43 protein-coding genes and 1 pseudogene are annotated in these 41,959 nt (G+C 72.9%); 18 read left to right on the top strand and 26 right to left on the bottom strand.

Annotation, left to right across the window (positions count from 1 at the left end; genetic code table 11):
- Positions 1-57 precede the first annotated feature (57 nt).
- The 3 genes from ABTY61_RS31970 to ABTY61_RS31960 all read right to left on the bottom strand — a co-directional run bounded on the left by ABTY61_RS31970 (position 58) and on the right by ABTY61_RS31960 (position 2,793).
- Positions 58-747: a dienelactone hydrolase family protein gene (locus tag ABTY61_RS31970; protein ID WP_350508619.1), complete on the bottom strand. Its 690-nt coding sequence runs from the start codon at positions 745-747 to the stop codon at positions 58-60.
- 85 nt (positions 748-832) lie between these two features.
- Positions 833-1,162: a hypothetical protein gene (locus ABTY61_RS31965; protein ID WP_350508618.1), complete on the bottom strand. Its 330-nt coding sequence runs from the start codon at positions 1,160-1,162 to the stop codon at positions 833-835.
- A gap of 200 nt (positions 1,163-1,362) precedes the next feature.
- Positions 1,363-2,793, bottom strand: coding sequence for a serine/threonine-protein kinase (locus ABTY61_RS31960; RefSeq protein ID WP_350508617.1), 1,431 nt, complete (start codon positions 2,791-2,793; stop codon positions 1,363-1,365).
- Between the two features lie 346 nt (positions 2,794-3,139).
- Between ABTY61_RS31960 and ABTY61_RS31955 the strand changes: the two genes are divergently transcribed.
- Both ABTY61_RS31955 and ABTY61_RS31950 read left to right on the top strand, forming a co-directional pair.
- Positions 3,140-3,778 carry a DUF6215 domain-containing protein gene (locus ABTY61_RS31955; RefSeq protein ID WP_350508616.1) on the top strand — a complete coding sequence of 213 codons (639 nt, stop codon included), beginning with the start codon at positions 3,140-3,142 and terminating at the stop codon, positions 3,776-3,778.
- Positions 3,779-3,962: 184 nt separating this feature from the next.
- Positions 3,963-5,462 carry an outer membrane protein assembly factor BamB family protein gene (locus ABTY61_RS31950; protein ID WP_350508615.1) on the top strand — a complete coding sequence of 500 codons (1,500 nt, stop codon included), beginning with the start codon at positions 3,963-3,965 and terminating at the stop codon, positions 5,460-5,462.
- A 78-nt stretch (positions 5,463-5,540) separates the two neighbouring features.
- Here ABTY61_RS31950 and ABTY61_RS31945 read toward each other — a convergent pair whose 3' ends face one another.
- Positions 5,541-6,245, bottom strand: a complete 705-nt coding sequence (locus ABTY61_RS31945; protein ID WP_350508614.1) for a class I SAM-dependent methyltransferase — start codon at positions 6,243-6,245, stop codon at positions 5,541-5,543.
- A gap of 107 nt (positions 6,246-6,352) precedes the next feature.
- A complete protein-coding gene (locus ABTY61_RS31940) occupies positions 6,353-6,886 on the bottom strand; it encodes a DUF6879 family protein (protein WP_350508613.1) in 534 nt (177 codons plus the stop codon).
- Between the two features lie 318 nt (positions 6,887-7,204).
- Between ABTY61_RS31940 and ABTY61_RS31935 the strand changes: the two genes are divergently transcribed.
- Positions 7,205-7,336 (top strand): hypothetical protein, encoded by a 132-nt coding sequence (locus ABTY61_RS31935; RefSeq protein ID WP_350508612.1) that lies wholly within the window; start codon positions 7,205-7,207, stop codon positions 7,334-7,336.
- A gap of 40 nt (positions 7,337-7,376) precedes the next feature.
- Here ABTY61_RS31935 and ABTY61_RS31930 read toward each other — a convergent pair whose 3' ends face one another.
- The 3 genes from ABTY61_RS31930 to ABTY61_RS31920 are packed head-to-tail and all read right to left on the bottom strand — an operon-like array spanning position 7,377 to position 8,744.
- Positions 7,377-7,601: a DUF397 domain-containing protein gene (locus tag ABTY61_RS31930; protein ID WP_350508611.1), complete on the bottom strand. Its 225-nt coding sequence runs from the start codon at positions 7,599-7,601 to the stop codon at positions 7,377-7,379.
- Positions 7,602-7,659: 58 nt separating this feature from the next.
- The gene (locus ABTY61_RS31925) at positions 7,660-7,893 is read right to left on the bottom strand and encodes a DUF397 domain-containing protein (RefSeq protein ID WP_350508610.1); all 234 of its coding nucleotides are present in this window, start codon (positions 7,891-7,893) and stop codon (positions 7,660-7,662) included.
- Positions 7,890-8,744, bottom strand: a complete 855-nt coding sequence (locus ABTY61_RS31920) for a helix-turn-helix domain-containing protein (protein ID WP_350508609.1) — start codon at positions 8,742-8,744, stop codon at positions 7,890-7,892. The genes ABTY61_RS31925 and ABTY61_RS31920 overlap by 4 nt, the downstream gene beginning before the upstream one ends.
- A gap of 164 nt (positions 8,745-8,908) precedes the next feature.
- Here ABTY61_RS31920 and ABTY61_RS31915 point away from each other — a divergent pair, with 164 nt between their 5' ends.
- From ABTY61_RS31915 to ABTY61_RS31905, 3 genes are all read left to right on the top strand, one after another.
- On the top strand, positions 8,909-9,322 hold the full coding sequence (locus ABTY61_RS31915; RefSeq protein ID WP_350508608.1) for an ATP-binding protein: 414 nt from the start codon (positions 8,909-8,911) through the stop codon (positions 9,320-9,322).
- 41 nt (positions 9,323-9,363) lie between these two features.
- Positions 9,364-10,089, top strand: coding sequence for a hypothetical protein (locus ABTY61_RS31910; protein ID WP_350508607.1), 726 nt, complete (start codon positions 9,364-9,366; stop codon positions 10,087-10,089).
- 68 nt (positions 10,090-10,157) lie between these two features.
- Positions 10,158-10,967: an alpha/beta fold hydrolase gene (locus tag ABTY61_RS31905; RefSeq protein ID WP_350508606.1), complete on the top strand. Its 810-nt coding sequence runs from the start codon at positions 10,158-10,160 to the stop codon at positions 10,965-10,967.
- Positions 10,968-11,032: 65 nt separating this feature from the next.
- Here the strand turns inward: ABTY61_RS31905 and ABTY61_RS31900 are convergent, their stop codons facing one another.
- Positions 11,033-12,022 carry an ArsR/SmtB family transcription factor gene (locus tag ABTY61_RS31900; RefSeq protein WP_350508605.1) on the bottom strand — a complete coding sequence of 330 codons (990 nt, stop codon included), beginning with the start codon at positions 12,020-12,022 and terminating at the stop codon, positions 11,033-11,035.
- Between the two features lie 267 nt (positions 12,023-12,289).
- On the opposite strand from ABTY61_RS31900, the gene ABTY61_RS31895 reads away from it, so the two are divergent.
- A complete protein-coding gene (locus ABTY61_RS31895) occupies positions 12,290-13,678 on the top strand; it encodes an alpha/beta fold hydrolase (protein WP_350508604.1) in 1,389 nt (462 codons plus the stop codon).
- A 59-nt stretch (positions 13,679-13,737) separates the two neighbouring features.
- On the opposite strand, the gene ABTY61_RS31890 is transcribed toward ABTY61_RS31895, so the two are convergent.
- From ABTY61_RS31890 to ABTY61_RS31880, 3 genes are all read right to left on the bottom strand, one after another.
- Positions 13,738-14,304 carry a hypothetical protein gene (locus ABTY61_RS31890; RefSeq protein ID WP_350508603.1) on the bottom strand — a complete coding sequence of 189 codons (567 nt, stop codon included), beginning with the start codon at positions 14,302-14,304 and terminating at the stop codon, positions 13,738-13,740.
- Complete coding sequence (locus ABTY61_RS31885) at positions 14,292-15,434, bottom strand: serine hydrolase domain-containing protein (protein ID WP_502895463.1); 1,143 nt, start codon at positions 15,432-15,434, stop codon at positions 14,292-14,294. Before ABTY61_RS31885 ends, ABTY61_RS31890 begins: the two co-directional genes overlap by 13 nt.
- Positions 15,435-15,545: 111 nt before the next feature.
- Positions 15,546-15,872 (bottom strand): YqfO family protein, encoded by a 327-nt coding sequence (locus tag ABTY61_RS31880; protein WP_350508601.1) that lies wholly within the window; start codon positions 15,870-15,872, stop codon positions 15,546-15,548.
- Positions 15,873-16,041: 169 nt separating this feature from the next.
- On the opposite strand from ABTY61_RS31880, the gene ABTY61_RS31875 reads away from it, so the two are divergent.
- Positions 16,042-17,418: a pyridoxal-phosphate dependent enzyme gene (locus ABTY61_RS31875; protein ID WP_350508600.1), complete on the top strand. Its 1,377-nt coding sequence runs from the start codon at positions 16,042-16,044 to the stop codon at positions 17,416-17,418.
- Here ABTY61_RS31875 and ABTY61_RS31870 read toward each other — a convergent pair.
- Positions 17,415-18,251, bottom strand: a complete 837-nt coding sequence (locus ABTY61_RS31870; protein ID WP_350508599.1) for a TetR/AcrR family transcriptional regulator — start codon at positions 18,249-18,251, stop codon at positions 17,415-17,417. The two genes, ABTY61_RS31875 and ABTY61_RS31870, sit on opposite strands and share 4 nt — an antisense overlap.
- Before the next feature lie 99 nt (positions 18,252-18,350).
- On the opposite strand from ABTY61_RS31870, the gene ABTY61_RS31865 reads away from it, so the two are divergent.
- From ABTY61_RS31865 to ABTY61_RS31855, 3 genes are all read left to right on the top strand, one after another.
- Positions 18,351-19,382 carry an ATP-binding cassette domain-containing protein gene (locus ABTY61_RS31865; RefSeq protein ID WP_502895462.1) on the top strand — a complete coding sequence of 344 codons (1,032 nt, stop codon included), beginning with the start codon at positions 18,351-18,353 and terminating at the stop codon, positions 19,380-19,382.
- Positions 19,382-20,215: an ABC transporter permease gene (locus tag ABTY61_RS31860; RefSeq protein WP_350508598.1), complete on the top strand. Its 834-nt coding sequence runs from the start codon at positions 19,382-19,384 to the stop codon at positions 20,213-20,215. The genes ABTY61_RS31865 and ABTY61_RS31860 overlap by 1 nt, the downstream gene beginning before the upstream one ends.
- Positions 20,216-20,368: 153 nt before the next feature.
- Positions 20,369-21,355, top strand: coding sequence for an aldo/keto reductase (locus tag ABTY61_RS31855; RefSeq protein WP_350508597.1), 987 nt, complete (start codon positions 20,369-20,371; stop codon positions 21,353-21,355).
- Positions 21,356-21,411: 56 nt separating this feature from the next.
- Here ABTY61_RS31855 and ABTY61_RS31850 read toward each other — a convergent pair whose 3' ends face one another.
- From ABTY61_RS31850 to ABTY61_RS31830, 5 genes are all read right to left on the bottom strand, one after another.
- Complete coding sequence (locus tag ABTY61_RS31850; RefSeq protein ID WP_350508596.1) at positions 21,412-24,504, bottom strand: hypothetical protein; 3,093 nt, start codon at positions 24,502-24,504, stop codon at positions 21,412-21,414.
- Between the two features lie 169 nt (positions 24,505-24,673).
- Positions 24,674-25,546 carry a hypothetical protein gene (locus ABTY61_RS31845; RefSeq protein ID WP_350508595.1) on the bottom strand — a complete coding sequence of 291 codons (873 nt, stop codon included), beginning with the start codon at positions 25,544-25,546 and terminating at the stop codon, positions 24,674-24,676.
- Between the two features lie 254 nt (positions 25,547-25,800).
- Positions 25,801-26,100, bottom strand: coding sequence for a helix-turn-helix transcriptional regulator (locus ABTY61_RS31840; protein ID WP_350508594.1), 300 nt, complete (start codon positions 26,098-26,100; stop codon positions 25,801-25,803).
- The gene (locus ABTY61_RS31835; protein WP_350508593.1) at positions 26,097-26,798 is read right to left on the bottom strand and encodes a hypothetical protein; all 702 of its coding nucleotides are present in this window, start codon (positions 26,796-26,798) and stop codon (positions 26,097-26,099) included. The genes ABTY61_RS31840 and ABTY61_RS31835 overlap by 4 nt, the downstream gene beginning before the upstream one ends.
- Before the next feature lie 74 nt (positions 26,799-26,872).
- Positions 26,873-27,619 (bottom strand): nucleotidyl cyclase domain-containing protein, encoded by a 747-nt coding sequence (locus ABTY61_RS31830; protein WP_188308335.1) that lies wholly within the window; start codon positions 27,617-27,619, stop codon positions 26,873-26,875.
- Positions 27,620-27,882: 263 nt separating this feature from the next.
- On the opposite strand from ABTY61_RS31830, the gene ABTY61_RS31825 reads away from it, so the two are divergent.
- A complete protein-coding gene (locus ABTY61_RS31825) occupies positions 27,883-28,587 on the top strand; it encodes a Crp/Fnr family transcriptional regulator (protein WP_350508592.1) in 705 nt (234 codons plus the stop codon).
- 2 nt (positions 28,588-28,589) lie between these two features.
- On the opposite strand, the gene ABTY61_RS31820 is transcribed toward ABTY61_RS31825, so the two are convergent.
- Positions 28,590-29,036, bottom strand: coding sequence for a hypothetical protein (locus tag ABTY61_RS31820; protein WP_350508591.1), 447 nt, complete (start codon positions 29,034-29,036; stop codon positions 28,590-28,592).
- 62 nt (positions 29,037-29,098) lie between these two features.
- Between ABTY61_RS31820 and ABTY61_RS31815 the strand changes: the two genes are divergently transcribed.
- From ABTY61_RS31815 to ABTY61_RS31805, 3 genes and pseudogenes are all read left to right on the top strand, one after another.
- On the top strand, positions 29,099-29,713 hold the full coding sequence (locus ABTY61_RS31815) for a TetR/AcrR family transcriptional regulator (protein ID WP_350508590.1): 615 nt from the start codon (positions 29,099-29,101) through the stop codon (positions 29,711-29,713).
- Positions 29,714-29,807: 94 nt separating this feature from the next.
- Positions 29,808-30,302, top strand: a pseudogene (locus ABTY61_RS31810) (DUF4188 domain-containing protein); the annotation flags it as partial.
- Between the two features lie 192 nt (positions 30,303-30,494).
- On the top strand, positions 30,495-31,271 hold the full coding sequence (locus ABTY61_RS31805) for a cysteine peptidase family C39 domain-containing protein (protein ID WP_350508589.1): 777 nt from the start codon (positions 30,495-30,497) through the stop codon (positions 31,269-31,271).
- Here ABTY61_RS31805 and ABTY61_RS31800 read toward each other — a convergent pair.
- Both ABTY61_RS31800 and ABTY61_RS31795 read right to left on the bottom strand, forming a co-directional pair.
- Positions 31,241-32,092 carry an SCO6745 family protein gene (locus ABTY61_RS31800; RefSeq protein WP_350508588.1) on the bottom strand — a complete coding sequence of 284 codons (852 nt, stop codon included), beginning with the start codon at positions 32,090-32,092 and terminating at the stop codon, positions 31,241-31,243. The two genes, ABTY61_RS31805 and ABTY61_RS31800, sit on opposite strands and share 31 nt — an antisense overlap.
- Positions 32,093-32,350: 258 nt before the next feature.
- Positions 32,351-33,232, bottom strand: a complete 882-nt coding sequence (locus ABTY61_RS31795; RefSeq protein WP_350508587.1) for an SCO6745 family protein — start codon at positions 33,230-33,232, stop codon at positions 32,351-32,353.
- Between the two features lie 288 nt (positions 33,233-33,520).
- Here ABTY61_RS31795 and rpe point away from each other — a divergent pair, with 288 nt between their 5' ends.
- From rpe to ABTY61_RS31780, 3 genes are all read left to right on the top strand, one after another.
- Positions 33,521-34,204 carry a ribulose-phosphate 3-epimerase gene (gene rpe / locus ABTY61_RS31790; RefSeq protein WP_350508586.1) on the top strand — a complete coding sequence of 228 codons (684 nt, stop codon included), beginning with the start codon at positions 33,521-33,523 and terminating at the stop codon, positions 34,202-34,204.
- 129 nt (positions 34,205-34,333) lie between these two features.
- Positions 34,334-35,293, top strand: a complete 960-nt coding sequence (locus ABTY61_RS31785; RefSeq protein ID WP_350508585.1) for a pirin family protein — start codon at positions 34,334-34,336, stop codon at positions 35,291-35,293.
- Between the two features lie 248 nt (positions 35,294-35,541).
- Complete coding sequence (locus ABTY61_RS31780; protein WP_350508584.1) at positions 35,542-35,868, top strand: hypothetical protein; 327 nt, start codon at positions 35,542-35,544, stop codon at positions 35,866-35,868.
- A gap of 90 nt (positions 35,869-35,958) precedes the next feature.
- On the opposite strand, the gene ABTY61_RS31775 is transcribed toward ABTY61_RS31780, so the two are convergent.
- The 5 genes from ABTY61_RS31775 to ABTY61_RS31755 all read right to left on the bottom strand — a co-directional run bounded on the left by ABTY61_RS31775 (position 35,959) and on the right by ABTY61_RS31755 (position 41,743).
- Positions 35,959-37,323, bottom strand: coding sequence for an MFS transporter (locus ABTY61_RS31775; protein WP_350508583.1), 1,365 nt, complete (start codon positions 37,321-37,323; stop codon positions 35,959-35,961).
- 171 nt (positions 37,324-37,494) lie between these two features.
- The gene (locus ABTY61_RS31770; protein ID WP_350508582.1) at positions 37,495-37,848 is read right to left on the bottom strand and encodes an ArsR/SmtB family transcription factor; all 354 of its coding nucleotides are present in this window, start codon (positions 37,846-37,848) and stop codon (positions 37,495-37,497) included.
- Positions 37,849-37,982: 134 nt separating this feature from the next.
- Entirely contained in the window at positions 37,983-39,248 is a 1,266-nt protein-coding gene (locus ABTY61_RS31765) for an MFS transporter (RefSeq protein ID WP_350508581.1), read from the bottom strand.
- Positions 39,249-39,496: 248 nt separating this feature from the next.
- Complete coding sequence (locus ABTY61_RS31760) at positions 39,497-40,402, bottom strand: polysaccharide lyase (RefSeq protein WP_350508580.1); 906 nt, start codon at positions 40,400-40,402, stop codon at positions 39,497-39,499.
- A gap of 138 nt (positions 40,403-40,540) precedes the next feature.
- Positions 40,541-41,743, bottom strand: a complete 1,203-nt coding sequence (locus tag ABTY61_RS31755; RefSeq protein WP_350508579.1) for an MFS transporter — start codon at positions 41,741-41,743, stop codon at positions 40,541-40,543.
- Positions 41,744-41,959: the final 216 nt, after the last annotated feature.

Raw genomic sequence — 41,959 nt, 5'->3', positions numbered from 1 at the left:
CGCCCCGGCCGCCCCTGGCCCCGCCCCCCCCCCACACGCCGGGAGCCCGCCCCGGGGCTACGCCCGGGCCGGCAGTCGGGTGCAGACCGCCCCCGTCGCCAGCGGCGCGTCCCCGGCGCCCAGCGCGGCCAGGGTGAAGTCCGTGGTCAGCGCGTTGATGTCGGCGCTCTGCCGGACCAGGTAGTGGCTGCCGCCGGGCACCTCGTACCGCGCGAGGTCGGGCGCGACCGGCCGGGCGCGCAGCGCGTACTCCAGGGACTGGGCCGCGTTGGCCGCACTGTGGTCGGCGGTGCCGTGCACGATCAGCACCCGCCGTCCGGCCAGCTGGTCGACCCGGTCGCCGGTGGGCAGCCAGGGGGCGATCCCGGCCACCCCGACGACGTTCGGGTGGCCCGCGCACCAGAACGCGGCCCGCCCGCCGAGCGAGTTGCCGATGAGCACCACCGGCGCGCCCGGGTAGCGGCGGTCGAGTTCGTCGAGTGCCCAGCGGGTGTCGACCGCGGTGTCGGCGTCGGCGCCGTTCCAGCCGCTGTGGCGGTAGCGCAGCAGGTGCACCGCCACCCCGTGCGGGCGGCCGCGGTCGGTGAGTTCGATGGCGAGCCCCTGCAGGCCGAGTTCGGCGATCCGCAGTGGTCCGAGCTTGCTCCGGATGAACCCGCCGGGCAGCAGCAGGGCGACGCCGGAGACCGGTCCGTCGCCCTCCCACGGGGTGAGCTGTGCGGTGTGCGGGCGCTGCGCTCGGAACACGCCGGTCCTTCCTGGGGGGCAGTCGGGGGGGAAGACGGTCGGGGGGTGACGGTCGGGGCTGGTGTCCGGAGGGGACAGCCGGATTCTACGGTTCCGGCAGCGGGTCGCGGTGCGTGAGGAGGGGCCACAGGATCCAGCCGCTCACCCGGGTGCGGGCGACCATGACCTTCGCCCAGCGGGCGCCGAGCGGCGAGGTCCAGGTGTCCACGACCTCGACCCGGTCGCCGGAGCGGGCCAGCCCGATCACGGTGTCGCCGCCGAAGTGGTCCCTCCGGACGTTGGCCGCGTTGGCCGTCACCTCCCACCATCCGGCCCCGACCCGGGGTGCCCGCTGCTCGCCCGGGGTGACGGCCGCCGGGACCAGCAGGATGGTGAAGGAGAGGGCCGCCGCGGTGGCCCGGCCGATCACCGCCACGGCGACCTCGGGGCGGCACTGTGCTCGGGGCGTGAGGAAGCTGTGGACGGCGCGGGGATCATGTAGAGCAGAACGAGCGGCCGTGCGTGCGCGTACGGTCGGGTGCCGAGGCTCACCCGGTCGAGTGAGCGCAGACGGTGATGCTGTGACGGACCACGTTTGTTGCCTCGTCAACTCCACTCGAAGGGAATGAAGTTGGTCTAGTCGCGGCCCCGGTGACCGCCCTCGGGGCCCGGGCCGTTCCGCTCGGCCGCCCGGGAGCGACCGGCGAGCAGCTCCTGCATGCTCGGGAGTCGCCGCCGCTGCTGCGCGGGCGGGGCGATCGACTGCTGCCGGGGCTCCTGGGCCGGGCCGAGCCCGGCCTTGGCGACCGCGTCCGCCAGGAAGTCCGAGGCCTGCCGCCGGGCGTTGTCCATGCTGCGCCGCAGCTGCTCGGCGTCGCCGCGCAGCTTGTCGGCCTGACGACTCAGCAGGTCGTCGCGCTGCTCGGTCTCGCCGAGCTGCTGGAGGCTGGCCGCGGCCCGGGCGGCGGACTCCCGTTCGAGCTGCTCGCCGCGGGCCCGGGCGTCCGCGATGATCTGCTGCGCCGCGGACTCGGTGCGGGTCCGGATGTCGGTCACGTCCTGCTCGGCCTGGCGGCGGAGGAAGGCGGCCTCGGCCTCGAACTGCTCGCGGAGCCGGGCGACTTCCGTGCGGGCCCGGTCGAGCAGGGCGTCCGCCTCCTGGCGGCGGGCCAGGACGTACGGGTCCGGCTCGGCGGTGTGGGAGTCCAGGAGGGTGGGCCGGTGCAAGGCGGCCCCGAGCGGTTCGGCGATCCGGCGCAGCCGTTCGGCGACGCCGTCGGCGTCGGCCGGGCGGTGGTCCGGGTCCTTGGCGAGCAGGCCGAGCACCAGGGCGTCGAGTTCGGCCGGCAGCCCGGGCCGCAGGGCGCTCGGGGCGGTCGGCGGGACCTCGCCGTGCCGGCGGATCAGCTCGTACAGGGTGCCGCTGAACGGCGTGCGGCCGGTGAGGAGTTCGTGCAGCAGGCAGCCGAAGGCGTAGAGGTCGGAGCGGGCGTCGAGGGCGCGGTTCTCGAAGCGTTCGGGGGCCATGTAGGCGGGCGTGCCGACGATCACGTTGGTGCTGGTCACGCCGTCGTCGGCAGTGCCGGTGCGGGCGATGCCGAAGTCGACCACCTTGACCGTTCCGGCGGACTGGACCATCACATTGGCCGGTTTGACGTCCCGGTGGACGACCCCGGCCCGGTGCGCGGTGGCCAGTGCTCCGGCGATCTGGGTGGCCCAGTCGAGCGCCCGGAGCAGCGGCGGCGGCCCGTCGGCCAGGTGGTGGCTGAGCGGGGCGCCGTCGAGCAGCTCCATGACCAGGAAGAACAGCGGGCGTTCGGCGGTGCGGTGCTGCCCGAAGTCGTGCACGGTGACGATCGACGGGTGGTTGAGCGCGCCGGCCGTGGCCACCTCACGGGCGAACCGGGCGGCGTCCTTGGAGGAGCCGGTGGCGCCGGGGAGCATCACCTTGACGGCGACGAGGCGTCGGATGCGCGCGTCGCGGGCCTTCCAGACCGCGCCGAAGGCGCCCTCGCCGATCTGCTCGACCAGTTCGTACCGCCCGTCGAGTACCTCGCCCGGCTGCATCCCCCGCCCCTTCCGCGATCCGGTGCCTGCGCCCCGGTCCGCTTCAACCTACCCCGGGGGCGCGGCCGTTCGTCACCCTCCTCGGCGGGACAGCGGGACAGCGGGACAGCGGGACGGCGGGACGGCGGTCGAGGTCGCGAGGAGCCGGGCCGGCCTCCCGGCCTCGGCGGGCCGGGGAAATGCCGGTGCGGGCGGGCGCGGGCGGGGATAGGGTCCGCCGGTGACTGGTGATCGTGGGGGAATCGTGGAGACCGGCGCCGCCGAGCCCGGGCCGGAGCCGGACATACAGGCGGAGCCCGGGGCGGAGCCGGAGCCCGGGCCCGAAGCCGGCGGGCGGGGGCCGCGGGTGGGTTTGCAGGCCGCCCTCGCGGTCGTCCTGGTGGGGGCGCTGTTCGCCGGCCTCTGGTACCTGACCGGGGACGGCCGCGGCCTCGGGCCGAACAACGCGCCCGCGAAGTGCACTCCGGCGAAGCCGACGGACTCGGCCGAGTACCCGGCGCTGTGCGCCGCGCTCAACCGTGCCGACCTGCCGGCGCTGATGGGCCTGCCGAAGGAGCGGGTGCTGGTGGCCCAGCCCGGGATGACGCTGGGCGGTGGGCTGGGCCTGGACAAGGACAGCTACGGAGCGGCGGAGGTGCAGTTCAGCGAGCTCTACGTCCAGCTCGCGGACAGCACGGACGTCGACGTGGACGACTACGCCCGGCTCTACCCGTCGGCGGATCCGCGCGCACCCGTCCTCGGCCACAAGGCGCTGTTCTACCGCGCCCCCACGATGACGCTGTCCTTCTCCCTCGGCGGCGGCAAGTCCACGACGGGCGCCGGCGCCCCCGCCCACGCGCTCGCCGTCGCGAAGAACCCGGGCGGGACCGGCGGCAGCTTCGAGCTCAGTGTCTGGCGCAAGGACTCCCTGCCGATCGACGACGCCGCCCTCTACCGCCTCGCCGAGGCGGTGCTGCCGGGCCTCCCGGGCTGGGCGGCGGGCTGACGCGCGGCTGCGGCGTGCGGGGCTGCTGGGCGTGATTCGTAACGATCGCGCCGGTCAGGGCCTCCCATGTGCAGGGGAGGACGGGGTTTTCCCTGCTCTTTGTTTAGGATCTTGTCCCGTTCTGCGACGATCCGATGATCGTCGCCCTACTGCGGGGGCGGCGCTTCGCAGGGGAGAGACGGGCATGGCCGAGGGGCCCGAGGACAGCGTCGTCCGGGCGAGGACGAGGTGGCTCGCCGGACTCGCCAAGCACAAGGAGACCGGGCCGGTGGTGGCCGGCGGTGTGCTGGGAGCCCTGTTCGCGAGCATGGGCCTGGCCGTGCTGCTGGGCCCCGCGAACGGGTTCGGCGGTGCCAGCCTCCGGTACATGGGTGCCATCAGCATCCTCGGCCTGCTGCCCTGCGGCGCCGGCTTCGTCTGGGCGCTGATCCACCCCAGGCGCGGGCTCCCCGCGGCGGCCGTCGGCACCGTGCTGGGGCTGGGGATCTTCCTCGGCTTCGCCGGGGACGGCCTCAACGACTCCTGGAAGGCCCCGGCGGACCACCCGTCCACCGTCCGCGCCGTCGGCAGCTGGACCAACGGGAGCCTGGTGGTGCGGGTCCGCCCCGACCAGGTGGTGGCCTACCGCAGCGGCGGCGGGTCGGTCGCCTGGCGGTGGACGCCGCCGGGCTCCGACTCCGTGTGCACGATGAGCCGGGGGATCGGAGCGGGCGGCATCGCTCTGGTCGGGCACGCGCCGCGCGGCAGGCCCTGTGCGGCGGTGACGTCGCTGGACCTCGCGGACGGCGAGCAGGGCTGGACCGCCACCGTGAACGCGCCCGCCCGGGACGGGGACGGCGCGGACTCCGACCTCGTCGCGGTGGCGGGTGCCCAGGCCGTGCTGCAGGGCACCGACGGCTGGCGGGCCGTGCGGCTGACCGACGGCCGGGAGCTGTGGCGCAGCGCGCCCGACGCCGGGTGCACCCCGATCGAGGTCGCGGGCGGGGACCAGGACGTGGTGACGGCCGCGGAGTGCGGTGACGGGACGGCGGTCGTGCGCACCGTGGCGCCCGGGGACGGGCAGGGACGGACGCGGACCGCCATGCCGGCCGAGGGCGGGCTCAAGAACTTCATGGTGGTGTCCGTCGACCCGCTCGCGGTCTGGGTCGACGCCCAGGCCGAGCACGGCACCCACGCGGTGCTCAGCTTCGACCGGGCGGGCCGGCAGCGGGCCGCGATAGCGGTCTCCGGCGATGAGTACGACCTCGACGTGATGCTGGGCGGTGTCCACGCCTTCGACGAGTTCACCGCCCGCCCGCTGCTCGGCGGGGTGGTGGTCGGAGACCTGTTCATCGTGCCGGGGGAGAGGCAGGGCGACGTCAGCATCAGCGGCGGCCCGCACCCGAGCCGCACCGCCACCGGGCGGCTGGTCGCCTACTCCCTCGCGGACGGCACCAGGCAGTGGACGGCGGGCCTGGACGACCAGGTGACGGGCGTGCTGGTCGACGGGACGTCGGTGTGGGCGATGACCCGCGACAAGCTGACCCGGATCGACTCCGCGACCGGCCGGCGCAGCCGCGAGCTGGACGTCAACGACACCGCCTCGCTGTACCCGGTGGACCTCTCGGCGGCGGGCCGGGAGCAGTTCACGGTCGTCGCCGAGGACGGGACCAGGGACGAGCCGCCGGTCCGGGGAATGGGCTGAGGCCCGTACGGGCCCGGAGCGGCCGAGGAGTCCCGCGGACGGTGACCACCGCGCCGGAAGGGCCGCGACGAATGGTCCTCACCGGGGCCGGTAGGCCCGTAGCAGCAGTGTGTCGGCCGATCGCGGGCCCGGCGTCACCGGAGGCAGCCGGTCGACGCTGATGTCCGCGAAACCGGCCTCGTCCAGCAGCTTGGTCCAGACGTGCTCTTGGAGGACCCAACGTGGCATCGACGTCGGGGTGCCGTCCGGGGAGCGGGCCGGGATGTCGGCGTGCCGCACGTCCGGTTCGGCGGGCACTCCGCCGATGTAGTGGCCCAGGGTGGAGGCGGCGAACAACCCGCCGGGACGCAGGGCGCGGGCAGCGGCCGGGAACAGTCGGCGGGGGTCGGTGAAGTCGAGGGCTCCGAAGACCGAGTAGAGGACGTCGTACACGCCCGGGTGCGCGTCCAGGTGCTCGACCACGTCGGCGCGCAGGGTGCGCAGACGTGGGGGGAGGTCGTTGAAGAGGTCGCGGGACATTGCGTGTTGGGCGGGGGAGGCGTCGATGGCGTCGACCCGGGCCGGGGCATGGTGGGTGACGAGGTGGGCGGCGTGTCGGGCGGCGCCCGCGCCGAGGTCAGCCAGGACAAGGCCGGTGAGGTCTCCCAGGACCTCGGTGCCCGGCCCGCCGTCCTGGGCCCAGACCCAGGAGAAGGAGTCGGGGACGGTCCGGTCGGTGCGGGTGCGGCCGTAGTGGTGCCAGAGGTCTGGCGCCGCTGTTCGGGCGGGGGCGGTGGTCTTCACCCGGGCCATCCTGGTCCCCGGTGCGTCCGGGTGCAGGGGCTTCGGTGAACTTCACCCGTAGGCGTTGCGGTGGCCTCGGCCCGGCCGAGGCCACCGCAACTGGCTGGTCAGTGCGAGTCGTTGCCGGGGTGGCAGGGGCTGCAGTTCGCGGCGTCCGCCCACAAGGGCCGGTCCACGTCCCAGCCGTCGGCGGCGATGAGCTGGGCGGTGCGCAGGACGGTACCGTCCTGCTTGAACTCGACGGCCGGCACGTGGTGCAGGAACTGGCCGTCGTTGTGATTCCGGCACAACTCGGCGTAGGCGACGGTGTCCAGGATGATCGTGTGGACGCCGATGTCGACCAGCGAGCTGGGGCCCAGGCTCAGCTGCTCGGTGCGGTGGGCCATCGCGGTCAGCAGGTAGGCGTAGCCCTGTCCGAGGACGCGGGCGGCCATGACGGAGTCGTACGGGTAGTCGCGCATCAGGAGGCCGATCTGCTTGTCCCACGCCCGGTCGTCGGGGTCGTGACGGAAGCCGTCCTGCCACGCCGCGAACGCCTCGGTCTCCTTGGCCACGCTGTAGGAGTCGCGCATCTCCAAGTGGACCGCAGTGGAACGGGCGGCGGCCAGTTGCTCAGCGAACGTCGGCGCCTTCGGCGGCATCGCACGCCTTCCTCAAGATCGGCACCATCCGCGTCGGCAGCCGGACCACATCCTCTCCCGCCCTCCCCAGCATTCCCTGGTTCAGGCTGCCCTCAGCTTCACCTCCCCTGCTGCGACAGGAAGAGGGGGAAGGTCTCTCACCCTCCACGAATCACAGAGCTTTCACAGCGCACGGTCCATTCCGATGAACCGTAGTGCCATGCCAACTTCCTCTCGCAAGCCAGTTGCGTGGATTTGCTTGACGATTCATGAATGAGCGGCCACCGTCAAGAGCCCCGGAGCCCGCACCCAGCCAAGACGAACGGCGGACAGTACTCGGTGGACGAGTTCCTCGAGAACCTCCCGATGGCGAAGGCCGGTGGCGCAGGGGCGCTCCGAGGGAATCCCGTGCTGACGCCGCAGACGCGGGGCATCGCGGAGGAGATGCCCGAGTCCTCCGAGGAGGACTGAGCCCGGCCCGTCGGTGAACGGGCCGGGCCCGGGGAGCCGGTCAGGCGGTGAAGCGGGGGTCGCGGGTTTCGATGGCCTGGACGAAGGCGGTCCACTCGGCCTGGTTGAAGGCGAGGTGGGGGCGGTCGGGGTTCTTGTCGTCGCCGAGCCAGACGTCGCCGTTGTCGAAGCGGGCGATGATCACGCAACTGCCGTTGTCGTCGGCGGAGAAGGGAGACTTGACCCACTCAGCGTCGGTTGAGTTGTGGTCGTAGGGGTCGTGCATGGTCGCCTCCCGATGGCCGGTGGCCCTGCTCGCGATGTCGAGCAGGGCCACCGTCAGGTTAGGCGGTGAAGCGGGGGTCGCGGGCTTCGATGGCCTGGACGAAGGCGGTCCACTCGGCCTGGTTGAAGGCGAGGTGGGGGCGGTCGGGGTGCTTGTCGTCGCCGAGCCATACGTCGCCGTTGTCGAAGCGGGCGATGATCACGCAGTTGCCGTTGGACTCGCCGGAGAAAGGCGACTTGACCCACTCGGCGTCAGCGGGATCGTGGGAGTAGGGGTCGTGCTTGCTGATCACGTCAACTCTTCCAACTTGTGCTCAAGTGCGGTGATGGTGTCCTCCGGCGACAGCGAGTATCGCTTGAGCCGCGCAAAGGCGCGTTCGGCTCGTCGCACATTGCGTCCCGACCTACGCGGGAGCATACCGCCGACGGCTTCGACGAAGACGAAGCTCTCTTCGCCGGAGAAATGCATCAGCGTCAGGCCGGACGAGAAGATGGCTTGGCGTCCTGCGCTCAGCGGGACCATACGCAGGGTTACGTTCGACTGCTGCGCGACGTCTATGACATGACGGATCTGACCAGCCAGAATGTCGCGATCGCCGCCTACCAGGAGCGCGACCTCGCCGAAGTACGCCTCCAGGTTGATCCGGGGTTCCTCGGTCAGTCGCCGTTGGCGCAGGACTCGGATCTCTGCGGCGGCTTCGCTCTGATCGTCGCTGAGGCCGTCGAGACCGGCGGCGATCACCTCTCGCGCGTAGGCCTCAGTCTGGAGCAGGCCGGGGAAGGCGGACAGGTAGTAGTCGAGCATGTGCGTCGCATCGGCTTCGAGGCCGAGGAACTCCGCGAACGCGGCGCCGATCGTATCGGCGAACTCGTGGTCCTCCCACCAGTGTTTCGAAGGACCGTCCGTGGCGAGACGTTCGATCTCGGCGCGGTCATCCCCAGTGATCCCGCAGTGGTCCAGGTAGGTGGCCAAGTCGGCGGCGCTCACTGGTAGACGGGCTCGTTCGATCTTGCTCAGCCGGGCCGGATTCCACCCTCTCAAGCCAGCAGTGACGTCGGCCAGCGTCTTGTTGTTCTCCAGCCGCCACTGCCGCAGTTCCTCTCCGAGGCGGATGTTCCTGATCGCCGACGGGTCTGTGCCCAACGCTGCCCTCCCTTGACTGTGGGTCCAGTCTAGCGGCGTTCAAGATCAACTAATTTGTTTCTTCTTTGGACACGTTCGGGTTGCAAATTCGAATCGAACTCCCCCACACTCAACGTGACCGCACGGACACGCACATGGCGTCGTGTCGAAGCGAAGGGGCACCCATGTCCGCGTTGAGCACTCCTCTCCTCCGCACCTCCGAGCTCACCCTCACCGAGCACTCCGGCTCGGTCCGCATCGCCCGCCGCCACATCCGCGACCAGTTGAACCTCTGGGGCTACGACGGCGACAAGGTCGACGACCTGGTCCTCATCGGCTCCGAGCTCGTCACCAACGCCGTCGTCCACGCCTGCCAGGGCGACGGTGAAGTCCGGCTCTACCTCCAGGAGTTCAGCGGCGACTGCCGCCTCGAAGTGTGGGACCCGCGCTTCGACCTGCCGCTCCAGAACCGCCGCCCGCGCCGCTTCAACGAGGGCGGCCGGGGCATCCGGCTCGTCCGTGAGCTCTCGCTCGACTTCGGCGTCGTCGTCCGCCGGGGCTCGGGCAAGCGCGTCTGGGCGCGCGTCCTCCTCACCTGACCCCCCACCACCACCCCATCCCGCTAGGACGTCCACCCGCCATGCACCCCGCCGCGATCGCCTTCCGCAACCCCGCTGCCCTGCACGCCCGTTGCGACTACGGCCGCCCCCGCCGGCTCTACTTCGAGCCCGACTTCGAGACCTGCGCCGTCGTCCCCGACCCCGACAGCTGGGAGCCCCTGCCCGGCGGCTATCCCGAGCGGTTCGCCCCCGGCTACTTCACTCCCGCCGCCGGTCTGGTCGAGCTGTTCCGGCTCCCCGAATCCGTCACCGACCGCGACACCCTGGCCGCGATGGTCGACACCCTCGGGGACCCGTACCCCGTCACCCTCGGTGACACCGAGGACCCGCCCGGGCAGCCCACCACCCATGTCCTCCCCGAATCCCGTCGGCGCCCCGGTCTCCATGTCGACAACCACCAGAACCTTCCCTACGGCGAGCGCAAAAAGGCCCGGCGACGACTCTGTGTGAACCTCGGCCCCGGCCCCCGCTACCTCCTCCTCGCCGACACCGACATCCTGACCATCTGCCGCTGCGTGCAGGAACGCTACGAGGAGCACCACCCCTCCACCGACGACCTGCGCACCTATCTCGCGCTGCACCGCCCGCTGCGCCTGCTCCGCCTGCGCATCGACCCCGGTGAGGGCTGGTTCGCGCCCACCTCCTTCCTCCCGTACGACGAGTCCACGGAGGGCCTCGACCTGCCCTCCGCCACCTCCTCCTGGCTCGGCCACTGGGAGCCGCACCTCTTCGAGTCCCCGATCTGACCGATCTGTCCGTTCCGCGTGCCTGTGTCAGGCTGGTGGAGGGGCACGCCGAGGTCGGGAGACTCGTGATGGCCGAGATCAGGGTGAACGGGGTCGGGCTGCACTACGAGGCCCAAGGCGAAGGCCCCGGCGTCGTCCTGGTGCACGGCTCGTGGACCGACGGTGACTCCTGGGCCCGGGTGATGCCGGGCCTCGCCGAGTCCACCACGGTCGTCGCCTACGACCGCCGGGGCCACAGCCGCAGCGAGGACACGCTGACCCAGGGTTCGGTCCACGAGGACGCCGCCGACCTGGCCGGGCTGATCGAGGGCCTCGGGTTGGCGCCGGCCTTCGTCTGCGGGAACTCGTACGGTGCGCTGATCGCGTTGCGGCTTGCCTCCGTCCAGCCCGACCTGCTGCGAGGGGTCGCTGTGCACGAGCCGCCGGGCACCGGCATCCTGCTCACCGACCCGGAGCTGCGGCCTATTGCCGCCGCCCTCGCCGGTCGGACCGCCGCCGTCCGGGAGTTGCTGGAGCAGGCGGAGTCGGCCGCAGCGGCGGAGCTGTTCGTGGAGACGGTCGCCTTCGGCCCAGGGGCGTGGGCGCAGCTGCCCGCGCCGGTGCGGCACACCTTCGTCCGCAACGCCCCGACCTACCTGGACGAGCTGCGGGACCCGGACGCGCTGGATCTCGACCTGACCGCGCTCGGCCGCTTCAACGAGGCCGTGCTGCTCACGCAGAGCGACGACAGCCCGCCGATGTACGGCGAGGTGCTGGACATCATCGACCTCACCCTCGCGAAGGCGGAACGGCACCTCTACCAGGGCGCCGGTCACGCTCCGCACTTGTCACAGCCGGAGGAATGGGTGCGGGTGGTACTCCCGCGCGCGTTGGTGTGAGAACAGTCCGAGGGGCGCGAAGTCAGGCGCACACGCCCGCTCATGCGCCCATCGGGATGCGCTCCTCAGCGCGCCGTCACCAGCTCCTCCCCGCGCGGCGTCCGCCGGTACAGCACCTCCCGCCCGCTGCGCACCCGGCTGACCAGGCCCGAGCGGTGCAGCACCCCGAGGTGGTACGAGACCGTTCCGGCGCTGAGGAAGTGCCGGGCGGCCAGTGCCGCGGTGGTCGTCGGGTCGACCAGCGCGGCCAGCAGGTCCGCCCGGGTCGGCCCGACCAGTTGGGCCAGCGCGGGCGCGGGTGCCCGGGGCACGGGCACGGACGGCGCGATCGGGTACATCAGCGTCGGTGCCCGGTCCACGCCGTCGACCGGGTCGAGGATCACGTGGATCTCCTGGCTCACCAGCGTCGGCATCAGCAGCACCATGCGGGCCGGCAGGTTCACCTCGAACCGGCTCTCCAGCTGGATCAGCCCGTCCGCCCAGGAGAGCTGCGGTGCCAGGGAGTTGAACAGCGGGCCGGAGCCGTGCCGGGCGAGGAAGCGCCCGCGCCGGTCGATCTCGGCGTCCAGCACCGCCCGGGCGTCCGGCCAGTGCGGGGCGAGCGCCGCCTCCCAGTAACGGCCCAGCTCGTCCGCCACCCGCTCGGCGAAGTAGCGCGGGCCGCGCTCCAGGGTGCGCAGCACCACGTCCGAGAGTTGACGTCCACTCAGGTTCGCTGCCGCCAGGCCGTGCAGTGCGGTGTCCAGTTCGGCCCGCACCCGCTCCGGCGGGGTGCGGCGGACGGCCTCCAACTGCTCCGCCACCGTCGGCTCCGGGCCGGTCGGGTGGGGGGAGAGGAAGTCGGGGATGTAGCCGCCGGACTGCTCCAGGGCCAGCCCGGACAGCAACTCCAGCTTCTCCCGGCGCAGTACCCGGCGGGTCCGGCCGACCCAGGCGTACGGGCCGGTACGGGAGTTGGGGCCGCCGGCCATCAAGGTGTTGACGGCTTCGTGCAGCGGCGAGACGACGAACCGGGTACGGGCGAGCCCGGTCGAGTCGATCGTGAGCCGGATCATGCCGTCACTCCTCTGCTGAAGCGCTGAGCCGCTGAGCCGCCGAGCCGCTGAACGTCTGAACCGCCGAACGTCTGAACCGTTGAACGTTTGAGCCGATGAGCTGCTGAACTGCCGGAACGGTCGGGTTTGTCGTCCTTTCGGTCGTCAACCCTTCGACCCTGGTCGAATCCTGACACGAATGCTCGCCATCGAAGTCGCCCGGGCGCAGGCTTCTCCCGTGACCGCGTCAGCACGGACGCGGCGCGAGCGGAAGGAACCCCGACGAACATGACGAGCACGCGCGGCCGCATCGCCGCCCTGCTGGGCGCCGTCGCGGTGGTCGCCGGCACCACACTCGCCGGCCCCGCCGTCGCGGCCCCGGCCCAGCCGGACCGGCACGGCGGCGGCATCACCGGGCAGGCACCCTGCCAGGGCGCGCCCGAATTCACCTGCGGGACCATCACCGTGCCGCTCGACCACAGCGGCCGGACCCCCGGCACCCTCCAGCTCGCCGTGGCGATGACCGGCAACACCGACGCCCCCAAGGGCGACCTGCTGTTCCTCGCCGGCGGCCCCGGCCAGCCCGGCGTGCCGTTGATCCGCCGGATCGCGAGCAAGCTGGAGCCCGTCCTCAAGGACTACCGCCTGATCATGTACGACCAGCGCGGCACCGGCGAGCGGGCCCTGCAGTGCCCCGGCCTCCAGGAGGACATGGGCTCCTCCGACCTCGCCGTGCCGCGCAAGCAGTCCGTCGCCGACTGCGCCACCGCCCTCGGCCCGAATGCCCGCTACTACAGCAGCGCGGACACCGTCGGCGACATCGACCTGCTGCGCCAGGCCCTCGGCGACCACCGGCTGACCCTGGACGGCGTCTCCTACGGCACCTTCGTCGCCGAGCGCTACGCCCTCGCCCACCCGGCGCACGTGGCCCGGCTGGTGCTCGACTCGGTGGTGCCGCAGGGCGGTTACGACCCGATGGACCTGGTCGCGCTGCCCGCCACCGCCCGGGTGCTGCGCGCCGCCTGCCAGGCCACCGGCTGCACCACCGACCCGGCCGCCGACCTGGCCACCACCGTGCGGAAGTACGGCAACGGCGCGCAGATCCTGGACGCGCTCACCAGCTACGAGTTCGCCGACCCCAACTACGGCGGGGTGCCGGAAGCCCTGCACGCAGCCGCCGGCGGCAACCCGCAGAAGCTCCAGTCCTTCATCGACGACGTCCACAAGAACGACGCCGCCCCGGCCGAGCTGCTCAGCCAGGGGCTGCACGCCGCCACCCTGTGCGCGGACGGGCGCTACCCGTGGGGCTCCTCGGACACCCCGGTCGAAGGCCGGGCGGCCGCACTGGAGGAGACCCGGCAGGACCTGACGGCCGAGGAGACCTGGCCGTACGACCCGGCGACCGCGACCGGGCTGGGCTCCCTGCTGGTCTGCCTGGACTGGCCGCGCGAGCAGGTGCCGCCGCTCCCGCCGGAGCACCGCAAGCTGCCGAACGTGCCGGTGCTGCTGATCGGTGGCGACCGGGACCTCTCCACCCCGTACGAGTGGCTCTACCAGCAGGCGAAGTTGACGCACGACCCGCAGATCGTGATCGTCCCGGGGGCCGCGCACTCGGTGCAGACCCGGGCCGCGAGCCCGGTCGGGCGGCAGGCGGTCTACGACTTCCTGCTGAAGTAGCGGGTCGCGGGCCGGTGGCGGGCCGTTCCGCACAGGGGACGGAACGGCCCGCCGCTTCCTCAGAGTTCGGCCGCGCCCCAGCCGTCGTCCGGCAGGGCGCGGTCGGGCTCCGGGCAGTCGGGGTGGTCGTAGCCCCAGAGCCCGACCTTGTGCAACAGCCAGTCGTCCAGCGGCGGTTCGTCCGGGGAGATCCGGTCGACCAGGACGAACCCGACCCGGACCTCCTCGGCCGGCGCCACCTCCAGGGTGCGCTGGCCGGGGATGTTCTCGTAGGCCACGGTCTCCCAGGCGCAGCCGGCGGCGGTCAGCGAGGCGGCCAGTGCGGACTCGGTGACGCGGGTGTCGATGGTGTCCAGCTCGCCGGACGGCTGGGGGAGTTCGAGCTCTCCGTGCCAGGTCGGAAGGGAGAAGGAGCGGAGCCGGCGGCAGCGGCAGAACACCGTCCAGGCGTCGCCCCAGCCGAAGGCGTGCGGCCAGCGGGAATCCTTGTGGAGGCGACCGGCGTCCCAGGGATCGCCGTAACGGGCGGCGAGTTCGGGCAGCGAGGCGCCGTAGCGCAGATCGCTGAAGCCGCCGGTGACGGCCAGCCCGGTGAGCTGTGCCAGGAAGTCCCTCACGACAGGCATCCGCGCACCGCCTCGATCAGCCGGTTGGCCCGGGCGTCGCCGTGGCCGATCATCCGGTTCGCGACGTAGCCGAAGCCGACGCCGAACTCGTCGTCGCCGAAGGCGAACTGGCCGCCCGCGCCGTCGTTGCCGAAGCTGCGCGCGCCGAGCAGCGGACGGAAGGCGGGGGAGTCGAGCAGCAGGCCGGAGCCCCAGCGGGCGCCCATGTCGAAGCCCAGGAAGCCCTGGCCGGAGGAGAGTTCGCGCACCGCGTCGGTCACGGTGTCGGCGGAGAGCAGGCGGGGCCCGCCGTCCAGCCCGGTGGCCGCGGCCGCGTAGAGGCCGGCCAGTCCGGTGGCTGAGGCGACCGCGCCCGCGCCGGGCAGCTCGATCTCGTGCAGGGTCGGGTCGTTCCAGCCGTGCGGCACGTCCAGGCCGGGGAAGACCAGGGCGCCGTTCATGGTGACGATCCGGGTCAGCAGGTGCTCCGGCCCGGGCATCGGGCGTCGGCCGTCGGCCTCCACCAGCCTCGCCAGGCGCGGGAGTTCACTCTCCGGCAGGCCGATCCACAGCGGCAGGCCGAGCGGCTCGGCGATCTCCTCGCGCAGGAACCCGCCCGGGGTCAGGCCGGTGATCCGGCGGATCACCTCGCCGACCGCGAAGCCGAGCACATGGCCGTGGTACTCGTAGGCCGTGCCCGGCTCCCAGAGCGGCTGCTGGGCCTCGATCGCGCGGATCACCGGATCCCAGGCGGCGACCTCCTCGAAGGGGAGCGCCGCGTCCAGCGCCGGGATGCCGGCCCGGTGGCCGAGGATCATCCGGGTGGTGACGTCCTGCTTACCGTGGCGCGCGAACTCGGGCCAGTAGCGGGCGATCGGGGCGTCCAGGTCGAGCCGGCCCCGCTGGGCGAGCAGCAGGGCGCTGACGCTCACCGCGCCCTTGGCGCAGGAGAACACCGGGACGACGGTGTCCCGCGTCCAGGCCCGGCCGGTGCGTTCGTCGGCGGTGCCGCCCCACAGCTCGACCACCTTGCGGCCGCCGACGAAGACCGTGACGGCGGAGCCGAGTTCGGGGAAGTCGGCGAAGTTCTGCGCGAAGGCGTCCGCGACGGCGCCGTAGTGTTCGTCGGCCCAGCCCTGGTTGTGCTGCACGGTGTGTGCCCGTCCTTCCCCTGCCAAGATCATCGACCGGACCACGGTACGGGGTGGATCGGGCCAGGGCGAATGGTTTTGGCCAGCTCGGGGCGGAGGGGGCGGATGGGACTAACCGGCAGCCGGGTCGTACAGCGGCAGGAAGTTGACCACCGCTTCCTCGTACGGGTGCACGGCGCGGACGGCCGCCAGTACGGCGGCGGCCTGGTCCCGCTCGCAGAAGGACTCCACGCGGCACTCCTCCGCCCGCTCGACCTCGCCTGCTCGGCCCCGGTGCGGCCGGGCGGCGGGGGAGGGCAGCCAACTGCCGGTGATCCGCCAGACGCTGGTGCAGCGGGCGTACTCGCCGGCCCGGCCCGCGCCGACGCTGTGCAGGGCCTCGACGACCTGCTCGACGTGGCTCTCCGGGACGGATATCTCGATCTTCAGGCGCGTCATGCCGGGGACTCTAGCGGGCGGTTGCGGTTCGGCTGACCGGCCGGGGTGGTGGAACGGGGCGGTGGTGGTGACGGGGGTGACGAGGGTGACCGTCCCGGGGTGGATGGCCGGCGGCGGGGGTGGGCAGGCTCGGGCGGACACGTCCGCACGCAGTGAGGGAGCTGCTGATATGACCGCAGTATACGAGTCCGTTCTGGACGCGATCGGCGGGACGCCGCTGATCCGCCTCGCCCGGCTCGGCGCCGGGATCGCCGCACCCATCTATGCCAAGGCCGAGTTCCTCAACATCGGCGGCAGTGTCAAGGACCGCGCCGCGCTGTCGATGGTCCTGGCCGCCGAGCGGGACGGGCTGCTGGAGCCGGGCGGGACGATCATCGAGGCGACCTCGGGAAACACCGGGATCGGGCTGGCCATCGTCGGGCGCCGGCGCGGCTACCGGGTGATCGCCGGGGTGTCGGACAAGTCGGCGCCGGAGAAGTCGGACATCCTGCGGGCGTACGGGGCCGAGGTAGTGCTCGCGCCGACGGCGGTCGCGCAGGAGGATCCGAAGCACCTGTTCAACGTGGTCAGGCGGCTCGCCGAGGAGATTCCCGGGGCCTGGCTCGCCAACCAGTACGACAACCTGGCCAATCCGGACGCGCATGTCCGGACCACCGGCCCGGAGATCTGGGAGCAGACCGGCGGCCGGGTGACCCACTTCGTCGCGGGCGTCGGCACCGGCGGCACCGTCACCGGCACCGGCGGGTACCTGAAGCAGGTGTCCGGCGGGTCGGTGGCCGTGGTCGGCGCGGACCCGGAGTCCTCCTCCTACGGAGGCGGGGACGGCAGTCCGTGGTTCGTCGAGAGCATCGGGCACTTCCTCCACCCCGAGACGGTCGAGGACCGCTGGCCGCAGGCCTACCGTGCGGAGGTGGTCGACTCCTTCGAGCGGATCCCGGACCGCGAGTCGCTGCTGACGGCCCGTCGGCTGGCCCGGGAGGAGGGCATCCTGGCCGGCCCCTCCTCCGGCGCTGCGGTGGCGGCCGCGCTGCGGGTGGCACGCGGGCTGGGGCCGGAGGACCTGGTCGTGGTGCTGCTGCCGGACTCGGGCCGCTCGTACCTGTCCAAGGTGCACAGCGATGCCTGGATGCGGGAGTGGGGCTTCCTGGAGGAGGAGGGGGACGGCCTGCGGGAACTGCTGGACGCGGCCGGGCCGCTGGTGGCGGTCGGCGCGGACCTGACCGTGGCCGAGGCGCTGGACGTGCTGCGGGCCGCGCCGGGCGGGGTCGCCCCGGCCGCGCTGGCGCGGGCGGCCCGCCCGTACGGGGTGAGCGCCATCGAGGTGGTCGGCTCGGTGTCCCGGGAGGTGCTGACGGCGGCGCTGGCCGACGGCGGGGCCAAGCCGGACGGCCCGGTGCGCCCGCTGCTCGGGCCGGCCCTGCCGACGGTCGGGGTCGGGCAGTCGGCGGCCGAGGCGCGGGCGGCGCTGGCGGGCGGGCGTCCGGCGGTGGTGGTGCTGGTGGACGGCCGGGCGGCTGGGGTGCTGACGCGAGCCGCCCTGGGTTAGGGCGTCCGGCGGATCTCGCCGGACAGGCTCTGACTCCCCGTGGGGGGCGCCAGTATGGCGAGGATCACCCGGTCCAGGCTGCGGTCGAAGGCCTGGTCCGGGTCGGCGGGCGGGCCGGCGGTGGCGAAGGCCTGTGCGAGGTTGGGGTAGTTGCCGCTCATCGCCGCCTGGGTGAGGTAACCGATCATCTCCGCCTGCCACTTGGCGCCCGCGGCCGCCGTCTGCTCGTACTGGGCGAACTGGCAGATGAAGCCGTTGAACATCGCCATCGCCTCCATCCGCGCCCCGCCCGGGAGGCCGGTGGGGGCGGTGACGGCGAGGAAGTAGTCGGTGTAGCGCAGGGCGTTGGGGCCGATGCCGGGGCGGGCGAGCACCAGCGCCGGCAGCCAGGGGTGGCGGCGGAAGATGGCGAGCTGGGTGTGCCCGAGGCTCGCCAGGTCGGCCCGGACGTCGCCGGTCGGCTCGGGCGGCAGCCGGTACTCGCCGGCCGCCGCGTCGAGCATCAGGTCGAGCAGGTGCTCCTTCTTCGGCACGTAGTTGTAGAGCGACATGGTGCCCGCGCCGAGCGCGGCCGCGACCCGGCGCATCGAGACGGCGTCCAGGCCCTCGGCGTCGGCGATCACGATGGCGGCCGCGGCGATGGAGTCGCGGCTGTGGGCCGGCCGGGGGCCGCGGCCGGTGCGCTCGGGGCGCAGCCAGATCAGTTCGGGGGCCTCGGGGGGCGTGGGCCGCGTGGGCTGCTGCTGGGCCTGGGCCTGGTCCTGGGGCTGGAGCTGGGGCTGATCAGGCTGTTCGGGCTGATCGGGACTGCTGGGGGACTTGCTGGACGGCACTGGAAGATCACCTCGCTCTCCCATCTTAGATACGTACGTCGTACGTAGTAGCATGGCGGCAAGCTTCTACGTACGCTGTACCTAGAGAAGGGCAGTGCCATGTCCGATACCTCCCGACCCGCCATCGAGATGGCGGGCGTCGGAAAGTGCTTCGGGGCCACCGAGGCCCTGCGCGGCCTCGACCTGACCGTCCCGGCCGGCACTGTCTGCGGCCTGCTCGGCCCCAACGGCGCCGGCAAGACCACCGCCGTACGCGTGCTCGCCACCCTGGTCGCCCCCGACCGGGGCGCCGCCCGGGTCGCCGGGTACGACGTCGTCCGGGAGGCCGAGGAGGTCCGGCGGGCGATCGGCCTGGCCGGCCAGCACGCCGCGCTGGACGAGGGCATCACCGGTCGGGACAACCTCCACCTGTTCGGCCGACTGCACCGCCTCGGGGCCCGCCGGGCCCGGGCCCGCGCCGACGAACTGCTCACCCGCTTCGGGCTCGCCGAGGCCGGCGACCGGCTGGTGCGCACCTACTCGGGCGGCATGCGCCGGCGCCTCGACCTGATCGCCAGTCTGGTCACCAGTCCGCCGGTGCTCTTCCTGGACGAGCCCACCACCGGGCTCGATCCGCGCAGCCGCCTGGAGATCTGGGGCACCGTCAAGGAGTTGGCCGCCGGCGGCACCACCGTGCTGCTCACCACCCAGTACCTGGAGGAGGCCGACCGGCTCGCCGACGACATCGTGGTGGTCGACCACGGCGCCGCGATCGCCACCGGTCCGCCGGACCGGCTCAAGGCGGCGATCGGCAGCCAGGTGTCCGTCACCCTGGCCACCGCGGAGCAACTCGCGGCCACCGCCGTGGTGTTGTCCGCCCTCTCCGGCAACGACGCGCAGGTGGACGTCGCCGAGCGGACGGTCACGGTGCTGACGGCGCCCGGGGCGTCCGTCCTCCTGCCCTCGCTGGTGCGGGAGTTGGACGGTGCCGGGGTGGTCGCCGAGGACGTCGCGGTCCGGGCGCCCTCACTCGACGACGTGTTCCTGGCGCTCACCGGGAAGCCCCGGGAGTCCGGCGTTACCGCCGAGGCCGCCGAGGCCGCCGGGTCTGCCGGGTCCGCCGGGTCCGCCGAGCTGGGGAGGGCCGCCTGATGGCCACCGTCGTGTCGCCCGTCGCGTCCACCGCTTCGCGTCCTTCGACCGGAGGTCGGCTGCTCTCCGACACCGGGACGTCGATGCTCCGCATCCTGCTCAACTACCGCCACTCGCCGGGCCTGTTGGCCGCCTCGCTGGGCGTGCCCGTGATCATGGTGGTGGTCTTCGGGTACGTCTTCGGCAGCGCCATGCAGGTGCCCGGCGGCGGGGACTACCGGGAGTTCCTGATGCCCGGACTGTTCGCCATGGTCGCCACCAACGGCATCATGCCCACCATGGTCGGCGCCGCCCGTGACGTCGGGCGCGGGGTCACCGACCGGCTGCGCTCCATGCCGGTCTCCCGCACCGGACTGCTGCTCGGGCAGAACCTCGCCGACCTGCTGGTCAGCCTCGTCGTCCTGGCCCTGCTGGCCCTGGTCGGACTGGCCGCCGGCTGGCGCGCCCGGCACGGCGTCGGCGACGCACTGGAGGCCTTCGCGCTGCTGCTGCTCTTCCGGTTCGTGATGACCTGGGTCGGCACGCTGCTCGGCCTGGCCGTCGGCAAGGAAGAGGCGGCCGCTCAACTCTCGGTCGTGGTCTTCCCGTTGGCGATGGTCACCAACGCCTACGTGCCCACCGGCGGGATGCCCGGCTGGCTGCGGGTGATCGCCGACTGGAACCCGATCAGCTCGGTGGTCGAGGCCTCCCGCGAACTGTTCGGCAACCCGGCGGCGCCCGGCTCCGCCTGGCCGATGCAGCACGCCGTGCCGGCCACGCTGCTGTGGAGCGCCGTGCTGCTGGTGCTCTGCGGGCCGCTGGCCGTACGGAAGTTCGCCACGCACGGGCGCTGAGGTCCGGGCCCGGGTCGGCGGCCGGCGGGCGGTGAGGTCCGGGCCCGGGTCGGCGACCGGCGGGCGCTGAGGTCGGCCACTCGCCGCCGGTGAACCGCCCGGTCACCGGAATGTGCTGGACACCGCGGCCGGTGTGGCCTTAGGTGGGGCGCCATGGAGTACACCCACCTCGGCCGCACCGGCCTGACCGTCTCCCGCCTCTGCCTCGGCACCATGAACTTCGGCCCCCACACCGAAGAGGCCGACGCCCACCGCCTGATGGACACCGCGCACGAGCGCGGCATCAACTTCTTCGACACCGCGAACTCCTACGGCCGCGACAGCGAGGGCAACCTCCAGGGCCGCACCGAGGAGATCATCGGCCGCTGGTTCGCCCAGGGCGGCGGCCGCCGCGAGCGCACCGTCCTCGCCACCAAGGCCTACGCGAACATGAGCGACTGGCCCAACGAGGGCAAGCTCTCCGCGCTCGCCATCCGCAAGGCCGTCGAGGCCAGCCTGCGCCGGCTCCAGACCGACCACATCGACCTCTACCAGATGCACCACATCGACCGGGACACGCCCTGGGAGGAGATCTGGCAGGCGATGGAGGTCCTGGTCGCCCAGGGCAAGATCATCTACGTCGGATCCAGCAACTTCGCCGGCTGGCACATCGCCCAGGCCCAGGAGGCCGCCCGCTCCCGGCACTTCCTCGGCCTGGTCAGCGAGCAGTCCCTCTACAACCTCCTCGACCGGGCAGTCGAACTGGAGGTCATCCCCGCCCTCCAGCACTACGGCCTCGGCCTGATCCCGTGGTCCCCGCTGCGCAGCGGCCTGCTCGGCGGTGTCCTGCGCAAGGAACGCGAGGGCACCCGCGGCCGCAGCGCCATGGGCTACGCGAGCGAACTCCTGGAGAAGCACCGCGAACAGCTCCAGGCCTACGAGGACTTCGCCGCCGAACTCGGCACCGACCCGGCCGACCTCGCGCTCGCCTGGCTGCTCTCCCGCCCGGCCGTCACCGCCCCCATCATCGGCCCCCGCACCCCGGCCCACCTCGACGCCGCCCTCGCGGCGTTCGACGTGGAACTCGACCAGAAGACCCTGGACCGCCTCGACGAACTCTTCCCCGGCCACCGCCCGGCCCCGGAGGACTACGCCTGGTAGGCGGCCGAAACCGGCCTCTGGCCAAGGTCCCGTGACCTCGGCCGGAGGCCGTACGCTCACGGCCCGACCAGCGGCAGCACGGTTCCGTCGTCGGCCAGGGCGGCTGCCAGGAGGTCCCGATGCGGAACATCATCGGTCGCGAACCCGTACCTGGTCCTCAGCAGCTCGACGAAGGCCTCGGTATCGGGAGTCCGTACGGCCGTACCCAGTCCCCAGCGTCGGCGGCCGACTGCGAGCGCTGCCGTGCGCAGGGCCGAACGCATGCCCTCCGGCGTCAGCGTCGACAGGACGACCGAGACCGACCCCTCGCTCTCCCGTTGCCGCGTGAGTGATTCCAGCCGCTCCGGAGCTACGTCGGGGGTGAGCAGACCCGCGGCACGCGCCCGGACATTGATCGAGATGTTCGTCATCGCCAGCAGCAGGTGCCAGTCCAGCCAGCCCTCGTCGCGGAGTTCGCGGAGGCCGGCGATCGTCGTGGGATCGGACAGGGCCCGCGGAAGCGTTCGGTCGATCAGAGTGGGGAAGTACGCGTAGTTGTCGCGGATCTCCGCCAGGGCGGCGGCGTGGTCGTAGCCGGGCCCGGGCCCGTTCCGGGCCCGGAGGACCTCGGCAGTGGCCGGCCGGTAGCCCGGGCCCTTCAAGGGGGCGACCCGTGCTCCGGCGGCCGTCGTGTAGTGCGACTCACCGAGGAGGGCAGCGGATTCGTCGTAGGGGCGCGCGACGTAGAGCTTGTGGTGCAATCCGTTCTCGAACGCGCGGTGCACGGTGTCCATGAATGCCCTCGGGGGACGGGCGCTGAGATGGGCGATGAGGTAGACGAGCGTCGACGCCAGTTCGTGCTCCAGGGCCGCCGGGTCGGCCGACTCGTGGTACGGGCTGAGCGTGACCGCGCAGGTGACGCCGTCGTTGCCCGGTTCGAACGAGACCACTCCGGGCCTGCCGGTGTCCACGGTGACGTCGATCCGTACGTCCTGGACCAGGAAGACGGGATCCTGCGGCACCAGTTCGACCAGCAGGACCTGTGCGGCGGCGACGAGGCGTTCGGCGGCGAGCACGGTGGCCCGGTCGTTCCGGCAGGAGACCCACCAGGTCGTTCCCAGGGCCGAGAAGGCCAGGGTGCGCCGGGGCCCGAGGTCACCGAACGGTCGCCCGGCCAACTGCTCGTCGGTGGCGGTCGTGAGTCCTTCCTCGGTGAAGGTGTAGGCCGGCCGGACGTCGTCCAGCGCCTCGGTGAGATCCCGCTCGAAGGCGGCGTCGTCCAAGGCCGAACGGAGGACCGGCAGGATCTCCGGCCGGAAGCGCTCGGCCGTCAGCAGCGGTGTGAGGGTGGCGAAGTCGACGGCTCCGAGGCCGGGGTGGGCATCCCGGTCGAAGGCCTGTTCGGCCAGGGCGGCGTGGGCCTTCACGGCGATTCCCGCGAGGGCCGTCGCATCGGTCCACATTCCGGCGGCATAGGCGTGGTCCATGGCTTCGGTGAGTGCCTCCGGTACCAGGTCGTGCAGGGACTCGTCCTCGGATGACAGGGCGATCAGCGCGGCAGCGAGTGAGTACTGCTTGGCGGCGTACACCAGACGGAGTTCCCCGTAGATCCGTCCGATGAGCCGCATCGCGAGCAGCGAGCCGCGCAGGGTGTCCCCGTGCCACCAGTTGAGCTTGACGTCGTGCAGCTCCCGGAGGGCCTGTAGGGGTCTGCCGGCGCGACGGAAGGACATGGCCCGGGCTCTCGCCCGGGCGGCGATGGCACTGTCGCCCGCGGTGGCGCCCTCGGCGGTGTCGAGTGCGTCGCGGACGGCTTCGTAGCGCGGGTCGTCCGCGAGCGACGCGGCGAGCAGTTCGAAGAGCTGGATGACGTTTCCCACCGGGAACGCCCGGGCCGTCGGCAGGAGCGCGGCGAGCTGGGCGAGGTACCCCATGGCGTCGTCGACATCGAGTGGCCGGTTCTCCGGCAGGTGCACGAGATCGATGTCCTCCTCCTCGAGCATGCGCCGGGCGATGGCGGAGGCCTCCTCCGGTGTGGGCAGGACACCCGGTTCGGGGCGCTCCACCTCGGTCCAGCGAGGATGCAGGCACAGATGCGCCGCGACGGACAGGAGCCGCACCCGTCGGATCGGTTGTGCGTCCACGTCCGTGGTGTCCAGCAGCGACCGGACGCGTTCGCGGAGTCGGAGGTTGCAGTGGCGGATCTCCTCCGGCAAGGCTGTTCCCAGCCGCCGGAGCCACGCACCGCCCCAGTACATCAACAGGATGCTCGCGTCCTCCAGGATGGACGGGAGGTCTGACGACATGGCGTGCCGAACGACCGCCCTGATGTCCTCCTCGGCCCCGTCGAGTGTGTTGAGTCCGCGGAGCACTGCGACGGCGCACTCGTACCGGGCCCGGGCCGACAGATCGTCATCGGGGCGGTCCCGGACGAACTCACGCATGTAGCCGAGCCACTCCGGAAGGTCCACCCTGGCCTCGGCGTCGAAGGTGGCATGCCGCAGGCCGTCGCGGATCTCGGAGTGCGCACCAGGGACCAGCCGCTTGAACTCGCGTTCGCGCAGCGCGGTGAGTGTCCGGGTGTACCAGTCGGGCTGGGGCTCTCCAGGGAGCTCCGGCACGAGGTTGGACGGAAGGTCGAGGAACCGCTGTGCGACCCAGAGCAGATCGCCTTCGGCCAGGAACTGGGCCACCGCGAGCCCGTCGAAGATCTCCAGACTGACACGATGGGTCTCCCGGGCGTGTTCCTGGAGGCGGTGCCGGACCGAGACCGGGATCTCGCTCACGGCGAAGAAGGCCACCCGGGCGACCCGTTCACCTCGGCCGCAGATGGACCGCAGGTCCGAGCGGATCTTGGCGTCGAGCTGGTCCTTCTGGACCGAGGCGGCGACCACGAGCGGTTCGGTCGTCGCCCGTCCGACGAATCCGCCCGCTCCGGGAAGTTCGAGCGGCAGGTTGGTGTAGTAGGACTCGGCGTCGCGCCCCTGGTCGCCCCCCGAACTCACCGGACCGGTGGCCGGGACGATGTTGCTGCTCAGCCGCCGCAGTGCGATCCGGTAGCTGATCTCCTCGAAGGTGTGGTGTTCGTTCCTGGCGGTCAGATGGTCCAGCTGGAAGCGGATGTAGCGCTCGGTCTCGATGGGGGGTGTCCTGCGGTCGTCGTCCCGCACGGGTCTTTGCCTCCGGATCTCGTTCACGTCGACGGCGGGGAGTGCGTGACGTTCGGTCAGCGGCGCCCTACTGCTGAAGGACAGCGGGCAGAGCGACCTCGAATGTGGTGTTCGGGCACGGCGGGCGCGGGAGACCGGGCTTCCCGAGCCCGCCGGGGTGCCCCGGAGGTCACACGAGGGAGTTGGCGCGTCGGTCCCACGTCTCGACCCGGGACATGGTCTCGGTGAGGAGGTCCAGGGCGGAGATGATGTCCCTGCCCGGAGCCCGGAGGTCGCGGCTCGTGGTGGTGAGCCACTCCATCGTCATCCTGAACAGCCGGAGGGTCTCCAGGCCCTCGCGCGCCGCCCGGGACATACCGATGAGCTGCAACAGGAAGTCGCGGGCCTCCGTGCCTTCCGACAGCTGCGGCGCCGTGTCGAACACGTCGAGTGACGCGTGCACGGTCGAGTCGATCCCCGGCATGCGCGAGGCGACATCCGCCGCGCAGGCCCTGAGCTCCGCGGCAGGCCGGTCGAGGGCTGTGGCGAACCGCCGAGCCACTGCGAGTGCTGCGGACGGCTGGCTGCCCTTCGCGATGGAGCGCTCCATTTCCGGCCCGAACTCCTCCGCCAGCGCGGCAATGGTGGTGACCAGACCGGTCATGCTCTCGATGCCCTGCGTCATCAGGTCCATCTCGGCCTCGACGGCGGCGAAACGGTCGGTCAGGCCCGGTGGGTCCTCGGCGTCGCCCTCGGCCCGTTCGGGTGCGGCGACGTCTTCCCGTGAGCGGAGGCCGAGCAGGATCCGGGCGGGGGTGAGCGGGGAGCACCCCTCCTGAAGACCCCGGTCCACTGCCTTCTGCAACTCCTTGCGAGCAGCCGCCAGGCCGCTGCGGGAACGCTCGAAGAGGATCGTTCGGATCGGCGAGACGTCGAACGGGAGCCGGCCGTGCTCGCCGATGTGAATGGTCAGGCGGCCGGTCGTATGACGAAGGCCGAGTTCGTACATGACATCGGCGTCTCCGCCGGTGACGTCGGCGATGACGATGTCGGACCGGAGCACGTGCCGACAGATCAGCTCCGTGATCTCACCGGCCCGCTGGATCCGTTCGGAGCGGAGCGGCTCGATCCCGAGGGCCGCGCAAGCGGGACGGATGACCTGCTCGAAGGTTTCGAGGGAGGACTCGTAGGACTCCCGGGCGGTACTGCCGACCTCGGCGTGCCGGTTCCCGATGGGACCGACGACCAAGCAGGTCAGCAGTTCTGTGGCGCCGTCCGGCCGGGGCGGCTCCGACCGGGCGATCATGGGCATCGCCATCACGAGAGGTCCTTCCAGTCGAGCCCGGGAAGTGGCGGTGCGCTCACCCAGGTGTCCAGGTCTTCTGCGTAGAGCGGGAGCTCTTCGATGCCCAGGGCGGAGAGCATGCCTGCGGTGGGCACTCGGTAGCGGCGGCCGGTGCGGACGACCGGGCAGGGGAAGGCGCCGCGCTGGATGAGGCGGTACGCGGTCTGGGTGCAGATGCCGAAGGCGCGGGAGGCGGTCCGGACGTCGACGGCCAGAGGGAGACCGAACAGCTCGGGGAAGGTCATCGCCCCAGGCGGGTGCGGGGCGGTCAACGGACCGCCTCCGTCGGGCGCAGCGGGAGCGAGCCGAGCCGTGCGCCCCGGTGCGGACGGAGCGTCCGACGGACGACGTCCCGCAGGCCGAGGTGCTCGGTGAGCTCACTGAGTCGTGCCGCTTCGAGATCCGATCGAGAGGTGAATCGCACCGGCGCCGCGAGGCCGTCGGTGCCGTCGGGGGGAGTGATCACGAGCTCCCACACGGCGTCGGTCGTCCTGGCGCCCCGGGCATCGGCGACGGCGGCGACGTCTTCGGTCGGGCGCTCGTCGGCCGGGCCGCGCGCGAAGGCCCAGCCCCTCCGGGCAGCGAACAGGAGCAAGCGGCCGCCGACATCGGGGTCGTCCGGAGAGATCTCGGCCAGCTGTTCCACGATGGCCAGCATGAGCTCGGACTCGAGGTCACGTCGGTCCGCCCGCAGTCGGCCCGAGGCCTGGCGGACGACCTTCCGGAGTCGTGGCAGCGCGAGCCAGACCACGGCCTCGACCCAGCCGGTGACGTCGGTCGAGCCGATGGCGGCCGCCAGCGCGTCGTGCTGGGCCAGCGCGACGGCCTGCCGCCAGATTTCGTGACGCAGCTCGCTGCCCGTCGGCCGCTCCCAAAGGGCCGCGTGGGCCTGAGGAAGGTCGAGGTGGGCGGTCCCTCCGCCGAACTCGATTGTGAGGACGGTCGGTCGCAGATGGGCGGCGGTGGTCACTCGCTGGTGGATGACGTCGAAGACACTGTTGTAGGTGATCAGAGCCACGGTTCGGTTCCTTTCGTTGAACGGTGTCAGGCGCGGTCGAAAAGGCGTCGGATCGTCGAGTGCAGGTGGCCGATCGTGCCCAGGAGAGCGAGCCACTTCGGCAGACTGAGGCGGTCGTGACCGGGTGCGGCGAGGAGGTTTCCGGAGGGGGTGGGGACGTAGACCCATGCCCACTCGCTGTCGTCCCGGCCGGGAACGGTCGCCAGGATCCGCTTGAAGAGGTCCGGGTGCAGGCCGGTGTAGCGGTGCCTGACCGCGTCCTGGTAGACCCGGTCGGAGAGGATCGCCACCAGGTGGGTGGTCGCCGGACTGGCGTGTGCCAGGAAAGCCTTGAGTTCGCGGGAGTCGAGCAATCGATGGAGGGCGTTCCTGGCGGGACCGTTGCCCTCCCCGGGGAGCCCCGAGGCGATGACGTGGCCGGCGTGGAGGCTGGCCCGCATCTGGAGGCGGACACGGTTCGGCTCGGCGTTGTGCCGGGCGAGTTCCCTGCGGAGGCAGTCCAGTCCGGGGTCGATGACGAACGGAAGGAGCTCCGGGGCGAACCCGAGAGCCAGACCGTCGCCGGAGTTGGAGATGAATCGCTTGGCCGTTCGGAGGGTGTCCAGCCCGGCGGCGGTGAAGGCGGCATCGAGGAGGGGCTCGAGATAGGCGCTCACCGGTGCGTGCACCACGCCGGGCATCGCGGTGAAGCCCCGCACATCCAGCCCGAGCAGGGCATGGTACGGCGGTAGGGGCTGGCTGGAGTCGCCGGGGAGCTGGGGAGGTTCGGGCAAGGCGGTCTCCTGGCGGGGACATGGGGAACCACGGGGGATGTCCGACGGCCGGCTGCGCGTCGGTGGCCAAGAGTGTGTGGGCGGAAGCGGATCGGTAGGGGGCCGTCGGCTCCTTATCGATGTGAGCTGGGTCACTCTCCGGGGCGCGGGAGGATAGCAGCCAGGTCGGCCCGGCGGTGGGTCCATGAGGCAACTTGCTTCACCTGGAAGATGGTTGGCGATGGTTCCCCTACGCTCCGGGCATGGTTTCGTGTGACAACTCCATGCCGCCCGCGCTGTTCGGCCCGAGTCGGACGTTCCTGGACATCGTGACGCCGGAACGGTGGAAGGCCCTGGTTGCCGGGCTTGATCGCATCCGCCTTCCGGCGCACCGGTCGCTGATGCGGCAGGGGACCGTGGGGGCGCAGGTGATGTTCGTGCTCAACGGGGTGCTCAGGGTCGATCAGATCGGTGGCGGATCGGAGGACCGGTGGCGGCTGCGGAACTTCCGGCGCTGTGGTGACGTCCTCGGGGACCTGGCCGTACTCGGCTCCGGCGTCCGGACGGCGAGCGTGACGACCTGTACCGAGTGTGAGGTGGCGCTCATGCCGGGGGAGTTGTTCCGGGGGGCGGATTTCCGGAGTGAGTACGGCCTCGAGCTCGCCGAGTACATCGCGGGCCGGGAGCGGGAGGCCCAGATGCTGTCGAGGCCCGGTGACGACCTGGCCCGGGTCGCGTGCGTGCTGGTGCCCCTGCTCGGTGACCGGAGGACGGCGGAGCAGGCGGCCGACGGCATCCGGCTGAAGGTCAGTCGGAAGGACATCGCGGGGTGCCTCGGTATCGGCCCCAGGGCCTTGCGCCGGATCACCGCCGAATTGCCGTTCGGGGGAACTCCGGAGGGGCGTCGGAAGCTGCTGGTGGTGGCGGACCCGGCCGGGTTGCGTGCTGCTGCGGAGCGGCTGGGCGGGCGGTATCCGCAGGTCGGGTGAGGTCAGCCGGCGAGGATCAGGGCAGCGCAGGTCTCGATGACGTGGTGCCAGGACTGGTCGAGGATGTAGGCGCCGTTCATGCCGTGGTCGGCGAGTCGGAGGAAGTTTCCGCGCCGGGTGGCCTCGGCCGCCCGGCGCAGGGGTTCGCGGCGGTCGGCGAGGTAATGGGTGGTGCAGGAGAGGGCCAGGGCCGCGAGGAGGCGGCGGGGTTTCGGGCGCAGGCCCAGGAGTCGGGCCCCCAGGAGCAGTGCGGCCGCCTGGGTGGCGGTGTAGGCCGTGACGTGAGCGGCGCAGGCGCGACGGCCGGCTGCGGAGCGGTCGCTCTTGGTGCCGGCCTGGTGGTCGGTTTGGATCCAGTGGTCCGCGAGGTCGGCCGAGGCGCGGAGCAGCGCGTAGGCGGCGGCGAATGCGGAGGCGCGACTGGTGGGAAGGGGCGTGGGCGTGGACATCGGGCTCCGATCGGTGGGCGGGAAGGGGGATGGGTCCGAGTGGTTGGGGTAGCAAGGCACCCATGAGGGAGCGGGAGGCGTACCACCACGGGGCGTTGCCGGAGGCGTTGGTGGCGGCGGCGTGCGAGGTGCTGGACGAGCAGGGGCAGGAGAAGGTCAGCGTGCGGGAGGTGGCGCGCCGGGCCGGGGTGTCGGCCGGGGCGCCGTTCCGGCACTTCGCGGACCGGCAGGCGCTGTTGACCGCGGTGGCGGACCGGGTGCTGGCGGACTTCGCGCGTTGGCAGGAGGCGGAGGTGGCGGCCGCGGAGGCGGTCGGCGGGTCGGCGATGCGGGCGCTCGGGCTGGGGTTCGTCCGGTACGCGCTGCGCCATCCACGGCGGTTCGAGCTGGTGCGCTCGCGGGCGTTCACGGCCACCCGCGATCCGGAGCTGCGGGAGCAACTGGACGGCCTGGACCGGGCGTTCGCCGGGCTGGTCGCGGCGGACCAGCGGGCGGGGCTGGTGGGGCCCGGCGATCCGAAGCTGGTGCTGCTGGCCGGTCAGGCGCTGGTGTACGGGCTGGCACAGATGATCGTGGACGGCTACCTGCCGGCCGAGCGGGCGGAGGAGCTGGCCGTGCGGGTGCTGGACACCTTCCGGGAGGGAATCGCCGGCACCGCCAAACCGCCTGTGCGGTAACGGAATTGTGGCTGTAGCGAGCCTTGACCGGCCTGGTGCGCGCTGATGTAATCGCCGATTACATGAGCGCGAGTACCGGGAGGCACAGATGAACCTGTTCGCCAAACCGCAGCCGGGCTACACCACCGCTGCCGCCACCGGCGACACCGTGGTGTTGCTGATCGGCATGCGGATCAACCGCCTCTGGGCGGTGCACCACTGGGGCCCGGTGATGTTCGCGATGCTCCGGATGCTGTACGAGCTGGGCCGCAGCCCCGAGCGCGGCCTGCGCGGGCGCATCCTGCTCACCGCCTCCCCGCGGACCTGGTACGTCGTCCAGTACTGGGAGTCGAAGGAGCAGCTCTACCGCTACGCGAGCGCGCCGGACGGCTTCCACCACACCGTCTGGGGCATCGCCAACCGGAAGGTGCGGGAGGGCAAGCTCCGCGGTCACGTCGGGCTCTGGCACGAGACGTACATCGTCCCCGAGGGCGGCTACGAATCGATCTACTTCGACATGCCGGCCTTCGGCCTGGCCGGCGCGACCGGCCAGCTGCCGCTGGAGGCGCGCGGCCGGCACGCCGCCCAGCGTCTGGCCTTCCGCTCGGAGGGCGGCGGCACAGGCGGTGCGAGCGGCATGGGCGGTGCGGGCGGCACGGGCGGCACGGGCGGCACGGGCGGCACGGGCGAAGCGGAGGCCGGTGCGGAGCGGCTGAACTGCCCGCACCGCGCGGAGGACCGGACGGACGCTCAAGGAGTGTCGTGAGTCCGTCCGGCCGCCCCGGTGTGGGAGCGTCGGGGGATGGTCGATCAGGGCGGCGCCGCGCGACCGGCGCGGGTGGTGCACGAGGTGCCGTACCGGGCGCAGTGGGAGTCCGCGGAGCTGGTGCGGGACATCGTCGACGGGCACCTGGACGCGGCCCGGGACCCGCGCTGGGGCCAGTCCGGGGCGGCCACCCCGGAGGAGTACGCCTGGTGGTCCTGGCGGCTGTGCGGGGTGGCCTGCCTGCGGATGGTGCTGGAGCACTGGTGGGGGGTGACCCCGGCGGCGATGGTACTGGCGGGTGAGTGCCTGGCGGCCGGCGCGTACGTCCGGGACGGCGAGAGCCTGCGCGGGCTGGTCCACGTGCCGTTCGCCGAGTACGCCCGGCGGCGCTGGGGGCTGGCCGCCCGGGCGGCGGAGGCGACGCCCGCGGAGGTCGCGGCCGAGCTGGCGGCGGGGCGGCTGGTGATGCTCTCGGTGCACCCGTCGATCCGGGAGCCGAACGGGCCGGAGCCGGTGCGGCGGGGCGGCCACCTGGTGCTGGCGGTGGGTGCGACCGAGACGGCGCTGCTGATCCACAACCCCTCCGGTTTCCCGGGGGAGTCGCAGGCCTTCGCGCGGGTGCCGTGGCGCACGTTCGGGCAGTTCTACGCCGGGCGGGGGATCGTGCTCGGCCCGCCCGGCGCCGTCGAGGGTCAGGTGTCGTCCGCCCGGGCGTCGTCCGGCCGGGCTTCGTGCACCGGGGGTTCGTCCGGCCAGGTGCCGCCCGGCCAGGCGCCGCCGGGTCAGCTGTTGTCCGGAAGCCCCACCGGGTAGAACGGCAGGCCGCTCCGGCACAGCGCCGAGATCGGCTTCAACGCGGCCGCCAGGGAGTCGAGTTCGGCCCGCGGGTAGTCCTCCCAGACCCGGGCGGCGGCCAGGTCGGTGGCGGCCTCCAGGGACTGGTGGCGGATCCGGCCCAGCTCGGTGACCGCGCCGGTCGGGGTCAGCCAGCCCCGCTCGACCAGGCGCTCCGCGGCCGCGTCCCACTCGGCGTCCGTCCAGCCGCGCACCGGCTGGAGCTGCTCGCGCCGCATGTCCATCGCGCAGCGGATCACCAGGGCCTCGCAGCCGTCCAGCCCGGCCGCGACCAGCGCGGCGACGTGGCCGTCCCCACGGTGCTCGCGCATCACCGTGGCGGCCCGCCAGAGCCGCTCGTACAGCCCGGGCGGCGCCGGGAGCGCGGTGTTGGCGGCGGCCAGCACCCGGCCCGCGCAGTCCAGCCGCTCCGCGGCCGCCTCCAGCGTCTCGACCGCCCGCTCGACCTGCCCCCGGTCCACGTGCTCCAGCAGTCGGGCCAGGGCGGCGCCCGAGCCCTTGGTGCGGGCGGCCAGGGCCTCCTCCGGGCTCGCCAGCGACCACAGTGCGGGCAGCGCCCGCTCGACCATCGCCGGGGCGAAGTTGAAGAACGCGGCGGTCACCGGCGGCGCGTCCACCACGCCGAGCGGGGCGGAGCGGCCGCCGAAGTAGCCGCGCCAGAAGCCGCGCAGGCCGGCTGCCTCGAAGGCGTCGCGACACTCGGGCTGGAAGTAGGTGACGGCGTGCACCGGCTCGAAGAGCCACCAGAGCGCACGGGCGGGATGGACGAGATCGGCCATCGGCAGACCTTCCTCGGACGGGGCTCCGGGCGGGCGCGGGGAGCTCGGCTGGTCGGCACGGCGCAGGCGGTCGCGCGGGCGGCGGGGTGTCGGGGTGTCGGGGTGTCGGGGTGCCGGGGCCGCCCGGGCGGGTGCGTGGGCCGTTCACGTCCTGATGACCACGAGGACGGCCCCGGTAATCCCCGGCGGGGTGTGACGGCGGTCACGTGGGGGTGGCCGCACCCCCTCGCGCGCCCGGCCCTGCCCCGTTCGGCCCGCTCAGGCCGGCACCGGTGGAGCCGGTGGAGCCGGTGGCACCGGCGGCATCGCCAGCGGGTCGACCGGCATCTGCTCCCGGCAGATCGCCGCGATCGGCCGCAACGCGGCGGTCAGCCGGTCCAGTTCGCCCGCGGGCAGGTCCTCCCAGACCCGGCCGGCGGCCAGGTCGGTGGCGGCCTCCAGGTCCCGGTGGCGGATCCGGCCCAGCTCGGTGACCGCGCCGGTCGGGGTCAGCCAGCCCCGCTCGACCAGGCGCTCCGCGGCCGCGTCCCACTCGGCGTCCGTCCAGCCGCGCAGCGGCTGGAGCACCGCGCGGGCGGCGCCCGTCGCACAGTGCAGCACCGGCGCCTCGCAGCCGTCCAGCCCGGCCGCGACCAGGGCGGCCACGTGGCCGTCCCCGCGGTGCTCGCGCAGTGTGGTCGCGGCCTGCCACAGCCGCCCGTACACGTCCGCGGGCCGGGGGAGCGCGGCGTTGGCGGCGGCCAGCACCCGGCCCGCGCAGTCCAGTCGGGCCGCGGCCGCCTCCAGTGCCTCGGCCGTCCGCTCGACCCGGTCCCGGTCCACGGCTTCGAGCAGCCGGGCCAGCACCGCCGCCGAGCCCTCGGCCCGGGCGGCCAGCGCCTGTTCGGGGCTCGCGTGCGACCAGGCCTCCGGCAGGGCGCGCTCGACTGCCGCCGGGGCGAAGCTGAAGAATGCGGCGATCACCGGCGGGGCGCCCACCGCGCCCAGCGGGGCCGAGCGGGCGGCGAAGTAGCCGCGCCAGCCGCCGTCCAGCCCGATCGCCTCGAAGGCCGCCCGGCTCTCCGGCTGGAGGAAGGTGACGGCGTAGACCGGCTCGAAGAGCCACCACAGTGCGCGGGCGGGGTGGACGGGATCGGACATCGGGACACCTTCCTCTTCCTGGCGGGGCCGGACGGGCAGTCGGACGCCGACGGGGCCCGGGTGGCCGTCGGCGGTCGCTTGTGGTCGCTTGTGGTCGGTCGTGGTCGGTCGTGGTCGCTCCCGAGCTGACCGCCGAGAGGGTGCTCCCGGCAACCCGGGCGACGTGTGATCACGGTCACGCGGGGCTTCGCGGGTGCGGTCGCCCGCGGCGCGGCGCGAGATGATGGGGCGAGGTGCCCGCCCCCGGGCGCCCAGCCCTCGCAAGCCCTCGTCCGAAGGTAGTCGGCCATGCCCCAGATCAGCCCCAGCATCCTCTCCGCCGACTTCGCCCGGCTCGCCGACGAGGCCGAGGCCGTCCGGGGCTCCGACTGGCTGCACGTGGACGTCATGGACAACCACTTCGTGCCGAACCTGACCCTGGGCGTCCCGGTGGTCGAGTCGCTCGCCCGGGCCACCGACATCCCGCTGGACTGCCACCTGATGATCGAGGACCCGGACCGCTGGGCCCCGCAGTACGTCGAGGCCGGCGCCGGCTCGATCACCTTCCACGTCGAGGCCGCCGCGGCCCCCGTCCGGCTGGCCCGCGAGATCCGCGCCAAGGGCGCCCGCGCCTCGATGGCGCTCAAGCCGGGCACCCCGATCGAGCCCTACGAGGACCTGCTGCCCGAGCTCGACATGCTGCTGATCATGACGGTCGAGCCCGGCTTCGGCGGCCAGGCCTTCCTGGACATCATGCTGCCGAAGATCCGCCGCACCCGTGAGCTGATCGCCAAGCACGACCTGGAGCTGTGGCTGCAGGTCGACGGCGGCGTCTCCGCGGCCACCATCGAGCGCTGCGCCGAGGCCGGCGCGGACGTCTTCGTGGCCGGCTCGGCGGTCTACGGCGCGGCGGACCCGGCCGAGGCCGTCCGCGGCCTGCGCGAGCTCGCCTCCAGGGCCAGCGCGGACGCCTGGTGGGCCTGCGAGCACTGAAACCCCCCACTCCCCGCGGCGCCGCCGGATGGCCGGGCACGGGTGGAGGAACCCCGCACCGTGACGGATGATCGGTGACGGTGTACCTCCTCTCCGCCCGGCCCTTCCCGTTACGGTGGTGGAACCGCGATGAGCAACCTCGACCTCCGGCCCGCCCCGACCAGCTGCGGCCGCGAGGCCAGCGACGGGCCGGTGAAGGATCTGCTGACGGGTCGTCAAGTCCGGCTCGGCGAGAGCACGATGGTCCGCCGGCTGCTCCCCGGCCTGGGCCGCCGGATGGTCGGCGCCTGGTGTTTCGTGGACCACTACGGCCCGGATGACATCGCCGACGAGCCCGGCATGCAGGTGCCGCCGCACCCGCACATGGGCCTGCAGACGGTCAGCTGGCTCCATCAGGGCGAGGTGCTGCACCGCGACAGCCTCGGCAGCCTGCAGACCGTCCGGCCGTACGAGCTGGGCCTGATGACCTCCGGCCGGGCGATCTCCCACTCCGAAGAGTCCCCGCGCCCGCACGCCCGCTACCTGCACGGCGCCCAGCTCTGGGTCGCCCTCCCGGACGCCCACCGGCACACCGCCCCCGCCTTCGAGCACCACCCCGACCTGCCGGTGGTCACCGCCCCGGGCCTGCGCGCCACCGTCATCCTCGGCACCCTGGACACCGCCACCTCGCCCGGCACCACCCACACCCCGCTGGTCGGCGCCGACCTCGCCCTCACCGAGGGCACGGACCTCGCCCTCCCGCTGGTCCCGGAGTTCGAGTACGCCGTCCTCGCCATGACCGGCCGGATCGACGTCGACGGCGTCCCGGTCGAACCCGGCTCGATGCTCTACCTCGGCTGCGGCCGCCGCCGACTCCCGCTCCTCGCCCGCTCCGACGCCTCGGCGCTGCTCCTCGGCGGCGAGCCCTTCGAGGAGAAGATCGTCATGTGGTGGAACTTCATCGGCCGCTCGACCGAGGACATCGCCGAGGCCCGCACCGCCTGGATGACCGGCGACCGCTTCGGCGAGGTCCGCGGCTACGCCGGCGCCCGCCTCCCCGCCCCGGAGCTGCCGGACCTGCCGCTCAAGCCCCGCGGGCGGGAACGCTGAGGCCGGGGGCGCCCCGACTCGCCCGGGGCGCCGCGCCTCCTGGGCGCCGCGGTCGGTCTCGGCGAGCACGGGGAGGTCGTCCTCCAGGTCGAGCAGTGCCACGAGTGCGCCCCGGACCATGGGCACGTCCTCGGCGAGCAGTATGCGTATCACCAGGTAGTCCCCCCAATGCGGCGTCCGGGCGGACCTGCCCGGACGGGCCTCCGATGGCAGGGCGCGCACCCAGGCCCGGGGTTAGCCTGGCCCGCATGTACAACGACGGTCTGGTGACGTGCACCGCGCGTGAGCTCGTGATTCGCCGGTACTACTTCCCGCTGGCCTCGGCCAAGCGCATCCCGTACGGGCGGATCCGCGGGCTGCGGCAGGTGCCGCTGACCCGGGTCGGCGGGCGGTGGCGGATCTGGGGCTCCGGGGACTTCGTGCACTACTTCAACCTCGACCTGGGGCGGGTGGACAAGAGCGTCGCCTTCGTCGTCGACCTCGGGGCCAGGGTCAAGCCGGTGATCACCCCGGACGAGCCGGACCGGCTGGTCGCCGCGATGGCCGCGCACAGCATCCCGGTGACCAGGGGTTAGCGTCGCCGGCGCCCTCGGCACGCTCGGCCGGCTCGACCCCCGGCTGCGCCGGCTGTTCGACCCGGCCGGCGAACTGCCTTGCGCCGGGCCTCAGTTCAGCGCGGCGCGGGGCGGCCGGGGCCAGCTGGGGTGGTGCTGGTCGATGACGAAGTGGTGGCCGTGCTGCCACGCGCCGCCGGCGGCGGGGCGGGCGTCGGCGAGGTGGGGGTGGCCGACCGGCAGGTCGGTGTGGAGGTGGGCGAGGGCGTCCGGATCCCGGGCGGGCCACAGGGCGGCGGCGGCCAGCGCGGCGGCGAGGGCGACCGCGCCCAGGACGACGGCGGTGACCGGGAGCCCGGCGCCGGCCGCGAGCCAGCCCGCCAGCGGGTAGGTGAGCAGCCAGCAGCCGTGCGAGAGGGAGAACTGGGCTGCGAAGGCGGCCGGCAGGTCGGGGTCGGCGGCGGAGCGGCGGACCACCCGGCCGCCGGGTGTCAGGACGGCCGAACTGGCGGCGCCGACCAGGGCCCAGGCGGCGAGCAGGGCGAGCCAGCTGCCGGTGCCGGCCGGGGCGGCGATGATCACGGTGACGGCGGCGAGGACGCCGGGCAGGGCGAAGGCGGCGGGCAGCATGACGGACCGGTCGCTGACCCGGGCCAGCAGCCGGGGCAGCAGCAGGGCGGCGAGCATCGACCCGACTCCGTACGCGCCGAGGGCCAGCGAGACGGCGCCGGCCGGGCGGTGGAAGTGGTCGCGGACCACGTTGACGGTGTCGACGAAGACGATCGCCCCGGCCGCCGCCACCGCGAGGTCCAGGGCGAGCAGGGCCCGCAGCCGAGGGGTGGCCCGGAACAGCCGGGTGCCCGCCGCGGCCCGGCGGTGGAACCCGCTGCCGCGTTCGACAGGACGGGGTTTGGGCAGCACGGCGGAGACGACCAGGGCGGCGGAGGCGAGGAAGCCCGCGGTCGTCCCGGCGAACAGCCAGTTGTACGGGACGACCGACAGCAGCAGGGCGGCCAGGGCCGGGCTGAACAGCGATTCGAGGTCGTAGGCCAGCCGGGACATCGACAGCGCCCGGGTGTAGTCGCGTTCGGCGGGCAGCACCTCGGGGATGGTGGCCTGGAAGGTCGGGGTGAAGGCGGCGGAGGCGGCCTGGAGCAGGAAGATCAGGACGTAGACCTGCCACACCCGGTCCACGAACGGCAGGGTGAGTGCGACGGCGGCCCGGGTGAGGTCCATCGCGACCATCAGGGTGCGCCGGGGGATCAGCCCGGCGAGGGCTCCGGCGAGCGGGGCGACGGTCACGTAGGCGACCATCTTGATCGCCAGCGCGGTGCCGAGCACGGCCGAGGCGTCGCTCCCGGCTATCGAGTACGCCAGCAGCGAGAGCGCCACGGTGGCCAGGCCGGTGCCGACCAGGGCGACGACCTGGGCGGTGAACAGGTGGCGGTAGGTGCGGTTGCGCAGCACGGTCAGCATGGCCCGTCCGGGGGTGGCGAAGGGGGTGGTGTGCGTCCATCATAGGCAATGCGTGCGTACCTGTGCACCTATTGGTCGAACGGAGCGGAACGGAGTGGGGCGGGGCGGAACGAAGTGGGGTGGGGCGGAGTGGGGCGGAACCGGATGCCCCACGTGCGCGGGCCCCGGGACTCAGTCGTGCGGCGGCAGGTGCCCGATCTGGTGGTCGGCGACGTTCAGAGCCTCGTCCACCAGCCGGCGCAGGTGGCCGTGGCGCAGCGAGTAGACCACCCGACGGCCGTCCTTGCGGGTGGCGACCAGCCCGGCCAGCCGCAGCTTGGCCAGGTGCTGGCTGACCGACGGCCGGGCGGCGCCGGTCGCCTCGGTCAGCGTGGTCACGTCCGCCTCGCCCCGCCCGAGCCGCTCCAGCAGCGCCAGCCGGGTGCGGTCGGCCAGCAGGGAGAGGACGGACGCGGCGACGTCCAGTCGCGCCTCGGCGCGCTGCTGCGAGCGGTGTGCATCTGCCAGATCGGCGCCGGAGCTCATGCCGTCATCCTAGAGTGCGTGCGCAGGTGCGCTCATGGCGACGGGCCGCGTCGGTGGCGGTGGGCGGGCGGCAGTGGGGTGAGGAGGGGGAGGGGCCGTTCGGCCCGCGATCGGCTCGACCCGAGGTCGGGCGGTCAGCCGGCCGGCTGCTCGACCGACTGCTCGGCGGCGGGCGCCGGGGCCGGTTCGAGGTCGCCCATCCGCGGGATCACGACCAGTGCGGCGAGGATCAGGGCGCCGGCGATGATGATCGGGGTGCGGACGCTGACGGTGGAGCCGATCCAGCCGCTGAGGGTCGCGCCGATCAGCATCCCGATCCGCATCAGCATCAGGTAACAGCTGTTGACCCGGCCGAGCAGCTCCTTGGGCACGGTCTGCTGGCGCAGCGAGATCGCCTGGACGTTCCAGATGACCACGCCGAAGTTGCCGAGCGCGAACAGCGGCGCCACCAGGAACACCGAGGGGCTCAGGCCCATCAGCAGCAGCGCGGAGCCCATCAGCACGAAGGAGAGGGTGATCCGGGCCCGTCGGCCCATCCGCTCGCCGATCCGGCCGGCCAGCATGCTGGCCGCCGTGCCGCCCGCCACGCCGGTGGCGAGGACGGCGCCGAAGGCCCAGGTGGGCTCGTGCAGGGTGCGGGTGACCAGCAGCGCCATCATGGTGATGCCGAGCGAGGAGGCGGCCGCGGCGACGGCGGAGAGCGAGGCGACCAGGCGCAGCTGCTTGTGCCCGTACAGCCAGCGGACGCCCTCGCGGACCTCGGCCATGACCCGGCGCTCGGACTTCGCCCGGGTGGCGCCGGAGCGGCCGGTGGCGGCGACCAGGGCGGCGGCCAGTGCGAAGGACAGGCCGTCCACGGTGAACGGGTAGCCGGCCGCGACGGCGAACAGGGTGGTGCCGACCAGTGGGCCGATCATCCGGCCGACCAGCAGGCCGCCCTGCAGCCGGCCGTTGGCGACGTCCAGTCGGTCGGAGCCGACCACGTCCGGGATGGCGGAGGTGGCGGCGTTGACGAACACCGTCTCGCCGCAGCCGAGGAGGAAGGCCAGCGCGGCGAGCAGGGCCAGCGGCGGGGTGGTGGAGAAGACGCAGGCGGCGAAGCCCAGCACGATGGCGGCGCGGCCGAGGTCGATCGTCCACATCAGCCGACGGCGGTCGAAGCGGTCGGCGATGACTCCGCCGAACAGGGACATCAGCAGCCAGGGGAGGGATCCGGCCACCGCGACCACGGACACCGCCGACGGGGAGTCCGAGATGGCCAGGGCGAGCAGCGGCAGCGACGAGTCCCGCATGCCGTCGCCGACCGCCGAGATCGACGACGCCGACCACAGCATGGTGAATTTCCGGCCCAGTTGGGGCTTGGTGCGGTCCGGGGGTGTCGCTAGGCTGGCTGAGGTCACCAGCGCAGTATGGCATGACCGCAACAGGTTTCGCCGCCCCTTCACAGACCATTCCCAGCCGGAGGTCTCAGAGTCCGGAAACCCCCTTGACGAGGGTGCCGGGACCTCCCATGAGGGCCGGTCCCGGCACCACCGTCCGGAGCGGGAGGGCGTTCACCGCAACACCGTACAGCCGGGCGCTCGGCATGAACTCCCCTGCGCTCCAAGTGGAGTTCACCGCGTGGAGCGGGGCCGCGCCGGTCCGCCCGTCAGTGCTGGACGCCGGCGGAGAGCGAGAAGTCGGCGAAGTAGGCCTGCTGGGTGCTCGCCGGGCCCCAGCTGGTGTCGTGGCCGCCGTAGAAGGTCGAGAACAGCACCCCGCCGAAGGGGATCGAGCCGATGCCGGAGGCGGTGCCGGTGGCGGCGTGCACCTGGCGGCCGTCGTACCAGACCGTGATGTCGCCGGTGCTCCGGTTCACCAGCTGCTCGACGGTGTGCCAGCGGTCGTCGGCCTGGAAGTGCCAGTCGCCCAGGCCCTCGTCCACGCCGTAGCCGGTGGGGCCGGAGTTGCTCGGGGTGTACAGGTAGACCTCGCCGTTGTCGGGACTGCCCTTGGCGGCCCGCCACATGTAGCGGGTCGACCACCCGGCGCCGTGGTTGCCGCCCGACTCCTGGCCGATCTTCCCGCCGTACAGGCCCGGCAGCTTGCCGGCCTTGCCCCAGTCGCGGCCGGCCGGGAACCGGACGGAGTACTTGAGGTCCAGGGTGGGGCCCTGGGCGAGGGCGGACAGGCCGAGGGCGTTGAGGTCGGTGTAGAACTGCCCACCGCCGGGATTGGGGCAGTCGGTGCAGGTGTTGGCGGAGGAGCCCGCGCCGTACGTCACCCGCAGCGCCGGGCCGCCGCTCGGCGCTGCTGGGTCCTCGACGGCGCCGAAGTCCGGTGCGCCCCAGGTTCCTTGGGCGGCCACGCCCCAGGAGTGCTGCCACTGGGGGGTGCCGTAGCCGCGGAACCCGCCGCTCCAGGCGACCGGTCCGCTCGGCCCGGGGGCGGTGGTGGTGGCGGTGGAGGTGGAGGTGGGCGGGTGGGAGCGGGCCCGGGCGGGGGTGGCCGAGCAGCCGGCGGTGGCGAGCAGGGCCAGTGCGGCCAGGGCGGCGGTGCGCGCGGGGCGGTTCATCCGTTGGCTCCTCGGTCGGCGGTTGATCCGTACCGATCATGCCGCACGTCCGGGGCGTGGACGGGCCGGGCGGGCGGTTCACGGAGTACCTGAACCGCCCGCCCGGCCACGCCCGTTCCTATCGGGATGCCGGGTGGGTCAGTGGTGGACGGGGGTTCGAGGCGCGGGGGCGCCTTCGGCGGCCGGGGCGCGCTGCCGGTCGCGCCGTTCGAGGGCGGCGGACCAGAGGGCGAGCAGCAGGGCGGCGGTGGCGAGCAGGGCGCCCACCCAGTTGGGGGCGGTGTAGCCGAGGCCGGCGGAGATGACCAGGCCGCCGAGCCAGGCCGCCAGGGCGTTGCCGAGGTTGAAGGCGCCGATGTTGACGGCGGAGGCGAGGGTGGGGGCGCCGTGGGCCTGGTCGAGGACGCGCTTCTGGAGCGGGGGGACGGTGGCGAAGCCGAGGGCGCCGACGAGCAGGATCGTCACCGCGGCGGCGGTCTTGTCGTGGGCGGTGAGGGTGAACAGGGCCAGTACGACGGCCAGGCCGCCGAGGGTGGTGTAGAGCAGGGGCATCAGCTTGCGGTCGGCGAACCTGCCGCCGAGCAGGTTGCCGAGGAACATGCCGGTGCCGAACAGGACCAGCAGCCAGGTCACGGCGCCCTCGGAGTAGCCGGCGGCGCTGGTCATCATCGGGGCGATGTAGGTGATCGCGGCGAAGACACCGCCGAAGCCCAGGACGGTCATCGCCATCGCGAGCAGGACCTGGGGGTTGCGGAAGGCGGTCAACTCCCCGCGCAGGCGGGTGCCCTCGGGGCGGGGCAGGGCGGGGACGAGCTTGGCGATGCCGAGCAGGCCGATCAGGCCGAGGGCGGCGACGGCGGTGAAGGTGGTGCGCCAGCCGACGGCCTGGCCGATGAAGGTGCCCAGCGGCACGCCGACGATGTTGGCGAGGGTCAGTCCGGTGAACATGGCGGCGATGGCGCCTGCCTTCTTGTGGGGGGCGACGAGTTCGGCGGCGACGACCGAGCCGATGCCGAAGAACGCGCCGTGGGCCAGCGAGGTCACGATCCGCCCTGCGAGCATCAGCGGGAAGCTCGGGGCGACGGCGGACAGCAGGTTGCCGACCACGAACAGGCCCATCAGCAGCATGAGCATGGTCTTGCGGCTGATCCGGGTGCCGAGGGCGGTCATCAGCGGGGCGCCGACGACCACGCCGAGCGCGTAGCCGGTGACCAGCAGCCCGGCGGTGGGGACGGACACGCCGTAGTCGTCCGCGATCAGGGGCAGCAGGCCCATGATCACGAACTCGGTGGTCCCGATCCCGAAGGCGCCGATGGCCAGGGCGAGGAGTGCGAGGGGCATGGTGGCGCGACCTCCGTGAGATTGCTAGTGCGCCTTACGTGCCTCGACAATAGTTGCATGCGCTTGATAGGTGCAAGCGCTGGCATTCGTCCTCGACAATGCCCGCGGCACCGCAACGGCGTCGGGCGGGCCGGCACCTTGTTGAGGTTCTCGACCTCGATGACGACGCTGCCCAGGCGCGGGCCCGGCGGGATCTGGATCTCCTCGAAGTCCAGC

This window comes from Kitasatospora sp. NPDC096128 (assembly GCF_040303105.1).
Lineage (GTDB): Bacteria > Actinomycetota > Actinomycetes > Streptomycetales > Streptomycetaceae > Kitasatospora.
Note: the sequence above shows the minus strand (reverse complement) of the source record. Positions and strands in the feature narration are given on the sequence as shown.

Excerpts from the sequence above, each read along its gene's own strand:
- ABTY61_RS31960 (WP_350508617.1), bottom strand. The coding sequence starts at position 2,793 with ATGCAGCCGGGCGAGGTACTCGACGGGCGGTACGAACTGGTCGAGCAG.
- ABTY61_RS31950 (WP_350508615.1), top strand. The coding sequence starts at position 3,963 with ATGGCCGAGGGGCCCGAGGACAGCGTCGTCCGGGCGAGGACGAGGTGG.
- ABTY61_RS31940 (WP_350508613.1), bottom strand. The coding sequence starts at position 6,886 with ATGCCGCCGAAGGCGCCGACGTTCGCTGAGCAACTGGCCGCCGCCCGT.
- ABTY61_RS31930 (WP_350508611.1), bottom strand. The coding sequence starts at position 7,601 with ATGCACGACCCCTACGACCACAACTCAACCGACGCTGAGTGGGTCAAG.
- ABTY61_RS31915 (WP_350508608.1), top strand. The coding sequence starts at position 8,909 with ATGTCCGCGTTGAGCACTCCTCTCCTCCGCACCTCCGAGCTCACCCTC.
- ABTY61_RS31910 (WP_350508607.1), top strand. The coding sequence starts at position 9,364 with ATGCACCCCGCCGCGATCGCCTTCCGCAACCCCGCTGCCCTGCACGCC.
- ABTY61_RS31905 (WP_350508606.1), top strand. The coding sequence starts at position 10,158 with ATGGCCGAGATCAGGGTGAACGGGGTCGGGCTGCACTACGAGGCCCAA.
- ABTY61_RS31900 (WP_350508605.1), bottom strand. The coding sequence starts at position 12,022 with ATGATCCGGCTCACGATCGACTCGACCGGGCTCGCCCGTACCCGGTTC.
- ABTY61_RS31895 (WP_350508604.1), top strand. The coding sequence starts at position 12,290 with ATGACGAGCACGCGCGGCCGCATCGCCGCCCTGCTGGGCGCCGTCGCG.
- ABTY61_RS31890 (WP_350508603.1), bottom strand. The coding sequence starts at position 14,304 with ATGCCTGTCGTGAGGGACTTCCTGGCACAGCTCACCGGGCTGGCCGTC.
- ABTY61_RS31880 (WP_350508601.1), bottom strand. The coding sequence starts at position 15,872 with ATGACGCGCCTGAAGATCGAGATATCCGTCCCGGAGAGCCACGTCGAG.
- ABTY61_RS31875 (WP_350508600.1), top strand. The coding sequence starts at position 16,042 with ATGACCGCAGTATACGAGTCCGTTCTGGACGCGATCGGCGGGACGCCG.
- ABTY61_RS31865 (WP_502895462.1), top strand. The coding sequence starts at position 18,351 with ATGTCCGATACCTCCCGACCCGCCATCGAGATGGCGGGCGTCGGAAAG.
- ABTY61_RS31860 (WP_350508598.1), top strand. The coding sequence starts at position 19,382 with ATGGCCACCGTCGTGTCGCCCGTCGCGTCCACCGCTTCGCGTCCTTCG.
- ABTY61_RS31855 (WP_350508597.1), top strand. The coding sequence starts at position 20,369 with ATGGAGTACACCCACCTCGGCCGCACCGGCCTGACCGTCTCCCGCCTC.
- ABTY61_RS31825 (WP_350508592.1), top strand. The coding sequence starts at position 27,883 with ATGCCGCCCGCGCTGTTCGGCCCGAGTCGGACGTTCCTGGACATCGTG.
- ABTY61_RS31820 (WP_350508591.1), bottom strand. The coding sequence starts at position 29,036 with ATGTCCACGCCCACGCCCCTTCCCACCAGTCGCGCCTCCGCATTCGCC.
- ABTY61_RS31815 (WP_350508590.1), top strand. The coding sequence starts at position 29,099 with ATGAGGGAGCGGGAGGCGTACCACCACGGGGCGTTGCCGGAGGCGTTG.
- ABTY61_RS31805 (WP_350508589.1), top strand. The coding sequence starts at position 30,495 with ATGGTCGATCAGGGCGGCGCCGCGCGACCGGCGCGGGTGGTGCACGAG.
- ABTY61_RS31800 (WP_350508588.1), bottom strand. The coding sequence starts at position 32,092 with ATGGCCGATCTCGTCCATCCCGCCCGTGCGCTCTGGTGGCTCTTCGAG.
- ABTY61_RS31795 (WP_350508587.1), bottom strand. The coding sequence starts at position 33,232 with ATGTCCGATCCCGTCCACCCCGCCCGCGCACTGTGGTGGCTCTTCGAG.
- rpe (WP_350508586.1), top strand. The coding sequence starts at position 33,521 with ATGCCCCAGATCAGCCCCAGCATCCTCTCCGCCGACTTCGCCCGGCTC.
- ABTY61_RS31785 (WP_350508585.1), top strand. The coding sequence starts at position 34,334 with ATGAGCAACCTCGACCTCCGGCCCGCCCCGACCAGCTGCGGCCGCGAG.
- ABTY61_RS31780 (WP_350508584.1), top strand. The coding sequence starts at position 35,542 with ATGTACAACGACGGTCTGGTGACGTGCACCGCGCGTGAGCTCGTGATT.
- ABTY61_RS31775 (WP_350508583.1), bottom strand. The coding sequence starts at position 37,323 with ATGCTGACCGTGCTGCGCAACCGCACCTACCGCCACCTGTTCACCGCC.
- ABTY61_RS31770 (WP_350508582.1), bottom strand. The coding sequence starts at position 37,848 with ATGAGCTCCGGCGCCGATCTGGCAGATGCACACCGCTCGCAGCAGCGC.
- ABTY61_RS31760 (WP_350508580.1), bottom strand. The coding sequence starts at position 40,402 with ATGAACCGCCCCGCGCGCACCGCCGCCCTGGCCGCACTGGCCCTGCTC.
- ABTY61_RS31755 (WP_350508579.1), bottom strand. The coding sequence starts at position 41,743 with ATGCCCCTCGCACTCCTCGCCCTGGCCATCGGCGCCTTCGGGATCGGG.